At 44.3% G+C, this 57671-nt stretch carries 55 protein-coding genes (2 of these 55 cut by a window edge); 13 read left to right on the top strand and 42 right to left on the bottom strand.

The genetic code is table 11. The features are described 5' to 3' along the window. The 19 genes from AC0VYG_RS05205 to bioB form a co-directional block, all read right to left on the bottom strand. Window positions 1-843, bottom strand: partial view of a flagellar hook-length control protein FliK gene (locus AC0VYG_RS05205; protein ID WP_475431277.1) — the start only. The gene continues 1629 nt to the left of window position 1, outside the view; the window shows 843 of its 2472 coding nt (coding positions 1-843); it begins with the start codon at window positions 841-843; the stop codon falls past the left edge of the window. A 45-nt stretch (window positions 844-888) separates the two neighbouring features. Next, complete coding sequence (locus tag AC0VYG_RS05200) at window positions 889-2598, bottom strand: ATP-binding SpoIIE family protein phosphatase (protein ID WP_475431276.1); 1710 nt, start codon at window positions 2596-2598, stop codon at window positions 889-891. A 3-nt stretch (window positions 2599-2601) separates the two neighbouring features. Further along, the gene (locus AC0VYG_RS05195; RefSeq protein ID WP_199476916.1) at window positions 2602-2904 is read right to left on the bottom strand and encodes an STAS domain-containing protein; all 303 of its coding nucleotides are present in this window, start codon (window positions 2902-2904) and stop codon (window positions 2602-2604) included. Between the two features lie 33 nt (window positions 2905-2937). Further along, a complete protein-coding gene (locus AC0VYG_RS05190; RefSeq protein WP_475431275.1) occupies window positions 2938-4872 on the bottom strand; it encodes a hypothetical protein in 1935 nt (644 codons plus the stop codon). Window positions 4873-4878: 6 nt separating this feature from the next. After that, window positions 4879-6738 carry a hypothetical protein gene (locus AC0VYG_RS05185; protein ID WP_475431274.1) on the bottom strand — a complete coding sequence of 620 codons (1860 nt, stop codon included), beginning with the start codon at window positions 6736-6738 and terminating at the stop codon, window positions 4879-4881. Between the two features lie 35 nt (window positions 6739-6773). Then, window positions 6774-7211, bottom strand: coding sequence for a flagellar export protein FliJ (fliJ, locus tag AC0VYG_RS05180; RefSeq protein WP_475431273.1), 438 nt, complete (start codon window positions 7209-7211; stop codon window positions 6774-6776). Window positions 7212-7434: 223 nt separating this feature from the next. Further along, window positions 7435-8763 carry a flagellar protein export ATPase FliI gene (fliI, locus tag AC0VYG_RS05175; protein WP_475431272.1) on the bottom strand — a complete coding sequence of 443 codons (1329 nt, stop codon included), beginning with the start codon at window positions 8761-8763 and terminating at the stop codon, window positions 7435-7437. 10 nt (window positions 8764-8773) lie between these two features. Beyond that, window positions 8774-9580, bottom strand: coding sequence for a FliH/SctL family protein (locus tag AC0VYG_RS05170; RefSeq protein WP_475431271.1), 807 nt, complete (start codon window positions 9578-9580; stop codon window positions 8774-8776). Window positions 9581-9587: 7 nt separating this feature from the next. Beyond that, window positions 9588-10598, bottom strand: coding sequence for a flagellar motor switch protein FliG (gene fliG / locus AC0VYG_RS05165; protein WP_067016909.1), 1011 nt, complete (start codon window positions 10596-10598; stop codon window positions 9588-9590). Continuing rightward, entirely contained in the window at window positions 10599-12278 is a 1680-nt protein-coding gene (gene fliF, locus AC0VYG_RS05160; RefSeq protein ID WP_475431270.1) for a flagellar basal-body MS-ring/collar protein FliF, read from the bottom strand. 27 nt (window positions 12279-12305) lie between these two features. Then, window positions 12306-12668, bottom strand: a complete 363-nt coding sequence (fliE, locus tag AC0VYG_RS05155; RefSeq protein WP_475431269.1) for a flagellar hook-basal body complex protein FliE — start codon at window positions 12666-12668, stop codon at window positions 12306-12308. 88 nt (window positions 12669-12756) lie between these two features. Further along, the gene (locus AC0VYG_RS05150; RefSeq protein WP_475431268.1) at window positions 12757-14106 is read right to left on the bottom strand and encodes a sigma-54-dependent transcriptional regulator; all 1350 of its coding nucleotides are present in this window, start codon (window positions 14104-14106) and stop codon (window positions 12757-12759) included. Between the two features lies 1 nt (window position 14107). Beyond that, a complete protein-coding gene (locus AC0VYG_RS05145; RefSeq protein ID WP_475431267.1) occupies window positions 14108-15262 on the bottom strand; it encodes a sensor histidine kinase in 1155 nt (384 codons plus the stop codon). Next, a complete protein-coding gene (locus AC0VYG_RS05140) occupies window positions 15262-15732 on the bottom strand; it encodes a helix-turn-helix domain-containing protein (protein WP_475431266.1) in 471 nt (156 codons plus the stop codon). The genes AC0VYG_RS05145 and AC0VYG_RS05140 overlap by 1 nt, the downstream gene beginning before the upstream one ends. Before the next feature lie 130 nt (window positions 15733-15862). Next, window positions 15863-16543 (bottom strand): dethiobiotin synthase, encoded by a 681-nt coding sequence (gene bioD / locus AC0VYG_RS05135; RefSeq protein ID WP_475431265.1) that lies wholly within the window; start codon window positions 16541-16543, stop codon window positions 15863-15865. Between the two features lie 76 nt (window positions 16544-16619). Beyond that, entirely contained in the window at window positions 16620-17465 is an 846-nt protein-coding gene (bioC, locus tag AC0VYG_RS05130; RefSeq protein WP_475431264.1) for a malonyl-ACP O-methyltransferase BioC, read from the bottom strand. Further along, on the bottom strand, window positions 17410-18213 hold the full coding sequence (locus AC0VYG_RS05125) for an alpha/beta fold hydrolase (RefSeq protein ID WP_475431263.1): 804 nt from the start codon (window positions 18211-18213) through the stop codon (window positions 17410-17412). Before AC0VYG_RS05125 ends, bioC begins: the two co-directional genes overlap by 56 nt. Window positions 18214-18246: 33 nt before the next feature. After that, the gene (bioF, locus tag AC0VYG_RS05120) at window positions 18247-19437 is read right to left on the bottom strand and encodes an 8-amino-7-oxononanoate synthase (RefSeq protein ID WP_475431262.1); all 1191 of its coding nucleotides are present in this window, start codon (window positions 19435-19437) and stop codon (window positions 18247-18249) included. Continuing rightward, complete coding sequence (gene bioB, locus AC0VYG_RS05115; protein ID WP_475431261.1) at window positions 19430-20485, bottom strand: biotin synthase BioB; 1056 nt, start codon at window positions 20483-20485, stop codon at window positions 19430-19432. Before bioB ends, bioF begins: the two co-directional genes overlap by 8 nt. Before the next feature lie 28 nt (window positions 20486-20513). Between bioB and AC0VYG_RS05110 the strand changes: the two genes are divergently transcribed. Together AC0VYG_RS05110 and bioA are read left to right on the top strand one after the other, a co-directional pair. After that, on the top strand, window positions 20514-21314 hold the full coding sequence (locus AC0VYG_RS05110) for a ComF family protein (protein ID WP_475431260.1): 801 nt from the start codon (window positions 20514-20516) through the stop codon (window positions 21312-21314). Window positions 21315-21425: 111 nt separating this feature from the next. Further along, entirely contained in the window at window positions 21426-22727 is a 1302-nt protein-coding gene (gene bioA / locus AC0VYG_RS05105; RefSeq protein WP_475431259.1) for an adenosylmethionine--8-amino-7-oxononanoate transaminase, read from the top strand. 68 nt (window positions 22728-22795) lie between these two features. On the opposite strand, the gene AC0VYG_RS05100 is transcribed toward bioA, so the two are convergent. Both AC0VYG_RS05100 and pomA read right to left on the bottom strand, forming a co-directional pair. Next, window positions 22796-23791, bottom strand: coding sequence for a flagellar motor protein MotB (locus AC0VYG_RS05100; protein WP_475431258.1), 996 nt, complete (start codon window positions 23789-23791; stop codon window positions 22796-22798). Between the two features lie 43 nt (window positions 23792-23834). After that, the gene (pomA, locus tag AC0VYG_RS05095; protein WP_475431257.1) at window positions 23835-24590 is read right to left on the bottom strand and encodes a flagellar motor protein PomA; all 756 of its coding nucleotides are present in this window, start codon (window positions 24588-24590) and stop codon (window positions 23835-23837) included. A gap of 170 nt (window positions 24591-24760) precedes the next feature. Here pomA and AC0VYG_RS05090 point away from each other — a divergent pair, with 170 nt between their 5' ends. The 4 genes from AC0VYG_RS05090 (at window position 24761) to AC0VYG_RS05075 (ending at window position 28638) form a co-directional block, all read left to right on the top strand. Beyond that, entirely contained in the window at window positions 24761-25003 is a 243-nt protein-coding gene (locus AC0VYG_RS05090; RefSeq protein ID WP_475431256.1) for an exodeoxyribonuclease VII small subunit, read from the top strand. Further along, a complete protein-coding gene (locus AC0VYG_RS05085) occupies window positions 25000-25884 on the top strand; it encodes a polyprenyl synthetase family protein (RefSeq protein WP_475431255.1) in 885 nt (294 codons plus the stop codon). Before AC0VYG_RS05090 ends, AC0VYG_RS05085 begins: the two co-directional genes overlap by 4 nt. 50 nt (window positions 25885-25934) lie before the next feature. Then, the gene (gene dxs / locus AC0VYG_RS05080; protein WP_475431254.1) at window positions 25935-27815 is read left to right on the top strand and encodes a 1-deoxy-D-xylulose-5-phosphate synthase; all 1881 of its coding nucleotides are present in this window, start codon (window positions 25935-25937) and stop codon (window positions 27813-27815) included. Between the two features lie 178 nt (window positions 27816-27993). Then, on the top strand, window positions 27994-28638 hold the full coding sequence (locus AC0VYG_RS05075) for an SDR family oxidoreductase (protein ID WP_475431253.1): 645 nt from the start codon (window positions 27994-27996) through the stop codon (window positions 28636-28638). Window positions 28639-28705: 67 nt separating this feature from the next. Here AC0VYG_RS05075 and AC0VYG_RS05070 read toward each other — a convergent pair whose 3' ends face one another. From AC0VYG_RS05070 to AC0VYG_RS05020, 11 genes are all read right to left on the bottom strand, one after another. Then, entirely contained in the window at window positions 28706-29860 is a 1155-nt protein-coding gene (locus tag AC0VYG_RS05070; protein WP_475431252.1) for an N-acetylmuramoyl-L-alanine amidase, read from the bottom strand. A gap of 467 nt (window positions 29861-30327) precedes the next feature. Then, window positions 30328-31665, bottom strand: coding sequence for an MFS transporter (locus tag AC0VYG_RS05065; RefSeq protein WP_475431251.1), 1338 nt, complete (start codon window positions 31663-31665; stop codon window positions 30328-30330). 417 nt (window positions 31666-32082) lie between these two features. After that, window positions 32083-32871 (bottom strand): hypothetical protein, encoded by a 789-nt coding sequence (locus tag AC0VYG_RS05060; RefSeq protein WP_475431250.1) that lies wholly within the window; start codon window positions 32869-32871, stop codon window positions 32083-32085. Between the two features lie 78 nt (window positions 32872-32949). Beyond that, entirely contained in the window at window positions 32950-33075 is a 126-nt protein-coding gene (locus AC0VYG_RS05055) for an SDR family oxidoreductase (RefSeq protein WP_475431249.1), read from the bottom strand. A 50-nt stretch (window positions 33076-33125) separates the two neighbouring features. Beyond that, on the bottom strand, window positions 33126-33608 hold the full coding sequence (locus tag AC0VYG_RS05050) for a GNAT family N-acetyltransferase (RefSeq protein ID WP_475431248.1): 483 nt from the start codon (window positions 33606-33608) through the stop codon (window positions 33126-33128). Window positions 33609-33621: 13 nt separating this feature from the next. Next, complete coding sequence (locus AC0VYG_RS05045) at window positions 33622-34314, bottom strand: aspartate/glutamate racemase family protein (RefSeq protein ID WP_475431247.1); 693 nt, start codon at window positions 34312-34314, stop codon at window positions 33622-33624. 116 nt (window positions 34315-34430) lie between these two features. Beyond that, on the bottom strand, window positions 34431-34751 hold the full coding sequence (locus AC0VYG_RS05040) for an antibiotic biosynthesis monooxygenase family protein (RefSeq protein ID WP_475431246.1): 321 nt from the start codon (window positions 34749-34751) through the stop codon (window positions 34431-34433). Continuing rightward, window positions 34752-35168: a hypothetical protein gene (locus tag AC0VYG_RS05035; protein WP_475431245.1), complete on the bottom strand. Its 417-nt coding sequence runs from the start codon at window positions 35166-35168 to the stop codon at window positions 34752-34754. Between the two features lie 23 nt (window positions 35169-35191). Next, window positions 35192-35728, bottom strand: a complete 537-nt coding sequence (locus tag AC0VYG_RS05030; RefSeq protein ID WP_475431244.1) for an NADPH-dependent FMN reductase — start codon at window positions 35726-35728, stop codon at window positions 35192-35194. Between the two features lie 34 nt (window positions 35729-35762). Further along, window positions 35763-36383 (bottom strand): nucleotidyltransferase domain-containing protein, encoded by a 621-nt coding sequence (locus tag AC0VYG_RS05025; RefSeq protein ID WP_475431243.1) that lies wholly within the window; start codon window positions 36381-36383, stop codon window positions 35763-35765. 43 nt (window positions 36384-36426) lie between these two features. Continuing rightward, a complete protein-coding gene (locus AC0VYG_RS05020) occupies window positions 36427-36849 on the bottom strand; it encodes a helix-turn-helix domain-containing protein (protein ID WP_475431242.1) in 423 nt (140 codons plus the stop codon). A gap of 80 nt (window positions 36850-36929) precedes the next feature. Here AC0VYG_RS05020 and AC0VYG_RS05015 point away from each other — a divergent pair, with 80 nt between their 5' ends. Beyond that, window positions 36930-37415, top strand: a complete 486-nt coding sequence (locus tag AC0VYG_RS05015) for a DUF2938 domain-containing protein (RefSeq protein WP_475431241.1) — start codon at window positions 36930-36932, stop codon at window positions 37413-37415. A gap of 37 nt (window positions 37416-37452) precedes the next feature. On the opposite strand, the gene AC0VYG_RS05010 is transcribed toward AC0VYG_RS05015, so the two are convergent. From AC0VYG_RS05010 to AC0VYG_RS04965, 10 genes are all read right to left on the bottom strand, one after another. Then, window positions 37453-37881, bottom strand: a complete 429-nt coding sequence (locus tag AC0VYG_RS05010) for a GNAT family N-acetyltransferase (RefSeq protein WP_475431240.1) — start codon at window positions 37879-37881, stop codon at window positions 37453-37455. 18 nt (window positions 37882-37899) lie between these two features. Continuing rightward, window positions 37900-38259, bottom strand: coding sequence for a VOC family protein (locus tag AC0VYG_RS05005; RefSeq protein WP_475431239.1), 360 nt, complete (start codon window positions 38257-38259; stop codon window positions 37900-37902). A 70-nt stretch (window positions 38260-38329) separates the two neighbouring features. After that, the gene (locus AC0VYG_RS05000) at window positions 38330-38764 is read right to left on the bottom strand and encodes a GNAT family N-acetyltransferase (protein WP_475431238.1); all 435 of its coding nucleotides are present in this window, start codon (window positions 38762-38764) and stop codon (window positions 38330-38332) included. 37 nt (window positions 38765-38801) lie between these two features. Continuing rightward, entirely contained in the window at window positions 38802-39248 is a 447-nt protein-coding gene (locus AC0VYG_RS04995) for a GNAT family N-acetyltransferase (RefSeq protein WP_475431237.1), read from the bottom strand. A gap of 445 nt (window positions 39249-39693) precedes the next feature. Then, the gene (locus AC0VYG_RS04990; protein WP_475431236.1) at window positions 39694-43149 is read right to left on the bottom strand and encodes an acyl-[ACP]--phospholipid O-acyltransferase; all 3456 of its coding nucleotides are present in this window, start codon (window positions 43147-43149) and stop codon (window positions 39694-39696) included. Further along, window positions 43133-43762 (bottom strand): TetR/AcrR family transcriptional regulator, encoded by a 630-nt coding sequence (locus tag AC0VYG_RS04985; protein WP_475431235.1) that lies wholly within the window; start codon window positions 43760-43762, stop codon window positions 43133-43135. Before AC0VYG_RS04985 ends, AC0VYG_RS04990 begins: the two co-directional genes overlap by 17 nt. A gap of 262 nt (window positions 43763-44024) precedes the next feature. Beyond that, a complete protein-coding gene (locus AC0VYG_RS04980; RefSeq protein WP_475431234.1) occupies window positions 44025-44585 on the bottom strand; it encodes a nucleotidyltransferase family protein in 561 nt (186 codons plus the stop codon). Between the two features lie 225 nt (window positions 44586-44810). Beyond that, window positions 44811-45299 carry a DoxX family membrane protein gene (locus tag AC0VYG_RS04975; RefSeq protein ID WP_475431233.1) on the bottom strand — a complete coding sequence of 163 codons (489 nt, stop codon included), beginning with the start codon at window positions 45297-45299 and terminating at the stop codon, window positions 44811-44813. Window positions 45300-45608: 309 nt separating this feature from the next. After that, a complete protein-coding gene (locus AC0VYG_RS04970; RefSeq protein WP_475431232.1) occupies window positions 45609-46382 on the bottom strand; it encodes a GNAT family N-acetyltransferase in 774 nt (257 codons plus the stop codon). Window positions 46383-46476: 94 nt separating this feature from the next. Further along, the gene (locus AC0VYG_RS04965; protein ID WP_475431231.1) at window positions 46477-48324 is read right to left on the bottom strand and encodes a M3 family metallopeptidase; all 1848 of its coding nucleotides are present in this window, start codon (window positions 48322-48324) and stop codon (window positions 46477-46479) included. Window positions 48325-48599: 275 nt separating this feature from the next. Here AC0VYG_RS04965 and AC0VYG_RS04960 point away from each other — a divergent pair, with 275 nt between their 5' ends. The 6 genes from AC0VYG_RS04960 to AC0VYG_RS04935 form a co-directional block, all read left to right on the top strand. Beyond that, the gene (locus AC0VYG_RS04960; RefSeq protein WP_475431230.1) at window positions 48600-52184 is read left to right on the top strand and encodes an autotransporter domain-containing protein; all 3585 of its coding nucleotides are present in this window, start codon (window positions 48600-48602) and stop codon (window positions 52182-52184) included. A 270-nt stretch (window positions 52185-52454) separates the two neighbouring features. Beyond that, entirely contained in the window at window positions 52455-53831 is a 1377-nt protein-coding gene (locus AC0VYG_RS04955) for an aminotransferase class III-fold pyridoxal phosphate-dependent enzyme (RefSeq protein WP_475431229.1), read from the top strand. 90 nt (window positions 53832-53921) lie between these two features. Beyond that, entirely contained in the window at window positions 53922-54416 is a 495-nt protein-coding gene (locus AC0VYG_RS04950) for an Lrp/AsnC family transcriptional regulator (protein ID WP_175365306.1), read from the top strand. Window positions 54417-54558: 142 nt separating this feature from the next. Continuing rightward, window positions 54559-56040, top strand: a complete 1482-nt coding sequence (locus AC0VYG_RS04945) for an NAD-dependent succinate-semialdehyde dehydrogenase (protein WP_475431228.1) — start codon at window positions 54559-54561, stop codon at window positions 56038-56040. 17 nt (window positions 56041-56057) lie between these two features. Continuing rightward, a complete protein-coding gene (locus AC0VYG_RS04940; RefSeq protein ID WP_475431227.1) occupies window positions 56058-57047 on the top strand; it encodes a M14 family metallopeptidase in 990 nt (329 codons plus the stop codon). Between the two features lie 83 nt (window positions 57048-57130). After that, a protein-coding gene (locus tag AC0VYG_RS04935) for an NAD(P)/FAD-dependent oxidoreductase (RefSeq protein WP_475431226.1) crosses the window boundary here: on the top strand, window positions 57131-57671 show its beginning. Its footprint extends 785 nt past the window's final position; the window shows 541 of its 1326 coding nt (coding positions 1-541); its start codon is at window positions 57131-57133; its stop codon lies off the right edge, out of view.

The raw sequence follows: 57671 nt of genomic DNA, 5'->3' as shown, positions 1-57671 counted from the left end.
AGCGGTTTTGCTCATATCCAGATGAGGCTGATCGTCAACCATCTGCACCATACCATTTTGGTTGGAGAGACGGACGGTATTCCCATTCGAAGAGACTTGTTTACTGACGGCCTCTCCTACCTCACTCTCGTTAGATGGCTCTTGCGAGCCAGTGAGATTTGGAGCGTTTTTAACTAACTTACCATGCTCAACACTATCGCTATTAATCAGGTTATTAGCAACATGACCATCAACACTCACCGTACCATTGACAGGTTTGCCGGTTTGCGTGGTGTTTAGCTGCTCTTGTGATGAAATCATCCCTGTTGTTGAAGGGATTGTCTCCCCTGATTGGGAGAGATGCGAAGAAGGCTTTTCAAGCGAAATAGCGGAATCTACTCCCTCACCCGGAGATAAAGCAATATGAGGGCTGGCGCTTTTAGCCTTTACTAGGCTTTCACCGGAGTTAATCCCCTTCAACTCTCCATCCGTTCCAAGGTTTTCTTCTGGCGAAGATTCACCTTCAGACTGCAATCTATTGCCGCTTACGTCAGTGTTACCCGAAGCATTATTTACGACATTTTCAAGCGTCCCAGACCCTTTTTGTGCTTTGCTCTCTTGGACGCCATCAGCATCTTTAGACGTTGGATCAGGAGGTATGGATGAAGCGGTTTGCCGTGTGTCATTTGTCGGCTCTTTCATTAGACGGCTGTCACCGGATGCAGACGAGTCTAAAGCTTGCTTTGCTCGATTAAAGTCATCAGCAAACTGTCCCTGCGATGGCTCAGATGTCTCAGGCGATAAGGTAGATTTAGATGACACATTTGATGTCGGTGATAACACCGAATTGACCGTTGCTTGCATAATACCCTCCAGCGATATAGTGAACTATGCAAGACAGAGGCCAATCTACTTATTTTTTTCTGGACGCCAATGGAAGTGGGTGGTTACAGTTCGGCCACCATTTGAAAAACCGATTTCCTGACAGATCTGATGTAATAATGCCAAGCCGCGATTATAAGGCACATCAGTGGACCCTAAAGTAAAATCCAATGATTCATAATCAAAGCCTTTACCACTGTCTTCCACCTCTAAAATCAACTGCCCTAACTGCTTATCAGAGACAACTTTAGCAGAAATCTTCACAAAGCCATCTTGCAAAGAAGCTAATGCCTGTTCACGCTCTTTATAATAAACGGAAAAACCATCGAGAGTATTTTTCTTACTGGAATCCAAACCTAAAACACCATGCTCTAGCGCATTAGAATACAATTCCGATAATATCATAAACACTTGGCTAGAATAGCTACTCAGTCCCGGTACGGTGGTGATGATTTGCAAAACATAAGGCAGTGGATCCGTTGTTCTAAGAGACTCTGCACTGAGTTTATATTCAAACGAAAAATCAGCGGGTAAATCCACCAGACCAGCAAACTCTTGATCAGACAGAGAGTTTGCACCGATATAAGTATCAAGAGATATACCCAAGCAGGAAATATCGTCATGGGGGTTGTCTAACACTCCCTCAGCTTTTAAACGATCAATCAACCATTGAATACTGTCACTGGGCCTAACCTCTCCCTCGTAGAGCGGTTTTAGAACCGATTCACAAAACATTACCCCATGGCGATCAGCAGCCTCATAGACACCATCAGAGTAGGAAATAAGCGTGTCTCCAGGCACATAAGAGATCGGCTCAACGACACATTCAAATCGAGTAGGAGACACCGCGCCAAGAGGAAAGTTTTTAGAAATTAAGCGTCTTGGTTCCTTTTCCGATTGTGAAAAAAACAATAAATCCGGCAACCCGCCATTCCAAACTTCAACATTTTTTTCATTCGCTTTAATATCAATAAAGGCAGCGCTGCAAAACATATTCGCCGGCAAGATGCTTTTCAACCGGGCATTCATCTCCGGAATAATTTGTCGCATCAAAAAACCTTTTTTTGTCCAATCAAAGAAAATATCGGCGAGCGGCAATGCGCCAATCGCAGCGGATAAACCATGCCCTGTAAAATCCCCCAACAGTAAATGCATACCACCATTAGGTTTATAAGCCGCTAAAATCACATCACCGTTAAAGGTATGACTCGCATGATGATAAGTCGTTAGAGCAGGATCATTAAGACAGTTGGAGTGAGTGATATTTTCATAAATTTCTTTCGCCATTTCTTGTTCATGGACCAACTGTTCATTGTACCAAGCCATGGCATCACGCTGATCTTCTAGCGTTTTTTGCATTACTAACAAGCGCGCAATGGCATTAAGCTTTGCGGTTACCAGTGCTGGGTTATAAGGCTTGGCAATAAAGTCTGCCCCACCTACTTCGAGACAATTAGACAGCGCAACAGGGTCCGTCACACCCGAAAGAAATACAATAGGAATAAAACTATCTAGAGAGAGATTCTGAATTTCAACAGCGGCTTCCCAACCATTTTTATGCGGCATTCTGACATCTAAACAGACGAGTTGGATAACCGCTGGGTCAAAAAGGTCAACGGCCTCTTGCCCATCTTTGGCGACAATCACATGGTGACCAAACTGCTTAAGCATAGCGCCCAATAGCAGCCGATCGGATGGATTGTCGTCAGCAATTAAAATAGTTAAAGCGCTTTTCATACACTACTCAGACATATCGAACAAACGGTTGAAGTTTGCCATTTTCAATAAATCGTTAACCGCCTTTGAACTATTTGTTAAAGCAACATGAGCTTCTTCGCCACCAGCGTAGTCTCTTAACAAGAGCAACATCCCCAAAGCTGAACTGTCAAGATACTCCACATGCGAAAGATCCACTTCATAACTTTTGGCCCGGGGTGCCAAAACAAAAGCATCTCGAAAAACCTTATGGCAACTGTAATCAAAACGACCATTAACACGAATTACGAGATGTTCGACATTTGCATCAAATACATTTTCAACCACTATATACTCCTTGAGTTATAGCAATTGAAATCACTAGAACTCATCTATTTGGTCGCTATTATCATTCTTGGAAATCAAGCCAACCGGTGAGACCTCGCTTTGTTGATAAGAACGTTCTTTGTCTAATAAGACATGAATACGCTCTCCCAACTCAACTACCGATTGCTTTGCTCGTTCCAGCCTAGCCAATCCAACACTTCTATCTGCTGATAACAGAGACAGAGTTGAACCAACCATTTCCTTAATAGACTCAATATGTCTTTGAACCGTATCAATGTCGTGATTCAAGTCCATCGAAAAACGTCGACGCACCGCCTCACTTTCCCCTTCCGTTGCCGCTAAACTTGATAAGACACCGGCTCTAACTTCGTTAAGACAGCGATAGACCTCATCCAGCAACATAGCATCGCCCGCGATGTCTTTTTCTATCATCGTTAGCCTTTGCAACAGCAATTCATACCCGACTAATACGGAATCATGAATCTGCTCAGATAAATACGACATAGACCCCAGCTCATCAAGTAACTGCGAGTCTGGCAGTGCACGAACGGCCTCTTTTGACACCACCAAGACATCTTTGTCATAGGAATGATTGTCGTTTATTTCTGTATTTAAAAGGGTTTCGATTTGTTGTAGTTTAGTAATCTTGACCTTATCATCAGCTAGATTTTGTTTCTCTTGTGCACTCTCAAGTAAGGACAGCACCCTCAGTCTTACCCCTTCCAAATCATTAGAAAAAGCAGAAAAAGGTGAGTTTTCACGCAAAATGCGAATAGGCAAACTCCAAACATCTTGCCTCATTAGCTCGACACTTTTGCGAATAACCTCAATCTCAGCCGCCTCAGACAAAGAGGTTAGCGTCATCAAATAGTAATCAGAAACTTCCTGCTCTTCTTCAACATTCGCCTTGCCATCCCCAATGCGTTGAATATGAATAACATAATTCCCCTCAGCTAATAGCAAGCGCGTTTCACTTAGCCCTAATAACACACGGCTGGATAGTTGCTCGCCTAACGGACTGTCCAAGCCATCATCTATCTCAAAATACGCTTCAAACTTTTCAATATTGTTTTTCCATAGCGCCATCAGCCCCTGACTCACCCAAACAACATCCCCATTTTGCTTAGCAATTAGGAATGGAGCATTCAATTGACCGATTGCCAACTGAATCACATCCAAGCGGTCCTGCGCTGCTTGGTAATCAAACTCTCGCGACGACAGCTCATTATCCACAAGGCGTCCTATATCAGTAAATTCATCTATACGATGATAATTGACATCCTGCGTCAAACCGCCCTGCTTATGGTGCTCAATAACAAGCTGCAAGTGAGACAAACCTTTAGACAGTCGCCGAACAAAATAATACCCAAACAGAATAACAATAACGGCCAGCACACCAAACATGGCAAAAAGCAGCCAAGTCATTTTATGATTAAACACCGTATCGTTAAAATCCTCTGAAACCTCTACTTCCATCAATTTAATGTCAATACGGTTATTCTTTTTGATAATGTCATAAATATGAGAGCGCTCTTGAGCACTGATCGGAGCATTCTCTTTTACTTTCTTTTCAAGCTTTCTCAAAAAAGACAACACATCATCAACATTGAGATCAGACAGTTGATAGTCATCTTTTTTCAATACACTTAATTGCAAATTGATTTCAGAATATTCATTCAGTAGCGAATTATGTATCTCCTGGACAGAATGTACATTTTGCGGAGCGGTAATCTGACTATCACTAATAGAAAGCCACTCCAACCAATCAATTTCAGCATGATGAAGCCTATTTTCTAACGATAACAAATCATTATTATGTGAGGATCGCTGATCGGATCCAATATCCATAAACTTGTATAAACCAAAAGCGACAATAATCAACAACAAAACAATGCAAAAAAACCCTTTTTGCATCGCACTAACGAGCTGCGTTCTTGGCTGACTAAAAGGAGAATGTGGCTTTTTCATAATTCATTATTCCTTTGGTAAAGACAACGCAGGCCAAACAAAGGCAACAAAGTCATCAACGTTTCTTGTATTAAGAATATAGTCTTTATTATTTTTATTACTACAAAGAGTCACAACACAATCACTCTCTTTTCGTACTATAAAAGCAGTGACTTCTTCACATGTCTCTATTGATACCTTCTCATGCCATACACAGCTTTTCGTATCAATAACAAACCCACCTAAACCTTTTATCGCGATAGAGAAAGCCGCAGCTTGATCGCCTATCCCCCTAATAAAGCGCTGAAAATACTGTATACCATAAACCAATATCTCTCCTACTCTTTTACAAGCCTCATGGGGCAATATAGCTTGAACTAAGATCGCTTCAATCCAAATAGAAACGCCGGATACATTCAGTTGATAATAACCAGTTTTTTTCGTCTCTCTGACATCATTGTTTTTTGGGATAGCATGATTTACAAAAGACACATTTTCCATCAACCAGGGTTCTAAAAAAACGTCTCCATAGGTCGTAAACCAGATATTTTTCGCCGACTGCCCGATACAATCACAATGTCCACATACCGCTTCAGAAACCATCACTCTGGAACAAATGACCGCATGCATCTTTCCCCCTTGCAAAATCAAGATAACGTGTTCATGTTCCCCTAACACTTTATTTTGCTCGCTCATCCTATCCAATGCCGTATCAGCAAACACAACCTTTGCCACACAACCTTCTTGATAGGTATAACACCATTGATTTTCATGTTCATCTGCTTGGTATAGAGCCGAAGGCTCAAAAGAGTAAACGCCTTGACAGTCTTTTTGATCCAACACAAAAACATGATGTTTACTTTCTATCACATATACATTAGAAGAGAGCTGATCCTTCCCCAAATAAATAAGCTCATTGCGCTTATCCTGGCTCCACATGGATGACGGATCATTCCCTTCATCTTGAAAGCATGCCCAAAAAGCACCGGATATTCTTATTGGCGAGGCGGAAAGAGTAGGACTATCGAATGATATTGGATGCGCTAAATCAGCAAAGGGAACTCGACGAGAAGCTTGTTCAATATGCCCCACAAAGTTCACCGGAGAAAAACATTCAGCAAAAGCCTGATATACATTAGAATGAATCCACGTCGCTAAAGTATCCAAGACATAATAATGCTCTTGCCTTGGTAAGTAACTTGATAAAAAAAGGCTTGAATAAGTGGCACTAGGGAAAGTGATCGGCTGCACTGGATTCGTTTTTTTACTATCCGCTTCAACACTCAGGCGCCACGTAAAATCAGCATACTGCGACTGTAACCAAGCCATTGGCTGGGGCGTTCTCAGCTCAATAACGCCATTGAGCTCTTCTTGCAAAGGCACACTGTCGAGATGGAAAGTTACTTCACCAATTTGAGATAATAATTGCAATATTTTGTTTAATGGATAGCGAGAAGACTCCCTAAACTCAGTGTAATAGTGACATATTGGTGAATAAGCTCGGCGCTCAAGAGAAGCCTCTAATATCTGCCAACAAGTACGCTGCCGATCTAATAAAAACAGAGCTTGCTCGACATAATCCCCTTCAAGAGAAGACGCATAAATAACTTGCTCCAGTGCATCCGTTGCTTCAAAGAACGCCTGATACAGATCGGCATCGTAAACAACACCAAGACGAATCGAAGTTGACACAACCTCTTGCATTAACTCTAAACGCGCCATAAGAGAGGAGCGATTAGCATCCCGTTGTGCTTGCTGACAGAGCAGTGAAATGGCCTTTCCTATCGCCACCATTCCCTGCTTTGGTGAAGACGAATACAAATACAGTGCCGAAGAAAGGCTACTCAGAGAGGAAAGAACAGTAGACGTATGGTTTTCTAGCAGCATTCTTTAACCCCTCGCCCCTCTTTTCCTTTAAATATTCAATAGTTATTATCGAAAAAACGCCGTATAGAAAGCTCATCGTTTTGCTGCTGCTCTTTCCTATCTTCTTGCGCTTGTTCAATCTTCTTATATTTGTTCTTTAACCAATCCATACTTTGTGTTTTGACTTTTGCCGCCTGCCAACCCCGCATTGTCATATCGGCTTGCTGTTCAGATCGGCTTATGGCGGCTTCTTGTTGATGAATGGCCTGCTGAACACGATCCACAAAATGTTGATAGTTGGTCGTTAGATACGGACTTAACCCTAATAAGTTACGTTCTGACTCGTATTGGCCCGCATACTCTTTCAACTCGTTCAGCTTGTTTTTATCGTATTCTACCTTAGCCCTATCACTGGCAAGCTGCCTAGCAATGGCTTCCTCTTTTTGCTTAGCAAGATCAATTAAAAGCTGCATTCGTTGGGATTTACGCTTCATATACACTCTCTTCTAGGTTCAATCGCCCCATATTACATACTTCACAAATTCAGCGATGGCTCATCTTCGTCTTTTAGACGATAGCAATAAAGTAATAATGACAAACCATAGAAAAAAAGGGGATTTATTTGCACCTTTCATGACTATTCTCTATTAAATACTAGACGATATCAGGCTTCAATATATAAATTTCTCAGTAAAAGCCTGCTCTACAAGCACTCATTTACTCTTTTGTCATAGCGGCAACGAGAGCCTCTAGGCTTTCATCAATAGTGAATTTTTCGGTGAGAGATTGCTGAAGAAACGTTCTAATGTCTGGCATACGATAAATCGCTTGATCCAAATCTGGATCACTGCCCTGGTTATAAGCGCCAATGGCAATTAAATCCTGATTTTGCTGGTATTTTGAGTAAAGCTGCTTAATGCGCATTGCACCCTGTAAATGCGCCTCACTCACAATATTGGGCATGGCTCGAGAAATAGATGCCTCTATATCAATGGCAGGATAATGGCCTTCCTCTGCCAAACGACGTGACAAGACTAAGTGCCCATCCAGAATCGCACGAGCAGCGTCGGCAATGGGATCTTGCTGATCATCCCCTTCTGTTAAAACCGTATAAAAAGCCGTTATTGAGCCACTACCATCACGGCCATTTCCCGCCCGTTCGACCAGTTGAGGTAATTTCGAAAACACTGAGGGCGGATAGCCTTTGGTGGCGGGCGGCTCTCCGACCGATAATGCAATTTCTCGCTGAGCTTGAGCATATCGGGTCAATGAATCCATCAAAAGCAAAACACTTTTCCCTTGATCTCGGTAATATTCAGCAATACGCGTGGTAAGCATGGCTGCACGTAATCGCATCAACGCAGAATCATCTGCCGGAGAAGCAACGACAACAGAGCGAGCCAGTCCCTCTTCTCCCAAGATTTGTTCAATAAACTCCTTTACCTCTCGTCCCCGTTCACCAATCAGGCCAACAATGGTGATGTCTGCTTCAGTAAAGCGTGTCATCATACCTAATAACATACTTTTACCCACCCCACTGCCAGCAAACAATCCCAAGCGCTGCCCTTTACCCACCGTCAGCAAACTATTAATCGCTTTAATACCAACATCCAGTGGTTCACTAATCGGTTTACGCTGCAAAGGGTTGATAGCATCACACTGCAAACCAACCGTATCTTTGGCTTTCACTTCCCCTTTACCATCCAGCGGCTTCCCTAAACCATTAATCACACGCCCTAATAACTCTTCCCCAATTGGTAATTTCCCTTCTTCAAGCATCGGCCGGACACGCGCTCCAGGGGAAATACCATCAATGGCCTCAGTGGGCATTAAATAGGTTAGATTACCAGTAAAGCCAACCACTTCGGATTCAACCCATCGGTCTTTACGGACTTGAACTAAGCAACGATCGCCCAAAGCCACAATACAGCCTACTGCTTCCATTGTTAGCCCCACCATGCGCGTTACCTTCCCTTCCAACTGAGGGAGTAAAGAGGTAGATGAGATACTGAGTAGCTTTTGCAAGCGTTCTTCGAGAGTTGACACCAATAAGGCCTTATTGTTCGGAATCAGAAAGGTTGCGTAGCTCGTTACAGACGGCTTCTAAACGCTGTTCGACACGACCATCCACGTGAAATGACTTACAATCCAACACAAAGCTACCTTCGATCAGACTGGCATCAGGCTCAACTTGCAAGGCAAGACGACCCTCAACATCCAAAGATTCTAATACATCGATCGTATCAGGATGCAGTTTCAGACGTATACGCCCTTCAAATTCCCCCATTTCGTCAAAAATGCGGGCCAACTGATCTTTCAGAACATGACGTCCTTCTTCCTTCATTTGCGATAAGCAAATATTTTCAACCATTCGTACCATCGTTTTGTACAGCAGATCCTCAACACCAGCACGACTTTCTTCCAGAGGGTGGACAATTTCCTGAACCACATTGGCTAACACATTCTCTAACGCTTCTAGCTGTGTTTTAGCAAGATCTATAGCTTCAGAATGACCTTCTTCCTTACCTTTTTCAGTTCCTTTTTCAAATCCGGACTCAAAACCATTTATCTCGCCTTGTGCGCGACCATCTTCATAACCTTTCGCATGGCCTTCGGCCTCGCCTTGAATAAAACCTTCTTCGTAGGCTGCCGATCTTATCTCTTCCAACTGGGAGGCCGTCAGGGGCTCGTAGACCAAACTTTCTTGGTCCACTTCTTCCATCGTGACAGTTTCTTCTTTCTGAACAAGAATACCAGGTGAGAAAGCCTTTTTTTCTTGATTACTTTCTAAATGCGGCAACTCCCAACGCTCATAAGCGGTTAGCTTACTACGTTCGGAGTCATCCTTTTTTTTATCTGACATTACTTAATTAAACCATTTGCTCACCGCCGCCACCGAGCACGATTTCCCCGTTTTCAGCGAGACGTCTGGCAACGGCCAGAATTTCTTTTTGCGCAACTTCCACTTCGCTGACTCGAACAGGCCCTTTTGCCTCAAGGTCATCTTTAAGCATGTCCGCTGCACGAGATGACATATTTTTGAAGACCTTTTCTTGCATATCCGGATCAGCACCTTTGAGCGCTAAAATCAATGTTTCAGACTCTACTTCACGCAAAATCACCTGAATACCACGATCATCCACATCCAACAAATTGTCAAAGACAAACATAAGGTCCTGAATGGTATTCGCTAAGTCCTCATCCACATCCCGAATGGACTCCATCAACTCAGACTCAACGGAACTATCAATAAAGTTCATAATATTCGCAGCCGTACGAACCCCACCAATCGAAGTAGACTGAGTAGATTGGTTACCAGAAAATTGTCTTTCAAGAATATCATTCAGCTCTTGTAAAGCCGCTGGCTGTACGGTTTCCAGAGAGGCGACCCGTAATACAATATCCAGACGGACACGCTCATCAAAGTTCGCTAAAATATCCGCAGCTTGGTCAGGGTCCAAATAAGAGATAACAATGGCTTGAATCTGTGGATGCTCATAGCGAATCACATCGGCGACAGCACGGGGTTCCATCCACTTGAGTGTATCAAGACCTGTGGTGTTTCCGCCCAACAGTATACGATCAATCAAGCTACCCGCTTTCTCATCACCAAGGGCTTCTTTCAGCATATTTCGAATATAGCCATCGGCCCCCAAACCAAGGCCAGTTTGATCGCCAACCAAGACTAAAAAATCGTCTAATACTTTTTCTACTTGATGACGCTGCACATTGGAAAGCTGCGCCATCGTTTGACCAATACGTTGTACTTCCTTTGGTCCCATGTGCTTTAGAATTTGCGCAGCATCAGACTCACCCAACGACATCAAGAGGATGGCAGCTTTTTCTAAGGAGCTTAAATCAGTTTGCCCAGTATTGCTCATTTACCCTTCCATCACCCATTGTTTAACAACCTGCGCCACCCGCTCTGGCTCTTCAGCAATCAGGCCACGAATTGCGTTAATCTGACGATCAATCTTTTCTGGTGAACCTGGCACCATTACATCTTCAGCACTGACCAAAGACACTTGATCATCGGATATTTCATCGGTCTCATCGGAGAAAATATTTGCTTCGGTATCCTCCGCAACGGCGATCTTGTTTTGCTCGCTAAGCGATTTCAAAATTGGGCGAACCACCACCAATAATAACAATAGAACAAAAATCCCAACTAAGCTTGGCTTCAACAAATCCAAGAACCAAGTTTGCTTGTAAAAAGGCGGTTCTGGTGCGGGCTTTTCAGATTCAACGGGGGCAAACGGTGAATTAATCACACTGACACTGTCTCCTCTAGATGGATCATAACCTACCGCATCTCGAACCAAGAGCGTCAGACGCCCCAACTCTTCATCACTCCAAGGTGTTCTGACAACTTTATTCGTTTTGGGATCAATAGAGGTAATGTCATCAACTACAACGGCCACAGACAGACGTTTAATTTTCCCTTGCTGATGCTTGGTATAACTAATACTACGGTCGAGCTCAAAATTCCGCGTGGTCTCAACTTTAGACTGACCATCCGTCACCTTATTCGTTGTTGAAGCACCAACTGGCGCACCATTTTGATCAACCGTTTCCGGTGCTGACACCGCTCCTGGAGGCTGATTGCTCAACGCTCCCGGTATCCCACCGTTGGCCGCTCCCCCGGTTTTATTTTCTTTCAAGGTTTGTTCACTACGCAAAGCCAGCAAATCAGGATTGTATTGCTCCGCTGTTTGCTCAACGGCATTAAAATCCACATCCGCCGATACTTCGGCTTTAAAGTGGCCACTCCCGACTACCGGATCAAGAATACTATTGACTCGTTGCTGGAGTGCATCCTCCACTTTTCGAGTATATTCAAACTGCTTCCCTGCCACAGACAGATCCGATGAATTATCCTTTTCGGTTAACAGCGTACCTCGTTGATCCACCACGGTGACATTGTTATCAGTTAACTGGGAAATACTCGAAGACACCAAATTAACAATGGCCTCCACCTGACTGTGATCCAAACGACGACCAGGATAAAGCTCGACAAACACGGACGCTGTCGGCTTCCGTGTATCACGGACAAACACGGATTCTTTGGGAATAGCCAGGTGCACTCGCGCCGATTTGACACTTTGTAAGCTAGCAATGGTTTTACTTAACTCTCCCTCCAAGCCTCGCCGGTAACGAGCATTTTCAACAAACTGGGAGGTACCAAAACCTTGGTCTTTATCCATGATTTCCATACCGATATTTCTATCAGAGACAATACCAGAGCCCGCTAACTTAAGACGAGCTTGTTGATATTTATCAGATGCCACCAGCAAGGCACCCGTATTTTCGTCGATTTTGAAAGGGATATTATTAGAATTGAGGATATCTACGATTTGATTAGCATTATAATTTGTAATACTACTGAGAACTGGCTTGTAATCTGTTCCATTCGACCACAATACTGCCGCAAGCGCGATGGCAATAGACGCAGCAAGGCCGACCATTAATGCTAACTGTCTAATGACCGTTAGTTTATTAAAGCCTGTCAGAAGCTCAAGGTAGAGCTTTTGTTCTGATTGTTCTGCAGGGACATTATCCATTTAAAAGCGCCAAGCGATGCATCATACCTAAACAGGCATATTCATGATTTTTTCATACGCGTCGACCAATTTATTCCGTACTTGGGTCATAGCTTCAAATGAAACACTCGATTTTTGCAGACCTATCATCACTTGAGGCAAGTCTACCCCTTGGTCTCCTCGCTCATAAGCCTGAGTAAGATTCGACGCATTTTTCTGCAACTCATTCACATTATCGACTGCCGTTTTCAACATTTCTGCAAAATCTGGGCGCTCAACAACACTATCACCGTCCTGCTCCCCACCAATTTTGGAAATATTTGGCATGGATAAATCGGGTGATTGAACTTGCGCCTTCATCTCTCTCATTTGAGAAAGAACTTGATTAATGTCTGGTCTGTTCGTGACCATACTTCCCACCTACAAAAAACGTGTATATATAGCTTAGCATAACATTCATAAAACTTAGCATATACAGATTTAAAAGAAGACTCAAAAATCAATCTACATCAATACCACATTCTCGCATTTTTGCAATTTTATAGCGCAATGTTCTTGGACTGATACCCAATTTATCGGCGACAAGCTTGCGTTTTCCGTTCGCATCAATCAAAGCTTGCGCAATAATTCTAAATTCATGTTGCTGAACCCCTTTCCCTAAGATGGAAGCCGCACTATTTTCTTCTGGCTCTTCGTTGTCAGCACTGGTGGCAGGCGCCCCCATCATATCAAAAACAATATGATCCTCACGTATTTGGCCATTGGGACTCAAAATTAACGCCCTCTGAATCACATTATCCAGCTCGCGAACGTTACCCGGCCAAGGGTGTGCTTCAAGCTTACTTTGTGCCGAAGGTTTTAGTATCGCATTGGACACACGCATTTTTGCAGCATGCCTTTCTAATGAACTTTGCGCAATAGGCAAAATGTCTCCTTTACGCTCTCGAATAGGTAACCAACGCAAAGGAAAGACGTTCAGACGATAGTACAAATCTTCTCGAAACCCTCCTTCGCGAACATATTCCGCCAAATCCCGGTTAGTTGTAGCAATAATACGCACATCTAACGGTATGGCCTTTTTACCACCTAATCGCTCGACTTCTTGCTCCTGCAACACTCGCAAAATTTTCGCTTGTAAACCAATGTCCATTTCAGAGATTTCATCCAGCAGCAAGGTTCCTCCGTTAGCCTGCTCAAATTTACCCGCTTGAGACGATACCGCTCCCGTATAAGCCCCTTTTTCATAACCAAATAAAATCGCTTCCAGCATATTCTCAGGAATTGCCGCGCAGTTAATGGCCACAAAGGGGGCTTTATGACGACTGGACTCTTGGTGAATATAGTTCGCTAATACTTCTTTACCGGTTCCACTTTCACCACAAATAAGAACCGTTGAATCCGTCACCGCGACACGCTTTGCCAACTCCAACATGGCAATACTGGATGGATCTTTAGCAATAGGTTGATTTCCTTGCGCTACAACCTTTTTGACCGTGTATTTTTCAATCGCAGCCAGCAACTCGCTCTCTTGAAACGGCTTTAATAAATAGTCCACCGCCCCATCACGCATGGCCTCAACAGCATGGGCAATATCACCATAAGCTGTCATTAGCATAATAGGTAATTCTGGATAAGTATCAATCACATGGCGTAATAACTCATAACCATCCATGCCGGGTAAGTTAACATCAGATACCACCATATCAAAGGCGCTTTGCTTAAGGGCTACGACAGCGTCTTCCGCAGAGAAAACCAGCTTACATTGATAACCGGCTAACATAAGGGTATCTTCTAGTGCTTCCGCTAACCCTTTATCATCTTCAACAATCAGTAATTTCACATCAGACATATCACACCTTTATAAGAGGAAGTTGCAGTGTTGCCGTCGTCCCAACACCCTCTTTACTATCTATTTCAAAAATTCCATGATGTGCTCTGGCAATCGCCTTCACCACCATCAAACCTAACCCTGTGCCATGCTGCTTTGTGGTAACAAATCCTTCCTGAACATGCGCCAACTGTTCAGCAGACATACCTTTGCCACTATCAACAAACGAAAAACGCATCACATTATCATCACAATACCAATGAAGAAGGATATTAGTGCCCTCTGACTGAGCATCGATGGCGTTATTCAGCAAGTTTAGTAAAGCGCCTTTTAGGGTATCTTTATTACAGTGTATCCATACAGAGGCGTTATTGCCTTGCCCATCGACAATAAGTGTCATATTTTTTTGTTCACATAGCTCACGCCCTTCCGCAATCAACTCCTCAAGAAACACTTCCCCATTAACATGGTCGCTTAATTTAATGTCACTACGAGAGAAGATCAGCATATCGCGAATCTGGCGCTCAATATTGGCCAGACGATCTACCAATTTATCCGCAAAACGTTGGCGCATAATAGGGGATAAATCTGGTTTTTGCAGATGCCCTGCGTAAAGAGTAGCAGAAGAGAGAGGGGTACGAACTTGATGAGCCAACGCCGCCACCATTTTCCCCATTGTCGATAAGCGTTCATGATGTGTGAGCTTTTTTTGCAACAAATACGCTTCGGTCAAATCCACAAAAATCAATAACTGACCGGGAACATCGCCAAGCGATGCCGTTTCTACACGAACACGCCGACCTGATGTCATGCTCACCTCATGACCATCGTCTTTTTGAGGAGTGAAGCATATTGGTACAATATCAGACCAAGACTCCCCCACTAACGTCATATCAAAAAGCCCATCTGCTACAGGGTTCGCCATCACAATAATGCCTTCGGCATTAAGCAACAAAACACCCACAGGCATGGACTCAAAGAGTTGCTGGAACTGTTGAACCAACACACGATTTTTATCTTGTTCTTCTAGACGATCTTGCTCTGACTTTTCAAGTTGAGCAGACAATTGTTCAACTTGCTTTTGTAAATCCAAATAGGACTTAGCGAGGATCTCAGATGACTCAGAAAACGCATAAAAAGCAGCCTTTAACTCGGCGATTTCTTCATCCTTAGTCACTAAAACTCCGACTTATCAATATTGTAACGACGCATTTTTTCAATCAAGGTAGTACGTTGAATCTGCAAGTTTTGAGCGGCTTTTGACACCACACCTTGCGCAGACACCAACGCCTGACGAATCAACAAGGCTTCTAAATGACGGACGTGTAAATTCAAGTTCACCCCAGATGGCTGTGGCATACGGCGCCTTTGCTGAATTTCTTTAAGAACACTCCATAAAGTTTGGGAACGCCACGGTAAAGGACAAAACCATATATTGTCTTGGGGTATTATAGACAAAGCCTCACTTAGAGACACAATAGAAATGGACTCATCTAACTCAATTGACTCAATAGATTGACCTATCACAACAAAATCAGGCAACTGAAACGCCGTAAAAGAGGCACTGTGCTCAATGCCGATAAACGTCAGCACACTTGATACAGACATCAACTCTTCATCATCTAACCCACATAACCAGGCCTTCACGTTGCTACCCTCTGTTAATACAATAAGATGTGCGACACACCTCTTAATCTAAATAATGCGAATTTTATCTGAAGTTTCAACCCTTAAGGGTTAAATAAGTGTCAGACCTTAAAAGACTTTACCATCGCTTTCATGATAGCTGAGCCAAGATGTGATCAAACTCTCTATTTGACTTTGTCACCTCACCTTGCCAACTCAACGTACCTAATAAAGGGGCAGCTAGTAACGCTTGCAAACTGGCCAAATTTTCCTCATAACGAGGCATGGTTTCTTGACCGCTATTCGCTACCCACCCAACCAAAGACAGCCCATCTCGCACAATCGCTTCGGCACTTAACAACGCATGATTCAGACAGCCCAACGTCATATTGACAACAAGAATCACGGGGAAGCCAAGCGATTTTGCCAAATCAGATAACATTTCTCTATCATTTAACGGAACACGCCAACCACCCGCCCCTTCAATCAGTGCCAAATCATGAGGTGTTAATAAAGCCCCTTTTAAATAGCCTTCCAAACGAGAAACCGTTACTAACCGACCCTCATCCGCTGCGGCAATATGCGGTGCAATAGCAGACGCTAACACCACAGGGTTGACTTGCTCATAAGGTAATTGAACACTGCTTGAGGACTGAATCAGTAATGCATCGTTATTACGTAATACACCGTCAATCTTATCCGCCCCTGCAGCAATCGGCTTAAGGCCCAAGGAGCGCTGCCCCGCGCGTTCCGCTGCTCTTAATAAGCCTGTAGTCACATAGGTTTTACCGGCGTCCGTATCCGTCGCGGTGACAAAAAATTTCTTTCCCATAAAACACTCTACTCTCTTCTCTAACCCAAAAAACCTTTCATCCCAAACATCTTTAAGCAAAGTGTTCGGTCAATTTCTAACAGGCTTTTTGCGCCACAATAAACGCCACTTGATAACTTAACGGCACCCCAGCGGCTTGACGCAACTGGTCGTATTGATGCAAAAATACCCGCCACTTTGAGGGCGACATGCCTTTCGGCGCTTGGCCTGTAACCAGTCCAGCCCCCACTTTTTTAATGGAATCAATCGCTTCCTCCGGCGAATCAAACCACATGGTTATAGACTCTAAAGCAGCAGAGGTTACCGTCCATCCCCCCTGACTCACTTGCTCAAGCAAAGACGCATAAGTCGAGTATTGATTCACGTGGATATTATCATCCAAACTTTTCCACGCCTGATCAATTTGTGGCATAGAGCCGTGACACAGGGTGGAAAATACCATATAGCCGCCAGGTTTAACCGCTCGATACAAACCATCAAATAAAACATCAGGGCGAAGACACCATTGCAACGCGAGGCTTGACAACATCAAGTCAAATGTTTCATCCGCAAAGGGCAAAGCTTCGGCATCAGCACAGATAAAAGATGCCTCTTGGGAGTGGACGCCCATTCTGGCTTGCGACAACATCTGCTGGGACAAATCCATGGCAAGCAATCTATTAGGGGAGAATAAAGAGCGCAGCAAAGGAATAGCCCGTCCTGTCCCTGTCCCCAGATCTAACACAGAGTCCACCGTTATCTGCGGCAGCACTTGGAAAAGGCGCTCAAGAACCTGTTGCTGAAAACGCGCATAAACATCATACGTCACGGCGGCACGATCAAAGCGCTGGGCAACTTGTTGCTTATACGACGCTCGATTTTCACGACTAGAGAGAGTTGGCATCAATAAATTGTTCAATATGACGTAAACAGACAGACTCATTTTCCATAAAGCTTTGATGCGCCACATCAGGCATAACAATCACTTCTTGATGCGGATTCACATCGGCTTGAGTGGTTAACGTTTGATAAGACACAAGCGCATCACACTGCCCAAGGATATGAAGATTAGGACGATCTAAAAGCGACCATTCGCGTCGCACATCTAACGTTCTCAACAAACGCAAACCACCTACCAAAGCCGCTTTGTTCAGCGTGCTAGTCGGTAACAAAGGCTGCAGCTGTTTTACCAGTGTTCGCTCATTGGCCGCCCCTTTGGTTTGCAACATCACAAAACGCTTTAGGCCTTGCTCTGGCTGATTCGCCGTTAGCGTCGCGAAGTCATCGAATAACGCTACCTCCATCCCATGAGGCCACCCCTCTCGCTGCAAGAAACTAGGCGATGCGGATAACGTGATTAGCCCCTTCACACAACTTGAACGCCGTGCCGCCACATACGCCGACACCATGCCACCGAGAGACCAACCGATCCACCAACAATCTTTCGGCGCTACTGCAATCAACTGTTCGCTCAAGGCGTCAATATCGTAATTAGGACCAATTCGAGTACGACTAATCCAGCTTTCATCCAACGAAATTCCCGGCAAGTTTGCTAAGACAACATAAAATCGGTTACTCAAACGTTCTGCTAAAGGGCGCATGACTTCCTTTGGCATTCCCCAACCTGGTACCATAAAAATCGCAGGATTCGTCGAATCCCCTAACTGCTCTGTTTCTATTGGTCTGCGCATGTTTCCCCTTCGACTCAACTAACCTTTACTTAACTAGGACTTATTCGCACTTCCCTTAGCGACCAATACCGACTCTAGCGAATCACATAACAAAACCAAATCGTCTTTACTATGTGAGGCACTCAACGTAATACGCAGTCGAGCACTACCAACTGGAACCGTTGGTGGACGAATCGCCGTACACCATATCCCCAAGGCCTTTAATGCCTCGCTCGCTCCAAGCGTCTCATCACTATCACCAATGACAATTGGCTGTATCGCCGTATCTGATGGCATCAAACGAACAGGAAGTTCAGCCATTCGTTGACGGAAATAACGAATATGACTAGCTAAGATTGCTCGCCGCTCCTCCCCTTCACTTGACTGAATCAGACGTAAAGCCGCCAAGGTTGCACCCGCTATAGCAGGTGACATAGAGGTAGTGTATATGTAAGGGCGGGCAAATTGTGTCAAATAATCAGCAATTTCATTCGATGTGGCCACAAAAGCCCCCGATGTACCAAATGCTTTGCCAAATGTCCCCACTAATACAGGCACGGCATGAGCATCCAAACTTTCTAGAGAAAGACTGCCGTACCCATTATTGCCTAAACAACCTAACCCATGGGCATCATCGACCATAAAAAGCCAATTTTCCTCCTGAGCCAATGCCGCTAAGGAGGCTAAGGGGGCAAGATCGCCATCCATACTAAACACGCCATCCGTCACCAATAGACCGGGGGTTGCAGCTTTCTCAAGCAATCTTCGAGCACTGGACACATCACCATGAAGGTAACGACGCAATGACGATTGAGCCAATACACTACCATCAATTAAAGAGGCATGATTAAGTTTATCTTGAACCACTGGACGTGTTTTCGAAGCCAGTGCAGAAATCACCCCCAGATTAGCCATGTATCCAGTACTAAATAACATCACCCTCTCATAACCGAGCCAATCTGCCAGCGCTTCTTCTAACGCTTGATGGGGCGCCAAATGACCACAAACTAAATGCGATGCGCCCCCACCGACACCATATTGCTCTGCGCTAGCCTGCAGCGCGCGAACCAAATCAGGGTGATTAGCCAATCCCAAGTAATCATTTGAACAAAAAGCAGTATAAGTAGAACCGTTAAAGCGCGCAGTTGGTGTTTGTGGCCCCTCTAACGTCACCGTTTGACGCAGTAAGGCCTGTTGACGGCGCTCGTCAAGTGCCGTCTTTATCCAGGATGGTGTATTAGGCATTGGCATCGTAAAACAGTTTAGATTCTTCCTGCTTCACAACCTGATCTGCAATGGCTTCCATCACCGCTTGGTCAGAATGTTCTTCACGCTTTTCAGGTGTAATACCCAACTTGTTGAATAAGTTCATGTCCTTATCCGCTTCAGGATTGGCTGTAGTCAGCAATTTTTCACCATAAAAAATAGAATTAGCGCCCGCCATAAAACACAAGGCTTGCGTTTGCTCACTCATACCCTGACGACCCGCGGACAAACGCACATGAGACATCGGCATGACAATACGCGCCACCGCAATGGTGCGGATAAACTCGAACTCATCAAGGTCCTCCACATTAGCCATTGGCGTCCCTTCCACTTTTACCAACATATTAATTGGCACACTTTCAGGGTGAGGTGTCATTTGAGACAACTGGCGAATCAGACCCACACGATCTTTTTGCTCTTCTCCCATCCCCATAATACCGCCACAGCATAATTTAATGCCTGAATCACGCACTCGAGACAAGGTATCTAAACGGTCTTGATAAGTACGGGTCGTGATAATACTGTCGTAAAATTCTGCCGACGTATCCAAGTTGTGGTTGTAATAATCTAAGCCAACGTCTGATAAACGCTGTGCTTGCTCATCATTCAGGGTCCCTAGAGTGACACAAGACTCAAGACCTAAGGCTTTTACGCCCTTGATCATTTCAAGTACATAGGGAAAATCTTTTTCTGAGGGATGCTTCCAAGCTGCTCCCATACAGAAACGGCTCGCGCCCTTTTCTTTGGCCAATTGCGCTTCTTCCAACACCTTTTGAACTTCCATTAGTTTCTCTTTTTCCAGCTCTGTATTGTAATGCCCACTCTGTGGGCAATATTTACAATCCTCTGGACACGCCCCCGTCTTAATTGATAATAACGTACTCACCTGAACTTCATTGGGTGCAAAGTTTTGACGATGGACCGTTTGAGCGCGAAACATAAGATCCATAAAAGGTAGATTAAAAAGCTCTGTAATTTCAGCATGAGTCCAATCAAAACGTGGCTCAATCGAGTTAATGGCAGGCATAATATCCTCAAAAAATATGGCGTTAAGGATGGCAATACTAATGGACTGGTCACAACTGTCAACCTCATTTTTATCACAAGTTTACTACAGTATATTTAAAAACCAATGCAGCATCTGCCAAGCTCATAGCAAAGCAGCCATCTGTGAATATTGCAAAATGGGGTTTGAATACAACCACAATGCTTGTTCTGTGTGCCAACGCCCCCTATCGCAACAACAGATAGCGCAACAGCAAATGGCACAAAATGCCTCACACAGTCTGTGTGGCAAATGCCAAACAACCCCACCTCCCTATTATCGCTGTTTAGCCCCTTTACGCTACGAAGGAACAACGAGAGTCTTGATCCAAAACATTAAATTTCACCAACAAGCCCATTTTATCCAACCATTAATGGAAATAGTAAGAGACTACCTCGTCGCTTATTATTCGCAAACAACGCCTTGGCCAAGCCAACTATTGTTCGTCCCAAGCCATCCGCAGCGCATAAAAGAACGCGGCTTCTGTCAGACTCAAATAATGGCCAATACATTATGCTCACTCCTCAAACCCACCCTAACCAGCAGCACGCCTTATATAGCCAACCGTAACCCACTCCAAAAAAGCATTCACACACAAGCACAACACACCTTAAGTCGGAAGCTGCGAATGCAAAACCAACAAGGCGTTTATCAAATTCAGGAACCAGTAGAAGAACATGTTGCGTTATTCGATGACGTCATGACCACAGGCAGTACGCTAGAGAGTTGCGCTAAGGCGCTGCAAAGAAAAGGGGCAAAACGTATCGACATATGGGTCATTGCCAGAACACCCGATGAAAAACACGGCTAACCTGTGCTGTCTCACAGCCAGTTTACCCACTTTAAACGCTACAGATTGGTAGCAAAGATGTGCCGCTTTGTTTAGACTCCAAACGCCTCCACAAGAAGAAATGGTTTTACAATGCAAGATTATCCCTCCCATCAAAGTGACGTAGAGTTAGACAAACAGCTGCTTTGGCACCCTTACACCTCAATGAGCGCACCAACGCCCCAGTATTTGGTGGAACATGCCTCAGGCTGCGAAATTCATTTGGCTAGTGGTCAAATGCTGATCGACGGTATGTCTTCTTGGTGGAGCGTCATCCATGGCTATAACAACCCAACCATGAACCAAGCAATGAAACAGCAGATCGATCAATTTTCCCATGTCATGTTTGGCGGGCTGACACACAAACCCGCCATTGACCTCGCCCAGAAATTGGTTGCTATGACCCCAGAAAACCTGACACGCGTATTTTTCTCCGACTCGGGTTCCGTGTCAGTAGAAGTGGCATTAAAAATGGCCATCCAGTATTGGCACACTCAGGGAAAAGCAGACAAACAATTCTTTGCCACCCCCAAAAGTGGTTACCATGGCGATACTTTTGCCGCCATGTCTGTCTGCGACCCTGAAAATGGCATGCATAACTTATTCAATGGCGCTGTCACCCAGCAGTTCTTCGTCTCTCCCCCACCAACAGGCATAGACACCCCCATTAAAGACAGTTATATCGACGAAATTCGTGCTCTTTTCACTACCAACCATCACAAGATTGCCGGTTTTATTATTGAGCCCGTCGTACAAAATGCCGGAGGTATGCGCTTCTACAATCCCGACTATCTCAACCGCCTTCGAGCACTGTGTGATGAGTTTGATATTCTCTTAATTTTCGATGAAATCGCCACCGGATTTGGCCGAACAGGCAAACCATTTGCAACCGATCACACAGCCATTAGCCCAGACATCATGTGTGTTGGCAAAGCGCTAACCGGGGGTTATATTACCTTAGCCGCCACACTCGCCAGTGACAAAGTCGCCCTTGGCATCAGTGATAATGGCGGTGTCTTTATGCATGGCCCAACCTTTATGGGAAACCCTCTAGCTTGTTCTGCGGCCAATGCTAGCCTCGAATTATTAGCGGGCTACGACATAGAAAATACTGTCAAACAAATAGAAGATTGGATGAAAGAGGCACTAGAACCTTGCCGCACCCTAGATAAGGTACAAGATGTGCGCTGCTTTGGAGCAATTGGTGTCGTTGAGTTAAAACAAGCGGTTAATCAGCATGAAATACAACCAAAATTTGTTGAACAAGGTGTTTGGATAAGGCCATTTGGCAAGCTGATTTACTTGATGCCTCCCTATATCATCACTAAAGAACAAATCAACACGTTAGGAAAAGCGATTTACAAAGTCGCCAGTGAAGAAGCCAACCCAGCATAAAGGTTGGCCTCTTTATCAACTTACACACCTAACGACCATCAAAACCGACCTATCATCAAGACCAACGGCTAGAAAATCTCACCTGGCGATAAATCAAACTTCTTCAAGTCTGATTTGTCGTATTCAATGGCACCATCATCAATGGGTTTATCATCCGTTCGCATTTTCGGTCTCGATAGATCATTTTGTCTGATAACAATTTCAACACGTCGATTCATTGCACGATGCGCTGGCGTATCATTTGGCACCAAAGGTCGGGTATCAGCGTAACCGACTACCGCAAAGCGATTTTGATCCAACCTACCATCAGCAAATAACTCCTCCGCCACTGATAAGGCACGAGCGGACGATAATGCCCAGTTTGATTTAAACTTCTTACTGACAATAGGCACATTATCGGTATGCCCCTCAACAGAGATTGTCCCTTTTATACCGACTAAAACATCACGAATCATATCGATCACGGGGATAAAATCGTAGTTTAGTTCCGCTGATCCAGATTTAAATGAGCCATTATCTTTCAAACGAATCGTGATAGTTTGTTCCTGCGTTTCAACCTCAACGGTCCCTTTAGAAATTTCCTCTCGTAGCACTGAAGCCACTTGCTGAGCATCTTCTTCCGTTTGTTTAATTTTCTTTTCTTGTTCCAAATTCGCTTTCGATTGATCCACAAAAACCTGTTTAGACGGCAACCCCGCACTGTCTTTATTATTTAAATCCGCTTTACCAGGCTTACACAGAACTTCTAACGTATTTTTAGGAATATTATCCGTTTTTTGTCTAACCTCATTAATAGGCGTTGGATCCGGCCTTCCGGGACTAAACTCTTGGGCAATAATGGATGTTCCCATGGGAATAGACTCAGCTTTAAGCTCTTTTTGAACACCAAATGCCTCACGCATGGACCCAGCTAGCTGTTTAAATTTTAAAACATCCATTTCAGAAAAAGACAGTAACAACACAAAGAAACACATCAATAGAGACATTAAGTCTGCGAATGTCCCCATATAAGCTGGTAAGCCTTCTACGCATTCAGGGCATTCTTGTTCTTCTTCATCGCTCATTTAGTAAATCCGGTCACAACTTGACAATTCATTAACAGCTGGGTTATTCGCGCTCAACACGCTTACCTTCTGCAATATAGGTTTTCAACACGCCGTCGATAACACGAGGGTTTTGTCCTGACTGAATGGCTAACAAGGCGTCAAGAATCAGCTTCTGGCAGGTTAACTCTTCGTTTGCACGGTTCATTAACTTAGCTTGGATAGGTAAACACACCATATTGGCTAGCATTGCACCGTATAAAGTAGTCAACAAAGCAACCGCCATGGCTGGACCAATGGCCTTAGGATCACTCATATTGGCCAACATCTGTACCAGACCAACTAGCGTCCCGATCATCCCCATCGCAGGGCCAGTGTCACCAAACGCTTTAAAGATCTTCGCGCCATTGTCATGACGGGTATACGACATATTCATGTCTTTAGACAGTTGGGCGCGAACCACACTGCCATCATGACCGTCGACAAGCATTTGAATACCTTTCGATAAAAAAGGATGGCTCACCTCCTTGCCTTCCAAAGACAGCAAGCCGCCTTTTCTAGCTTCATCGGCTAAAGCGTAAATTTCATCGATCAAAGCATCTATAGGCACACTCTTAAACATAAACGCTTTTACAACCACTTTGCCAGTTGATAAAAACTGACTCAGTGGATACTGAATGAGCACAACAAAAAGCGAACCAACCAATACAATCAAGATGGAGGCTGGGTCGATAAACTCACCTAGCGATCCCCCTAACATAATGGCCATTAAAACAATTGCTAACGAACCAATAAGCCCGATTAACGTTGCGATATCCACACACGTCTCCTACAAAAAAGCTATAATGCTCAACAGTTTTCCTAATTCTAAACGAAAGAGAAGAGAAGGTTCACTCCTTGATCCTTTATTTTTGTAATTTCCCTACAATTGAACTCGAAGATTTCGTCTTTTTCTGTTAAAAATTGTAGATAACAACGAGAGATATTATCATGCCCCCTAAAACAACAGTCCGTCACTTCGAAGACAACCTAACCGATTTGGACACCATAGTGACGCAACTAGAGTCAAATCAACTGTCTCTAGAAGACGCACTTAAAGCCTTTGAAAAAGGGGTAAAATTAAGCCAAGAGTGCCAGCGAGTCTTAACCCAAGCTGAGCAAAAAGTGCAAATTCTACTCGATAAGCAAGATGGCGAACACTTAGAACCTTTTGATCCGGAAACAAATTCGTGAACCTAGACCAATTCTCCAACTACGCGCGTCAACGAGTCGATTGTTACTTAAAGCAAACATTAGACACGTATCCACCAGCCGCTTCCTTACAGGCTGCAATGAATTATAGTCTATTTAATGGGGGGAAGCGTATTCGCCCTATGCTGACATTCGCCAGTGCCGCCCTATTTGCTGCAGAACCCACCCCGCTGACAGATGCTTGCGCCGCTGCCATTGAGGCAATTCACGCCTACTCATTGATTCACGACGACCTGCCAGCGATGGACGATGATGATTTACGTCGAGGCCAACCAACCTGCCATATTCAATTTGATGAAGCCACGGCGATTCTGGCTGGAGACGCCTTGCAAACCTTCGCCTTTGAGTTACTCAGCTGCCCATCCCTTAGCCAAGCTCAGTGTCAATTACGACTCATTCAAGAGTTAGCCTGTGCGGCTGGACGGCATGGGATGGTGACCGGACAAATGATAGATTTATCAAACGTCGGGCAGGACATCGATCTTCAGGCATTAGAAGAAATGCATGCCCATAAAACAGGCGCTCTGATACGTGCCAGCGTACGCATGGGTGCCATCAGTGTTGGTCTAAAGGATATCAAGCAGCTGGCGGCGCTGGATGACTATGCCAACGCCATCGGTTTGGCGTTCCAAGTCCAAGACGACATTATCGACATCACAAGTGATACACAAACCCTAGGAAAAACGCAATTTGCCGATGCCGATGCCAATAAGCCAACTTATCCTAAATTACTTGGATTAGAAGGGGCAAAACATTTAGCAACAAGCCTTAATCAACAAGCAATTGAAAAAATTTCGCCTTTTGGTGACGCTGCGCAACCTTTAATAGAGCTTGCGAACTATATTATTGGTCGCAACCACTGATATACTAGCCCGCTTATTATGACTTTATTAATGTGACCATACTGGTGCCCATGTTCGACGAAATCCCAACCTCACGACCCAACACGCCACTACTTGATCAGGTGAACTACCCAGCTGACCTGCGCAAGTTAAAAAAAGAGCAGCTCCCTAAACTTGTGCGCGAGCTTCGTGAATACATGCTCTTTAGTGTGGGCCAAACAGGTGGACACTTTGGAGCCGGCTTGGGGGTCATAGAGCTGACGGTCGCCTTACATTATTTGTACAACACACCAGAAGATCGTATCGTATGGGACGTTGGTCATCAGGCTTATCCACATAAAATATTAACAGGGCGCCGCGATGCGCTACTGAACATTCGCCAGGAAAATGGTATTTCAGGCTTTCCAAAGCGTGAAGAAAGCGAATACGATACCTTTGGCGTCGGCCATTCCAGCACCTCCATTGGCGCCGCTTTAGGAATGTCACTCGCTTCTCGTCTTCTACACAAGCCACGTAAAGCCGTGGCTGTCATTGGTGATGGTGCAATGTCGGCCGGAATGGCCTTTGAAGCATTGAATCATGCTGGTGATGTGAAAGCCGATATGCTGGTTATCTTAAACGATAACGAAATGTCTATCTCCAAACCCGTTGGAGCATTATCCAGCTACTTTGCTCGTATGTGGGCCAGTAAAACCTACGATCATATTCGTAAAGGTGGTCAAAAAGTTTTTTCCGGTCTCCCTTCAGCACTTGAAGAACTCGCTCGAAAAGCCGAAGAACATATGAAAGGTTTAGTATCTCCTGCCACCATGTTCGAAGAGTTAGGGTTTAACTACATCGGTCCAATCGACGGTCACGATATGGATCACCTACTTACCACCATCAACAACATGAAAGATCGCTCTGGCCCGCAGTTCTTGCATATCATCACCAAAAAAGGCAAGGGCTTCGAACCCGCCGAAGGCGACCCTATTGGCTTTCATGCCATCAGCAAAATAGAGCAAGACAACCCGAACGCCCCCCCTAAAAAGAGCTTACCAAAATACTGCAATATCTTTGGCGAATGGATTTGTGATGCCGCTGAGCACGACAGCCAGCTTGTTGCTATCACCCCTGCCATGAAAGAAGGTTCCGACCTGATAGCCTTCGCAGATCGCTTTCCGACACGCTATTTTGATGTCGCCATTGCCGAACAGCATGCCGTCACCTTAGCCGCTGGTATGGCCTGTGATGGGTTAAAACCTGTTGTCGCGATTTACTCCACCTTTTTACAACGCGCCTATGACCAGCTGATCCACGATGTCGCTCTACAAAATCTCGATGTTCTTTTCGCCATCGACCGTGCTGGACTCGTAGGGGAAGATGGTCCCACCCATGCAGGAGCCTACGATTTAAGTTATTTACGCTGCATTCCTAACATGGTGATCATGGCCCCCTCTGATGAAGATGAATGCCGCAAAATGCTACAAACGGGGTACGAATACCAAGGCCCAGCGGCCGTTCGCTACCCACGTGGTACAGGAAGAGGCATCGAGATAGAAAACACCCTTGAAACCATTAAAATAGGCGAAGCTCGCACACTCCATAATGGCCACTCCGACATTGTGATTTGTAGCTTTGGACGACCCACCTACGATGCGCTTCAAGCGGCTAACCATTTAGATGCAACACTACTGGACATGCGTTTTGTTAAGCCATTAGACGAAGCTGCGTTATTGAAGCATCAACATGCTAAGCTTATTGTGACAGTGGAAGAAAATGCTATCATGGGCGGCGCTGGCTCAGCAGTCAGTGAGTTCTTACTAACCAACAACATCCATCTCCCAACTCTACATATCGGACTACCTGACCAATATGAAGACCATGCCAGCCACGGAGCAATGCTAAAACGAATCGGGTTAGATGCTGATGGTATAGAACAGCAGATCAAACAGAAATTAGCACAAATCTAATTCACTACCCTTTTCTACAACGCAATCCAATATGAAAAGCCGACATAAAAGTCGGCTTTTCATATTCAGCAACCGACCTAAAATGTCCACCAAGTATGCAAAACTCAACGAAAGGGTTTAACTTTGAGACTCTCGCCTAATATAGTAAATAAAGGCAACTAACTTAGGGAGTCAGATAATGAGTAAAACCTTAATCATTGGTGCAAGCGGCCAAATTGGCAAAACCATTACCCAAACAATGGCACAAACGAATCAACCTACACGTGCTCTGGTCCGTGACAAAAGCAAACTCAGCGATCTTGAGGGAAAACAACTTGATATCATGGAAGTGGATCTAGAGGGAGACTTTAGTGCCGCCTTTGAAGGAGTTGACCGCGTCATTTTTACAGCAGGCTCTGGCGCTAAAACCGGACCAGACAAAACCCTACTGATTGATTTATGGGCAGCGAAAAAAGCCGTAGACTACGCAAAAGACGCCCAAGTCAAACAATTCATCTTAGTGAGCAGCATAGGCGCCGATGATCCAGATGCACTAGAATCTAACATCAAACCTTACCTTGTTGCGAAACACATGGCAGATGATTACCTAATAAAATCAGGTGTTCCGTATACTATTGTTCGCCCAGGTCCTCTCACGAATGACAAAAGCCAAGGTAAAATCACTATCAAACGTCCTGATTCACGTGCAGAAATGGCCATACCCCGTGCCGATGTAGCCAAAGCCGTTATGCATATTCTAAGTAAAGACGATTTGAACGGAAAGGTATTTGAACTGTTCAACGGCACCTACGACTTTGATAACGTATTGGTCCCGTCTGCTTAATTTAATCTCTAATAAACCTTCCCCCAAACTGAAACATTCACTTTGGGGGAAGGTTTATCCTATTCAATTAGCTAATAATAAGGTTGCGTTCTGGAATGTTCGCCAAACAGTAGCTTTTTATTCCATCATGAAGCGCATTAGCAATCTTGTTTTGGAACGCCTTTGTTCTCAATTTCTTCTCTTGAGTCGGATTGGAAATAAAGGCGGTTTCTACTAAAGCAGATGGAATATCAGGCGATTTCAAAACAACAAATGCCGCTCGCTCTACTTTACGGTGAAGCACACGCTCACTCTCTGCCAGATTATGGATCATAGTATGAGCAAGATCGGAACTGGCTGATATGGTTCCCGTCTGAGACAAATCTAATAAGACTTTCGCCAGCATACTGCCCTTACCTTTTAGCGATACGCCACCAATTAAATCTGAGTCGTTTTCTCTATCAGCCAAACGACGAGCCATCACACTACTAGCGCCTTTATTTGACAAAATATAAACAGAAGAACCTTTTACAGAGCGATCATCACAGGCATCCGCGTGAACAGAGACAAAGACATCTGCTTTGTGCTTATGGGCAATATTGACCCGTTGACGTAATGGAATAAAAATATCCTTGTCCCGCGTCATCACGACTCTAAAGCCTGGCGTATTATCCAACTTACGTTTCAGCATGCGACCAATTTCTAACACCACATTTTTTTCATGGGTGCCGTATTTTCCAGTCGCACCAGGGTCTTTGCCACCATGACCGGGATCCACAACCACAATAATATCGCGCTTAACCGGATGCCTCTTCATAACGGCGTGATGTACCAAGTTGTTGGTAAAATCTAAAGCCAGACGCCCTGTGTGCTTATCAATAGAAGCGCCATTGAAAGAGGTTTGATGCGGTAAATCAAAAACCACCCGCAGCGTTTTATCATGGTGAACAGCCCAACGAACATTATCGAATAGACCGCTCCTTTTCAGCGACTCCAGATTACTGTGATTGCTTGTATCATGTAAATCCACCACCAATCTTGCAGGGTTTGATAGTGTAAATACGTTGTAATGGGGAACGTGGGCTAAATCAAATGTTAGGCGAGTTAGCTTACCATCATGAGAAGAATGAACCGCTTTTAAAATGTTAGAGCGGGTCGCTGCCAAAACCGGGGCAGAGAGTAAAACAGCACCAGATGCCATTAGGAGCCGTTGAATAAATTCACGTCGAGTAGTACTTGACATAGGAAATACGCCATCTTCGTTTAAGCAAATTGTTTACAACAACAAAGCCTATGGGAGAAGAGGAAGATGGGGCTTCCCTTATCTATCTCAAGTTTTTCGAAAACGTCAAAGAGCGCGTTTTAAAAGCCAGCATTTACTGCAAATCGCCTCGATCAATAGATACCTATTTATACGAGACGCGTGCTCCAAAGAGCAAACTTTTTGTTCAAACTCAGAGAAAAGAGAACCAATTCATGCCTTCCCAAGACTAAGTTAACACAGTTATGTAACCACGAATAAACCAAAATCTCAAAAAAACACTCAGCACTTTCAAAAACTTTACGCTAGAATTACGACCAGAAAAAACAGCCTCACTCACCATATTCCCACAAAACATCTCACAATAATCAAAAAAGGGCCAAGATAGCATCGCTATCTTGGCCCTTATTTTACGGTACTTCTTCTCAAAGAAAAGCGTCACCAAAATCTTAGATAGGGTTAGCAACCAAGTCTAAATGTCTTCTAAATCCCATAACGGCAAGGCTTGCTAACACCCCAACACCGCACACAAAGGCCACATAATAAGCAGGTGCAAGCGGGTCTTCTCTTAACAAAGTACTCACGACTAACGGCGTCGTCCCACCAAAAATGGCATAAGCCAAATTATAAGAGAAAGACAACCCTGAAAAACGAATCGCAGCCGGAAAACTCTTTACCGCGATGGCTGGTACCACACCCGTCAACCCGACAAAGAAGCCGACCAATGCATACATTGGAAACAACAAAGACGTATCATGCAACATGGTGCTGTAAAACATCCAATAGCTCACGCCCAGACCAATACTGAAAATCGCCAAAATAGGGCCATTACCAAAACGATCCGCCAATGCACCACAAACCCAGCAACCGATGATAACGCAAATAATCGCTAAGCTGTTTGCTTCTAACGAGGTTTGAGGGTCCAGATGAATCAGCTTCTGTAACAAGGCTGGCGTCATTAAAATCGTCACCACCACAGCAGCCGTTAATACCCAAGTCACCGCCATAGAAATCAACACAGAAGGAATGTGTTTTTTAACCACAGATTTAATGGGCAACTCTTGCGCTAACTCTTTACGTGATTCCATTTCCTTAAATACAGGCGTTTCCTGTAGCCAGCGACGTAAGTACATGGTAATAAAACCAAACAAACCACCTAGAATAAAAGGATAACGCCAAGCATAACTGTGAATCTCGGCGGCACTGTAAATAGAATGCATAAAGGTGGCGACCAAAGACCCAATCAAAATCCCTGCCACAAGACCCGATGACAAGACCCCACATGCAAATCCCACATGACGCTTAGACACGTGCTCTGTCACAAAGACCCACGCCCCAGGCGCTTCACCACCAATCGCGGCACCTTGCAAGACACGGAAGAACAACAAGAGTAAAGGTGCGGCAATACCAATCGTCTCATAGGTTGGCATAAGACCAATGGCTAAGGTAGGTACAGCCATCAGCAAAATACTCATCATAAACATACGTTTACGACCCAGTATGTCACCAAAGTGCGCCATAATAACGCCGCCCAATGGACGAGCTAAGTAACCCGCAGCGAAAATCCCGTAGGTTTGTACTTGGCGAAGCCATTCGGGCATATCAGCGGGAAAGAAAAGACTGCCAACGACATTGGCAAAATAAACGAAAATAACAAAATCGTAAAACTCCAATGCGCCACCAAGGGCGGATAGACTTAACGTTTTTGCATCACTTCGATTTAAACGACGATGAGCATCTGACCCACCCTCGGCTTGATTAGGTTGAGAGTTTGTTTTTGTATTCATGATTGATAGACAACTACTTTTAAAGGATACTTTTGTTTAAGAGTCCTGCCTGCTTCTACCACGGTTATATATTATGTCATGAACGCAAATTCACGAGTGCGATATGAAGTATTTTCAAACAGGGGGGAATGAAGTTTACTGGTGGGGCAAAACAAAATAAAGATATTTTTATTGATAAAATTGACAAAATACTCAGTTAGAGACTAGGGAAGGTGTGAACAAGTCCTCTTGTCTCAGCATGTGCATAAAAGCGTGCTATTTGCGGCAAGCACCGAATGTGAATAGTAGACCTATTGACGAGGTGCTTAACAAAGAATGCAGGCTTTTGAAAGGTCTAAACCTATAAAGACGCAATTTTATATAGATAGAGCCTCGCAATGTAATCACCATTACAAGGCACTGAATGATTCGGATTTCTTAAAAATTATTTAAATACGCTTCAATAAATTGCCCTTGGTTCGGTGCCTTAGGAGCCGTTTTAAAATCAAGAACATGATTGTTTTCATGCAATTTTAGCTTATCCGTAAATTCACAGCGGATTGCTTTGAACTGCGTCGCTGTTTTCTTAAACTCAGGCTTGCTCTCGCACTGATCAGCTAATTTAGTAGCGACTTGAGCACAGTAAGCGCCGATTGCATAGCTGCCTAAATCACCATCCTTCACGTTAGACCAATCGACAGTCGTCGGAATCTCAGCGCCACATTGTTTAGCCACATTTTTATCCGCTTCAGCAATGACCGCCTTTTGATCTTTTAGATGCTTTTCACGATTAAATGTTGCCAGTTTCGTTTGAATGCCTTGTTTAACTTGCTGATCGTATAGTGCGGATAGATTTTTCACTGCATCTGGCTCAGTTTTCTCTTTTTTACCTAGATAAATACCATCTCGGGTATCTGGTAAATATAATTTATAAGAACAACAACCGTAGTCATCAGATACATAAATCAATGATCTTAATGAACCATCGAACGTATATTTGTAGGCTTTTGAGCCACCTTGTGGCTTAAGCTCTGTCAACAACACCACACCATCAATATCACTATTCACTCCTGTGACTTTAATCAAAGCTTGAGTCTTATCCAAAGTCGGTGCAATCACGACATTAACGCCTTCGTTAGAAGTAAGTTCTGTCGGATACTTAGCAAGATCAAGAGCAAAAACGGAATGACTTAAAAACAATATAAATAACATCGCTATTTTTTTCATAAAAATTCCTTTTAAACAGTATTACTCTAAAAAATAAAATCGTGGAGAGTGTAAACAACTTCGTTAGTCAAACCAAGGTCACAACAAGGATATTCCCCCATCAACCACCAGAGTATGACCAACAATATAATTTGCTTTGCTAGAGGATAGAAACTCAATCACGTTGACAACCTCATCGGCACGGGCAAAACGCTTGATCAGCACTACGTCTATTAGCGCTCAAAACAAGCTAGGAGGATCTAGTCAGCGATCATTTAACTCAGTAATAACCTCATATATTGAACACTTGATTCATTGGCTAAGGCTTGATCTAAGCGATAGCCCAAATCTTGATACCAGCCAAAAGCGGTTTTATTAGACGGTTCAACACCTAGCACTAAGGTTTTAATAGAACAGTCTAGAGACACAGTTTCCATAAACCTCATCAATGCCCTGCCGATCCCCAAATGTTGACTGGTCGGCTTCACGTACATTTGAATAATTTCACCAGCGTCTGGCAATAGTGTTGTTTCAAAGGTTACACCACAAATTCCGACAAGCTCAGCATTGATAAACGCACCCACCATCTTTCCTTTCGTAGAGCCTTCCTTTATCAAGCGCTCAAAGTACAAGGTTGGCAAGGCTTTTTGCTGCTCATAATCCGCCGCAAAACAATCTGGATAATTGTTTAGAGCTTCTAGCCTAATCTCTCGATAAACACTGGCTTCATGGGGCTCAAGCAATCTTATTTGATACACCTATTTATCCTTTTTAAGAAAGCGCAAAGGCAACGGCTGCATCCGCATGCAGTTTTGTGGTGTCGTACAAGGGCACATGGGTATGACGCTGCTGCACCAACAGCCCAATCTCAGTACAACCTAAAATCACCGCTTGGGCGCCACGTTTATGAAGCAAATCAATGATGGCTAAATAGCGCTCTCGCGACTCCGTATAAATTTGCCCTTGGCACAATTCATCATAAATAATATTGTGCACGCACTCTCGATCCGCTTCACCAGGAACCACCACATCAATGCCAAAATGCTCGATTAAGCGATTTTTATAAAAGTCCTGTTCCATGGTAAAACGTGTTCCCAACAACCCCACCTTAGTAATGCCATCAGCTTTTAACGCGTCCGCTGTTGCGTCGGCTATGTGCAAAATGGGGATGGAAATCTGCTCGGCAATTTGAGGCGCCACCTGATGCATAGTATTCGTACAGATCAGTAGAAAATCCGCCCCACCCGCTTCGACAGACTTTGCCCCATTGGCTAAAATGGCAGCCGTTTCCTCCCACTTTCCCTCATGTTGTAAGGTTTTAATCTCCTCAAAATCCACGCTATGAAGACAAATTTTCGCAGAATGTAAACCACCTAATGCGGCTTTGATGCCTTTATTGAGCGCCTCGTAGTAAGTCACAGTTGATTCCCAACTCATGCCTCCTAACATGCCAATCGTTTTCATGATCTCTCCATATCGTTTTAGATATAAATAAACAAACACAGGTTGAAAATATTGGGTGGCATCGGGCGACATTTGCTTCTCGAAGCATTTAAAACACGCCTTAGATAGACAGCAACTTAATCTGCATTAACCCAAGTATTTTCTTTTACGTTATAATGGGTTACATAATGATCCGGTTGTAACTCATACTTATCATCTTCTGGGTAGAGCTTTGCTACCCCAATGTCTTCACCAGCAAAAGCTTTTATACTCTCAACATCCGTCCAATAAGTAATCAAGGTGATTTCGGCCCCTTCACTACTATCTCGATTAAATATTTGAGCGCCAAGAAAGCCATCCGTTTTAGCGGTATCTTTTACACCTGTTTCATATAAATACGCAATGAAGCCTTCTTCATGTATTGTTGGGCATTTGGCTTTCCATTCACGAGCAATCACTTACACCTCCTTAACCACTTCAATAAACCACTTTGGCTGCATCTCAGCAAAATCTGTTCGACTGTTAGAGGGGAGATAACTGGCAGAATCCAGAACGACAGGCTGACCGTTGAATCGCTTAAATACAACCCAATGCCAAAAATCCTTGCCATCTTCTTGATGATGCTTAATCGCTAACAACGCCAAATCCGGCAAGGCGTCCCAAGAGACAAATGGTGTTTCATTGTCAGAGGCTTTCACCCCGCATGCTAGCAACATGCGTCTAACATAACCCGTATCAGACCAGAGCGAGGTATCTGAGGCAAAAATACCTAAATCATTGGCGATTGTTTTCATTTGTGAATAGGTTTTGCCAACAATATTCGCCACTGACGCAATGCCACAGCCCGTCGCTTCTTCTTGGACCACAATAGTCAAACTCACTCTCCATTATTGATTTTTTATAAAGCACTCTCTCCAGAGCGCTTTATTTGGCAGCAAAATGCCTCCAGCCCGGCCTTTAGCATTCCTGACAATGCATGATTTTCAAGAATCCCCTCTTTATCCAGTTCGCTACTTAATAAAGGAATCGAGACAAACGCACTGTCGATAATGACACCCGACATAGTCGTTAATACTTCCCGCAAAGCCGCCAAACCGTGACTAGCTCGTGGCGAGGTATTAATCAACATAATGGGCTTATAGGGAAACTCTACCCCGCTGACCAACCAGTCCAATGCGTTTTTCATGGGGCCACTGATGCCGTGTGCGTATTCTGGACTAGCAATAATTAAACCGGAGGCTTGCATAAGCTGTGCTTTTAACCTCTGTAGTGCTGGAATCTGAGTCTCATCCAAATCAGGGTTAAACAAAGGAAGGGCTTTAATCTCACCTATTTCCACGATCACATCATCAGGTGAAAGCTCACCTAAGGCTTTAAGTGCCGCCGTATTATAAGAACATTCACGCAAACTGCCTGATAAGGCGAGTATTTTCATTCCTTCGATCCTTTCCTACCATTCAATTAATAACCTATGACTTGCCAACCACACACTGAACCAATAATTTCAATCGATCTACATCCGTAGGGTCATCATAAACATCGTAAAATAACTGATAAGCAACGGCATCATTTTCTTGCAAATAACGCAGGCTTTTCTTAGGGCCAAAAAACCATAACCCGCGAAGCTGAAAATAGATTTCTAATAACTCAAACTGCAACCAATGGCGTCGATATTTCCCTTCCAAGTCATCTAATTCAATTCGAGACAACATTTTAGAGATCCATTCAAAAGTATGTGAACGGTCTGTCTCATCTAATATTTCCGGCCCAGCCTCGATTCGCTCTTGTATCGCCGCAAGGTACTGACCACCAAGGCCTCGTTGATCCAATAAACAGATGCCATCACCAAAACGCAATGCATCGTCCGAGACTAAGGTCATCTTCTCAGAGGGATATACCCAAGCGTCCAAATACACGCCATGAAACAAACGCGCCTCTTTGGTTTCTGTAGCGCTATCTACAAAACATGCGATATCAATATCACTCGCCTGCGTCGCCTCGCCCCTTGCTCTAGAGCCGTAGAGAATAATGGTATGTGGCTGATAACGCTTTATCAGATCCTCAACAGCTAAACGAATCAGTTTATCCATAAAATAGCAGCCTCTTTACCTTGTTGAATAGATACAGATTTCATCATTTTTTACCCGCAGGTGTCTTGCTAGAGGGCTCAATCAACCCAGAGGCTGCGAGTCCCATTAAACGTCGAAATTTTGGACATTCCAAATGACTGGGGGCAGAACACACCGCAGCGTGTTTTAGTCCATCTCGCATTAAGGTTAACCTGCGAATGGATCTATCGAGTTCCTCGGCCTTGTCTAATAACATTTGCCTGTCTATTTGAGGCGGTGAATTAGCCTTCAACATTTGCGCAATGTCATCCAATGAGAAGCCGGCGGCACGTCCAAGAGAAATCAGCGCTAAACGATCTAGGACATTTTTATGAAATACTTGGCGCAATCCTCTGCGTCCAACCGACTCAATTAACCCTTTTTCTTCGTAATAGCGCAATGCCGACGCTGATATATTTGAGCATTTAGCCACTTCAGAAATATCCAAAACGTCCTCTTTACTTCAAGTTCACTTAAGGTTGTAAGCTATCACCACATCGGATCAAAAACAATTTATGGAGATATGTTATGAACGAGATAGTATGGATTATCATCATCGGAATAGGTGCGACCATTATCATGGATTTATGGGCACTGATTCGACAACTTTTCTTCGGTATACCAATAAATTACGATTTTTTGGGACGATGGCTTGGCACCATGAGAAATGGACACCTTCTGCATCAGAACATAGTGGCGTCACCGCCAATAAAAGGTGAACGTACTCTAGGATGGACGGCCCATTACCTAACGGGAATCATTTTTTCTGCATTACTAATAGCAATATGGGGAAGCGAATGGCTAAACAGACCAACCCTAATACCCGCTTTGTTGGTTGGTGTCGCGACCGTTACACTCCCCTTTTTAGTGATGCAGCCCTGTATGGGCGCAGGTATTGCCGCATCAAAAACACCAAGACCAACGATGACTCGTATACATAGCCTTGCCATTCATACGGTGTTTGGTCTTGGTCTTTATGGTTCAGGCTGGCTCTCTCATTTATTGCAGAGCTAATGAAAAACAACACAGGTAAAGAGCCCAGTTTCTCTTGCTAAGCTGGGCTCTCATAATAAATATCAAACTCCTCTTCATGTGTTTTTATAAAGCCATTATTGATATAAAAATCATTGGAGCGGCTGCCTTTAAGCGCACCTAACCGAACAGGCAACCCTTTTTTATGAGCCATTGAAACAATCTTTTGAAGCGCCAATTTACCAAGTGCTCTACCTTGATGTTCTGGCTTGATATACAGATGATCCAAGTAATGATGGTCTGCTTTGACGCGTACTACAAAGAAGCCCAATAACGTCTCATCATCCACTATTTTGAAGGTATCACTCGGCGTGAAGGTCTCTAGAAAACGGCTTCTCACTCGCTTTTCATCAAAACGACCTAATGCTTCGAGGCTTGGCCGCATCGCTAAAGCCCGAACTTCAGCTAATTCATAGCCATCTTCTTTAACCGCTTGTGTGTATTCCATACAACGTCCTTCAATGTATTAACAGACTTGCCACTTACCTCGTAAGCCAATGAGGTTACCAAAAGGATCCGCTACCTGGCACATGCCAAAGCCACTCTCTATTGCCATTGGACCACGGTATAAACTCGCCCCTATGGATTCAAAATGCCTCAAGGATGCTTCAAGGGAGTCAACAGACCAATACAGAACGGTTCCCGACTTTCCCGCTCCCACCTTTTCATCGGCCTGAACAATTTCTAGCAAAAACCCATTAATGTCCAAAACGGTAAAATCGAAATCAGCCAAGTATCTGGGTAACGCTGATGGAAACGCCTTTTGATACCAAGCTAACCCTAATGATACATCGGGTACATGCACTAATATTGCCGTAGGTGTCATACTCTCTCCGAGACTTTTACACACCTGCTGTGTAAAAGTTTCTTTCCCTAATAAACGAATAAAAAATCAGCTATACATTACGACTCATAGAACTATTAAAGGAATACATGCGAACTTCATCCCGAGGAAACCACCCAAGCATTTCATAAAAGCCTTGAGCATTTAAATTGTCGTTGTGAACAAATAAATGGGTTTTATGAATGCCAATCAATGCCAACGCTTTAATCGATTTATCCACAAGCGCTTGGCCAATCTTTTGACCACGCAATGGTAATGTAACAGCGAGATGCTGCAAGTAGCCACGTCGCCCATCGGTTCCCACCAATACAGCGCCGACAACCTCATCCTTATTCAGCGCTACAAAACTCAGCCCTTCATTGCGGTTAAGATAACGCTCAATACTCTCGCGTGAATCCGCCTCTCGTAACGACATGCTTTCCGTCTGACGCCACAGTTCAATAACAGCGTCGTAATCTGCTATGGTCATTTCTCTAATAACGATCATGTCTCACTCCAACAGCGACACGTGAAATACCCTTTATTTAATGGTCTATAGATAACCTCAACATATCTTTATGCCGTATTCCGCACTCGTAAATAGGCTCAGAATAGTGCTCAAGAAAGTAATCTTTGATAACAGAATCAACACGAAACCCTAATCGTTGATAATAAATTAATGGGTAACCAAAAGACCCTGTTCCTAGCTCCACACGAAACACACCCTTGGATTTCAACTGTGATAAGGTAAATTGTAACAGTTGGGAACCGATCCCCTGCCTCTGGTGGCTTGCTAAAACCGATATATTGAGTATTTCCGCTAACACATCCGACTTTCTCTGCACAATAGAGGCAGCAACCACCTGATGAGTATCTTTCGCAACAAAACACATAGAGTGATGCAGATAAGAGCGTATGTTTTCTTCCGAAGGATCCGCCTCAAGCAGTAATGAGATAGGGATCGTATCTGCTTGCACCTGAACATAATTCATAATAACTCCAATCAAACCACAGGACACTTTTAATCTATTGTGCTCTCTTGAAGCGGGTTACAATGAAAGATCTTTCCATTTTGGTAACATTGCTGATTATTTTTTACCTCTTGGTAATCACAATCACTCTATATAAATCAACCCAAATATGTCTAAAAAATAAATTGTGGTTAACATCAGAATAAAGACGATTAGGAAAGACACTATAGAAATACCAACGACTCTCCAGGTCGATTGCATTAAATCCCGTTACTAAAAAGTAGATGGCAGCAACAGGCCCTCCAAAAAAGCTTCCCCACATCATTTGCTTAGCTGTATAGATTTTTTCATTTCAACTTCCTATTAGAGAATTACCCTATAAAATGATGTCCAACATCATGCAAATACATTCCATAAACATCATCGCTCGGCCGCTCAGTCAAAGCAAGCCGAGTGAAACGCAATGCTACCCTTGAGTATTATCCAATGCTAATTGCTTAGCGGCTTTAAAGTCGAGTTTGCCGCTTCCTAAAATAGGCAACTCATCGACTTTAATAATCTCACTGGGCATCATCAAAGCAGGCATTTTCGCCTCGACCAAAGACTGGCGAATATCCTCTGGGTTCGCGTCATCCCCCACCAGTAAGATAACCCTTTCACCTTTTTTCTCATCAGGCACATTCACTGCCACCATAGATAAGTCAGTCGACTGTAGAATTGTCCGAATATGCTGTTCCACCGCACCTAAGCTAACCATCTCTCCACCTAGCTTGGCAAAACGTGAATAGCGATCCACCACAGTTAAATAGCCGTCTTCATCTAAGTGGCCTTTATCCCCTGTTTTGTACCAGCGTAATCCATCCATTTCGACAATCACATCAGCGATTTTTTCTGGATCCTCTAAATAGCCTTTCATAATTTGCGCTCCACCAATCAGAATCAGTCCATCTTCTCCAACGGGCAACGCTTCTAATGAATTCGGATCAACAATACGGAAGGTTGTGCCTGGTAATGCCATACCGACCGTCCCAGTACGAGCCGCTTCCTGCACTTGAGCCGTATCACGATTAATGTAGCCTGGCAGATTCACACTGGCCACCGGTGTGGTTTCCGTCGTGCCATAGCCTTCTAAGATCGTTTTACCAAACCGCTGGGTGAAAGCATCTCTTACTTGTGGGTCTAATTTCTCTGCACCGCTTACGACAGCTCGCAAACTACTGAACATAAGAGGATGAATACGACGATTTCGGGTGTACAGCCGTAAAAAGGTTGACGTAGCACACATCAAAGTCGCTTCATGTTTCGTTACTGCTTTGGCAATGTTTAAACCGTCGGTAGGATCGGGATGGCAAATCGCGGGAACGCCTTCAAGCAATGGTAATAACCCCGTGACAGTTAGACCAAAAGCATGAAACAGTGGTAATGTGGCCATAATTCGGTCATTGTCGCGCACATTTAACACATCAGACACTTGGCGAATATTCGCCATAATATTCCTATGGCTTAACACCACTCCTTTAGGCGTACCTTCACTGCCCGATGAAAACAAAATCGCGGCGGCATCATCTAACTCACAATGGGAACACCATAACCAATGCAACCAACTGGTGGGCAATAGTGCCGCCATAACAGCGGTACTCACCGCCTCGACTTTACTCAGCTCTTTATGGAAATCTTCTAGGTAAATAACATTTTTACCCGCCAATAATGCCTGACAATCAATGCCACGCTTTTTTAACTGCTGAATAAAACGATGGGCGGTGACAAAACTCTGAATATCCGCCTGTTTTACGGTATGAAGCTGCGCTTCAGGTGTGGACGTATAGTTAATGTTTACTATCGTCTTACCTGCCATTAATGCTGCCATATTAGCCGCTACGCCAGGAGAAGACGTTGGCACAAGTAGGCCAAGATTTTTCCCTGGAAGTTTTTTAATACGACGTTGCAATAATGCGGTCATGGTCAGTAGTTTTTGGTGGCCCAATGGTTCACCTTTACTGTCAACAATGGCCCAATCTGTTGGTTTTGCTTTCGCAGTACGAATCCACGAATGGGCTAAGGGCTCAAGCGTATCGGTATAATCGTTCCAGCTCGTCACTGACATCTCAAATACCTTTTGCTTCACTGTCTCCGCTGTGGAATGAATATCCATAGGCGTGCCAAACGCGATGGTCACATCCCGTTTCAGACCACTTTTTCTCAACTGAGACAGTTTTTGCGATGAACGGGAAAAGACGCTGCCCCACATACCCCGTAGATAAAAAGGCACAATGACGCCTTTTGCGTCTGCGCAAGCGCGCTCAAAACCGTGCTTAAATTCGCCAAGTTGCCCCAAATGACTGATCGCCCCCTCTGGAAACAAACACACCACTTCACCTTGGTTAAGTAACTCAGTCACTTGTTCTAAAGCCTGACGACTTTGCCCACCGGAAATAGGAATCACCTTATAGCGATCAAAAAACCACTTCAAATACCAACGCTGGTAAATACCTCTATCCATCACAAAATGCACATGACGTGGGCAGGCCATTTGCACCATAGCCCAATCCAACCAACTGATGTGGTTACCCAGTAACAAAACACCCTGACCTGACTGCTTTAAATGCTCTAAACCAAGCACATTAAGCCGATATTTACGGGCAAGAATAATGGCCATAACACCACGGAGTAAGGCTTCTGGAAGTATGTGAATGACGATTAACGTCCCAGCTAAAACAATGAATCCCAATCCCCACAGCAGGTAACTTACATCCAGATCGGTAAGTGAAAAGACAATAGTGAGACCTAAAAAGGCCAACATACCGATGTTTTGAATATAATTGCTGCCCGCCAAGGTGCGGCCTAGCTGATCATTCTTAGCGTGGAACTGAATCAACGCATTTAATGGCACACTAAACATAGCCCCAAACAGACCGATGATAAAAAAAGCACAGGCCAAGATAAGAAAAGAGTGTGCCATTGGGATGATAAAGGCACCAAGGGTCACCCCCGCGATCCCAACCGGAATAAGAGATAAATTGATTTGATTGCGTGACATGCTGTTGGCCCACATAGAGCCCAATAAAACCCCTATGCCGGACACAGCAATAGTTGCTTGAATAACAAAGGCGTTAGTCATTCCCAAATGCTCTTTGCTATAAGCGGGAAAAACGGCTAGTAGCACCTGACTTATAGACCAAAACAACGTCAAACCAAGAATTGATTGCCAAATAGCCTTATGCTTACCCAGCAAGGATATATTCTGTTTTAACGTGCGACCATGGGCATAGTTAGACCAGTTGAACGCCTCAGACGAGGTCACTGCATTCCCTTCCGGTAAGCGCAATGTCAAATAAAACTCAAAACAGGATCCGATAACAAGCAACCAGCCTAATGGCGCAATAGCACTGAATACACTATCAGGAGAATACATGCTCTGCATTGGTAGCAAGAGTTCAAATAAAGCAGAAAAGACCACAATACCACTTAAGATAGCAATCATGGTGACCCCTTGGATCCAGCCATTGCCTTCACTTAAGCGGTTCACTCCCGCCATTTCACGTATATAGCCATATTTAGCAGGGGAATAAATGGCACTTTGTAGCCCCAAAATAAAGGTAAAGGCAAAAGCCTCTATAAAGCGCCCATGGTAATAACACCACGTTATCATGAGAGTGATAAGAATCGCGATGGCAGCAGACATTTGCATCACGCGTTTTTTCTTATATCGATCAGATAAAAAGCCAGCAGGAGTCACTAATAAGATATAGGGTAATAACACTAAGGCATTGACTAATGCCGTCAATAAAACTTGATGACTGCCATCGTAACTTTTAAACAAAGTATTCTGAATAATAATTTTGTGGCCTAAATCTACAAAGCTATTGAGAAAAGCCACACTAATAAAAGCAGCAAAACCGCGAACCTTATACAAACTGTTCATTGGTGCTCTCCTGAATCCAATTAGTTAGATAATGAGTCAATAAGTTATCAATCAATGCATCCGTTTGATCCCCTTCAAGAAATAGCTTCCCTCGGGAACTCAGCGCGGCAATACCATGAACCCCACACCACAAGGTTCGTACCGCAAGCTGTAGTGACTCTTCACTGACATTGGCTGCTAATTGACGCAACGGCGCTTGAACAAAACCGAACAATTCGTTAACTGAATGAATTAACCAATCAGGGCAAATAATATTTTCTGGGGTGTGATGCTCAAACATTAACGCCCAACGATTAGACCACTCAGCGGAAAAGTTAAGGTAGGTTTTTGCAATAATACGCAAGGTTTCTTGAGGTAGGCGATTTACTTTTTCTTGTTCAATTTGAGTCGACAGCAGGGCATTCAACATGGCCATGGTTCGGCCATTGATGTGCCAGCATAAATCGTCCAAATTGGTAAAAACCAAATACAATGCACCAGCGGAATAGCCAATTTTCTGGGCAACTTTTCGTGCTGACAGTGCATGAATACCGCCTTCATCTATCAACTGTTCGCCAGCAATTAATGCCAACTCCTTTAACTCTTCTCGACTATGATCGTTACGGCGAGCCATTTTTCTCCCTGTTAAGACTTATTAAACACTGTTCAATAAATATAATGAACAGTGTTTAATAAGTCAAGAGAGTTCACTCAAAAACCAAACCCTAGCCATAGACACTCGCCATTAACCTATAACAAACCTTTAATATTAATTGCTATTGATTATCATGCATAACAATGCTGGCAGCGTTACGGAACTTGATTCAGTTACTGGGCGATTTGTCCTCTATTTGGGGTTAGAAGTGAGTGATTGCGTTATTGTTGCGAGCGATAGATCACACCTTGATCTCTGGCCGCACGACGGTGAGATCAGGCCACAACTGCAACCAACGCTTACTGTTAATACGCCGATCAAAATCAATCGGCTTAAGACGATCAGGGTTCATGGTGATGTTCTTTCTGAACAACACATCGACCCCAAAAGGAGCCACCAGCTCTACCTGACCAGAAGACGATAACCGAGCCCCTATGGCTGTTTCTAGCTCGACCCAATAGCTCATGGCGTGACTGGTTGACCGATAGGGTGCATCACTATTACGGTGATGCATACGAGCTTGATTCTTAACAGACCATGGTAAAGTAGAATGAGAAGTCAGCTCATCTTCAATACGCTCGTCTGCTTCAACACTGGTGTTTACTGGGTCAAAATAGATTAAGTCCAGATCGTTCAATGGGGTCGTGTCTTCATAACCATGGAGCTTATCCCAGACTAAATTTCTCACAAAACCAGCCCCGATACACCAATCATTCAGTCCAACTTGCTGGGCGATTTGTAAAGCTTCCATACGCATTTTATCTTGCTCAAGCCAAGCAATTACCTGCTGTTCATGATTCACGACGACTTCCCCTCTAGAGGATATGATAAGCACAACCGAGGGAGTAAGATAGAGAAGCAAGCCATAAGAAAATCCACGTCTTATTTTGAATAAATTATTTGGAGAGATTATCTTTTTATTGAGCAAACATCAACAATCATAGATCTCTAACTTTTTCTTATATTATACGACGCATTAAAAATCATTTTCTAACGCATCGCATAATAAAGAAATGTAATTTAAAGCTTATCCTACAATCGGTTTAAGCTTAGAAAGCGAACCTTGTTTCAACCAATTTGACTGAGCTAATACATTATCCAACCCATAATAATGACCTGCATTTTTTACAGCCAACATAATTAACACAATGGCATAGATTATATGTGAATCAATAATGAAATTATGGTGATCAACAACATATGGAAAATCCATGTTTGCCATCCAATACATGCATAGAACCAAAGCCCCAAAAGGCGCACTAATACGGACAAACAAACCAAAAAGCAAAGACAAACCAATCGCTAAGTGACCATAAGCCACCATAAACGACACAATAGGGGCAATGACGGGCCCGGTGAAGTAAGAGAAGAAACCATGAAAAGTCTTCGTACTGTTTAAAAAACCAACGATACTAAAATTGGGGTCAAATACTTGATGAGAACAAGCATATAAAAACGTCCAAGCCATCCCTAAGCGTAAAGCAAGCAAAAAACGTTTATCGATTACATTAGACATATCAACACTCCTTTTTAAATTTCGTGATGACAGTATATTTATATTGAAGTTATAGAATATTGACACAAATCAGTTTTTGACATGGAATAAAAAGTATCTTTTATGACAATTTAAATTGATTAAATCAACCAAAAATACCTAATTTAATTTTAATAAAAAGAATATCATCTTATTAGATGACAAATTCTTAATTGCAATAGCTATATAAAAACTCACATATAAAACTGACCGATGATTTTTATTAAGTAAATATTGCTTTATCACTAACATACTCATAAAAAATACTTGTCTAGATAAATATAGAAAGCGCTATTCCTCAATGCACCATACTTCTTTGATGCAATCCGTTACAAAGCCGACCGTCTGACAATTTCTACTGCTTACACTGTCTGGCATAACATCGGTTAATAGCAGGCTAGCGCCCTGCTCAATTGCATCTTCAATGCGGGCATGGAGCAAAGCTGTCTGGCAACCTTTCCCTCTAAACGCTTCTTGTGTATAAGCATTCGCCAGTGTGGCCACTTCTCCATCCATGAAGGTAGTTGCCCAAGCACAAGGCACGCCATCCATACGGGCAACAAAACAACGGAACGTATCAGTGCAATATAAATGGCGCTTTGCTTGCCAAACCTCTGTCGTACATTGTAAACCGGAGGTTTTTAGCAGCGCCAAAAAATCATCAGCTTTATCGCTTTCCCATCGCTCAATATTGATGGTGTTTGAATGAGAGGGTAATGATTGACCGCTCTTGGGGAGTAAATACAAAAACTCATGTAAAAACTCTTGATGAAACCCCTTACTCTGCAAAAACGAATGAATCTCCGCATTCTGCGCTTTTGGTTCTAGACTGATTTCAGGAGAGAATTCAGAGCCATATAGGTTTAAAATTTGTTCTAGCTCGTCTATTTTACAAACATCATGGATCACAATTTGGTTATCATAACGACGCGTTTTATCCACATAAGCGGTAACATCGTCCGACACAATAATACTAAGATCACTCGGCAACGTCGTAGATAAAGTACGTTCATTGTTAAAACGAAAATACGACGTAAAAGCGGCGCTTGCTGTTTGAGAGTTCATTCATTTCCTTATTGTTAAACAGTATAATCAAAAGCACCATCAGCCTTTCAGAATTCAATTTTATTTGACTCTGAAAGACTGACGAGTTCTATTATTAGCAGCCGTAATGTTCGCCGATATAAGCTTCGAATTGCTCACACAATTTCTGGTCTGACTCTTGGTTCGAAGCCAATTCACGCTCCCCATCGACCACACGAATACTGGCATTCAAGGAAGCAGGAGTCACTAATTCACGCTGTGCAAGACGAGCCATTTTCTCTTGCTGAGCTTGCCAAGCTTGCTCAACCGTTAAATTACATTCGTCCGCCAAATATTTCGCGTTAAACCCTTCGCCAGTGAGCGCTTTAATCGTCTCATTATGAGTTTGGCTATTACCGCATTGCCAGTAATGCATGGCTAACAGCGGGCCAATTTGTGGGTTATCACTTAGATAACCAAACTTCTCTAAAAAATAAGCACGAGTTTGGTAGACCGCCATATGCGCTAATAAATAACCATGATATGCACAGGCGGACTCATCCGAGAGCAAATGGGGAATAGACAATAGTGGTCGAGGACTGCAAGCAAGCCCTAAAACTCTCTGTTCACAATCGCGAGCCAATTGGATAATACGCTCTGGTATTAACTCCTCGTCATCAAGCTGATAAAGCGCCCTTTCAAAATAGGGTACCACTAAAATACTACGTTCTTCATAGGCTTTAAAAGGTTGGCTACTGGTCACCATGGCTTTGATTACATCATCAGGAATAACATGGCCTTGTGCGTCTTTCGCATACGTTTTTAACCAGTCGGCATCGTTCAGTAGGCTATCGCAAAACATTGATTGGGTTTCCGCATAAGCCATTGAGGTTGGTGCAAACTCTTGCGAGAAACAAGGCGCATTCATTTTGACGTTAGCAAAATGTGCTGCGTGACCTCCTTCGTGAAATAAGGTATTGATGCCATCAAAGCCGCTGCCCATTTGGTCTGGTTTGGCATTACTGGTGAAGTTGACTTTACTTGCTACCCATTTGCCTTGATCGTAGAAAGCCGGAATCGGCGCGTGGCAGAATCCATTAGGGTATTTGCCTTTACGATCTAATAAATCCAAGGTTAACTCAGCACCAGAGTAATCAATATTAAGACGCCCGAAAGACTCTACCCAACGGCGCAGTGATTGAGAGAACGGCACATACGGATCCAACTCACGCATAGCGTCGCCTGCATAAGCGTAAGAAAAGTTATGACCTAATAGTGCAGACTCTCCCTTCTCTTCAGCCAACGTTCGTAAACTCTGTAAGTGGCGATCACGCGTGCGCCGCTCAAAATCGTCTAGAATGACAAACAATTCATCACTGGACATATGCTCGCCCTTGCGGACAGAGTAATCAAAAAAGTTGTCAAACCCTAAAGAGCGAGCAAACTCATTGCGCCGTTTCACCAATTCAATAAAGCCATTTTCCAAGACCCATTGCTCTACATCCAACAAGGCTTGATGAGCACTTTGACGTACCGCTTCATTGCTATTGGTATGAATCACCGAGCGAACCGACACTAACGAGGCTTCTACCGCCTGCCCCTTTTCGTCTTGATAGGTCATCACGTGCTGCTGCTTTTTCTCAAACAGTTGCGCTTCAAGTTTAATCAGTCGATCTTTTAGCGCTTGCGCGTCTGGAGAGGAAATCCCATGCGCATCAAACATCGCCAGCCACCCCTGTAATCCAGCCATGGTCTGTGCTTTTTCGTCACTGTCAGCGATGGCTTCTGCCGCAAGAAGCTGATCCTTTACCTCATCAATACGCTTGGCATCGCTTAAAAAATTTGTCCACTTTGTTTGGGCCTGTGAGGCCCCCTCGTTATCATCGCTAATGCCCATATAAGTGTCCCAGAAGAAATCTTCTTTCACACGATGGATACTAAGATAATCTTGATTAAGCTGATTTAGATAGTCAGTTGATGTCATGGTAGTCCTTAATAAAATGGATGCATCGGTAGCTGCCGCCATGTCTCTTTTCGATTCTAGATTAAATAAACAAACGGTACATGTACGTGACAGCCAACAGTTACCGGATATTCATTTTGACATAAAAACCAGCCTGTCGACCTTTCTAAATTATGTCTGTACCGCATTATCTTTCGGTTGATGATAAAAGCTTCAAGATTTTGTCATTAAATCGTCATCACATAGCAAGTAACATACACTTTTATTCCTTAATGTTCTGATGAAGTAGTATGCCAATGAAAGGTCAACTCCCGCGCTCCAACAGTCTTTTTGTGATAATGCCAAAGATGCTTGGTATTCGAAGCGTAAACGCCAATAGAAAAGTGAATTTGATCAGGAAACAGATCTACACACTAAGCTCTCTACTCCTAATCGCTTCACCAGTTTCAGCCGAAAGCTTTGTCGTTCCAGGCGCCTCAGGCCAACAAACCGTCTCAGGTCAGGATACAGGGACTATTAATGCAGGAGCAACATTAACGGGTGGTAAGCCAGTGATTGACTGGAATGGCAATGCAACTGGCAAAGGCATTGTTATCACCAATAAGGGCACCATCGATGGCGACAAAGGACGAGCCATTGATACCTCTAGCAATGCATCTGGCGCTTTTCAACTCGATAATGATAATACGGGTACCATAACGTCCAGCAAGTCAGACGCTATTCGGATCAACAATCCATTTGAAAATGGCTCTTTTACCATTAATAATTCTGGGATCATTACCTCTGGTGGTAGTCAAGCCCTCGACTTTGACTCGGCCACCTCGAATACCGCAAAGATTACCATCAACAATAATGGTGGGACCATTCAATCGTCTTCTTCTGATGCAATTCGCTTAGGGTCTGGTACCATTGACATCACCAATTCGGGGACAATAAAAAGCACATCGTCAGGTGATAGAGCCATCAGTTTTGATACAGACAGTAATTTCGATACCTTAAAATCACTTACTCTCACCAACCAAGCGGGTGGAGTCATTGAAGGCTCTGACGATGCATTAAAAATCAAATCGACCGCCAATAGCACTGGCTCAGCAATAGTGAACATTGACAACGCTGGCACCATCACCTCAAGTAAAACGGGCCAAGCTCTTGATCTGGCAGATATCACGTCAACAAATGCCCAAGTTACCATTACCAACCGAGCAGGTGCGACCATTTCAGCGGCTAATAATAATGCCATCAAGGGAGGTAAAAACACCACCATCAATAATAGCGGCACCATTTCTTCCTCTTATGCGGATGGCGACGCCAGCAGCCAGAATAATTCCGCTATCAGAATCGATGGCGGTGATACAGGCGCCTTCAGTGCCACCATTACCAACCAATCCAATGGCGTTATTTCAGGCGCCTATCACGGTATCAAGGCATCAGGATTAGAAGACAACTTAACCGTGGTCAATCAGGCTGGTGGAACCATAATCGGTAAAAACGGCTCTGGGGTGAACTCCAATGGTACAGGTACTGTGACCAATTACGGTGAAATCACAGGATCGTTTGATAACGCGGCCACATTTGGCGACGGCGATGGTATCGACTTCGACAAGGCTGGCACCATCAATAACTATGGCACTATAAAAGGCTTAGGCTCCAAAGGTGTCAAGGATGGCGAAACCAAAACAAGTACCAGCGAAGCCATTGCCATCGGTGGCGGCACTATTATCAACGGTACAGCGGACAACACCAGCGCCCTAATTTCCGGCGCTAATAATGGTATTCTCGATGACAATAGCGATAACGGCGATGCCTTCGAAGCTCTGTCTGTTACCAACTATGGCACGATTACAGGCCTCGATGGCTTTGGTATTAAGATGGTCAACTCAGCCGGAACATTCGCGAATACCATCATCAACTATGGTACTATCACTGGCACAAACTTTGCCGTTGCAATGGGAAATGGTGATGATACATTCGTCTACCAAGATGGCAGTTCCGTCACTGGCAATGTAGACGCTGAGGGCGGCACCGATACATTCAAGCTAGGGGAGAAGGCCGGCACTTTTGACCTGTCCTTACTCGGTAATACTGCGACCTATCAAAACTTCGAATTATTAACCTTCGCTAGCGACTCCACTTGGACACTGTCAGGACAAAGTGATTTTTCCGGCAACACTAACATCACAGATTCAGCCTCCGTTACTTTAAACAATGCTTCTTTAGCATCCTCTTCTGTTTCTATCGCCAACGGCACGTTAACAGGAACGGGGACCGTGGGTTCGACTGTGATCAATAATGGCGGCATTCTAGCTCCGGGCAGTGCAACCACGCCAGGTACTCTAAACATAAAAGGCACAGCCGATTTCAAATCGGGTTCGACTTACCTAATTTATGTCACACCACCTAACAATGTCAGCCAAATCACCGCAACGGATGAAATAAGCATTGATAGCGGCGCAAAAGTAACTATCAAGGCTCAAAATGCCACTTATGAGAAGAATAAAAGCTACGAAATTATGCGTTCCGATGTGGGCATTACAGGTAAATTTTCAAACAAAATAGACACCGATGCCGCCTTCCTCAAACCCGTACTCGACTATCAAAATAAGCAAATAAACCTAACCTTAGTCTACGACGATGGCTCCAGTTTTGTATCCTATGCCGATACGCCCAACCAAAAAAGCACAGCCAGCGCAATACAATCGCTGGGGCAAAACAACCCTGTGTTTGACGCCTTTATCGCGTTGAAAAAAGCCGATGTTGCGACAGCCTATAATGCGGTATCAGGCGAAGCTCAAGCCTCAACCAGCTCTGCCATCACTCAACAAAGCAGTAGTTTGCGTACCGTCGTTAATACGCGCATTGCAGCACGAGCATCGTCAGGTCGCTCTTCATCCTCTATCGCTGAACGTCGACTCAGAGCACTTAGCCATATACAACTAGCCTACGCAGAACAGGTAGACTACGCAGCACAAGTCACTTCTGGACAAGAAAAATTTCACCCAAAACCAATCAACGTTTTTGCGTTAGCCAATAACCTTGAGAAAGCGCCACCATCTTCATCCTTTTGGGTGCAAACCTATGGTGGTTGGAATCACACCAATGGTCAAAACAACGCCGCTGACATCAAAAGCCGAATGGGAGGATTGGTGATAGGCACAGACAGCATGATCGGCAAACAAACTCGTCTTGGGGTGTTCACGGGCTACAGTCAAAGTACCTATGATGTTGATGCACGATCTTCTTCCGGCAAAATACACACTTATGATGTGGGTACCTATGCCAGCACAGGGTGGGGGGCCTGGTCAGTAAACGGCACGCTCGCCTATTCTTTACACCATGTGAACAGCACACGCCACGTTATTTTTTCGGGCTTTGACGAGAATATTAAAGGGGATTACCACTCTGGTTCCTTTCAAACTTTTGGCGAAACCCGTTACCGTTTTACCTTCAGTGATGTGAAGATTGAGCCCTTTTTAAGTGCTGCCTATGTACACACGGGATCGGCCAACTTTACTGAAACAGGAGGCTCATCAGCCTTGAAGGTATATGACCCACAGGACGATAATTATTACACGACATTGGGTTCTCGCCTATTTAATACCACAAGCTTTAATGAACACAATTTAACATCCTACTTAGCACTTGGCTGGCAACACGCTTATGGTAATTTATCCTCTTCTTCTACCATGCGATTTGCCAATTCAACGGCAGGTTCTAGCTTCCAAGTCTATGGTCCTGCTGCCGACCGTAATACAGCGCTTCTCAACGTAGGCTTCGATTACGGCCTATCAAAAAGATCCTCTATCACTCTAGACTACGGCGGTAAATTCTCTTCTCACTCTACGAATACCGTTATTTCAGGGAAATTTTCCATGGCGTTTTAAAACCAAGTCCTTTCAAACAGTGAGTCTATTAGAGGCCTTTGCACGAAATCACGAGCAAAGGCCTCTATTTCTCTTTGTATATAGCCAATCTAATGCATGAGTCTACAAAGATATTACACAACTTATCGACATAGGAAACAGACAAAACAATATTCCGAATCCCCTTTGAATTCGTCACATCTGCCTTGTCGAACATAGTCGACTCAACACAATAAACTGGACTATTAGCGCTACCATAAGGATTACTTTTCGATAAATGGCGGATTAACCATGAATGATGAATCTTTAGTTGCTTTAGACAAACAACACCTTATCCATCCTGTGATCAATTATCATGCCCATGAAAAACGTGGCGTCACCATACTTGAGTCGGGACAAGGCGCGTATTTAACAGATAGCCAAGGCAATGTACTGCTTGATGCGTTTTCGGGACTTTGGTGCGTTAATACGGGCTATGGACAAGATAGTGTTGTACAGGCTGGCGAAGCACAAATGCGCAAATTACCCTATGCAACAGGGTACTTTCATTTTGGTTCAGAACCCGCAATCAAGCTTGCCGCTAAATTGGTAGAAATCACTCCTGTCTCCTTGCAGCATGTTTACTTCACCATGGGAGGTTCCGATGCCGTTGATTCTGCGATTCGTTTTATCGTTAACTACTACAACTCCACTGGCCAACCCAAGAAAAAACACTTTATCAGTATTGAACGCGGATACCATGGTTCATCGTCACAGGGGTCAGGCTTAACGGCTCTGCCTGCATTTCATCGTCACTTCGATGTGCCCCTGCCTAATCAACACCGTATTCCTTGTCCTTATGCTTACCGCAGTTCACAAGACACAAGCCCTGAAGGGATTATTGCTGAATCTGTTGCGGCACTAAAAAGCAAGGTGGAAGAACTAGGTGTCGACAATGTGGCGGCCTTTTTCTGTGAGCCAGTGATCGGCTCTGGCGGCGTCATTGTACCACCGAAAGGCTGGCTAAAAGCCCTACAAAACTGCTGCAACGAACTCGGTATTTTGTTCGTGGTAGACGAAGTCATTACAGGTTTTGGCCGTACTGGCACCATGTTTGCCTGTGATGCAGAAGATGTCACCCCCGATTTAATGACCATGGCAAAAGGCCTCACTGCAGGTTATGCGCCCATGGGAGCGGTAATGATGAGCGATGCGGTTTATCAAGGCATTGCTGATGGCTGTGGTCCAGATGCCCCCGTTGGTCACGGTTATACCTATTCAGCTCACCCTGTCAGCGCCGCCATTGCGCTGGAAGTGATTCGACTTTATGAAGAGGGTTTATTAGCGAATGGACAAGTCGTCGCTCGACATTTTGAGGCAGGATTAGTGGCCATGCTTGATCATCCACTGGTAGGCGATGCCCGTAGCCGAGGTTTGCTCGGAGCGCTCGAATTGGTTGCGAATAAAAACAGCAAAGCACGTTTTGATCCAGCACTGAAATTATCTGAACGCATTGCCACAGCAGCCTACAAAAACGGCTTAATTTTTCGCGCCTTCACTGATAACGTTCTTGGCTTTGCGCCAGCGCTATGTTATACAAAAGAGGATTTTGATATTTTATTTGAGCGCCTAAAACGCACACTTGATGAAGTGTTAGAGCAATCTGACGTACGTCTTGCTTTGGGCTGAAAAAAATCGCGGTGCATCAATAGATGACGCACCGCGCACAACTTGCTAGCATATCAAATATGTAACCATCTAAAATAACTGGAGATTTTGATGAATTGTGCGCCGAAATTGGATCGTATTGATATTCGAATATTGAGCCATTTACAGCGCAACGGTCGAATTTCCAACGTCAATCTAGCCGACGCCGTCGGTTTATCCCCAAGCCCTTGCCTAACCCGAGTCAAACGCTTAGAAAAAGCAGGCTACATCATGGATTATGGCGCTCATATTCAGCTGGAAAAACTGGGGACAGTACAACGTGTTTTCACTCAAGTGACGCTAACGGACCACAGACCGGATCATTTTGCGCAATTTGAAGCCTATATTCGCAAAGTCGACGAAGTGCAAGAATGTCACTTAGTTAGCGGTGGATTTGATTATCAGCTCACCTTCCTTACTCGCAATGTTGTGCACTATCAAACCGTCATGGAAGATCTGCTCGATAAGAATATTTTTATCGACAAATACTTCAGCTATATTGTCATCAAATCCCCCATTGTTAAAAAATATTACCCTATTGATAAGTTGTTTAGCCCAACGGAATAAGCACCACGGCATAAGCTTCTGAATCTTCAATTAAAAACACGCATTCCTGCGATTTGCAGGGTGTATTAGGCACATTTTCCTGCATTCGCTCATCTACAATAGAAACTCGTATTTACCATAATATCTATGAGGTAGCAGGCACATGATTTTGACTCTAAAACGTCCCGATCTCATTCGTAGAAAGAATTTCATTAACGGGCAATGGCAACCAAGCATCCTAAACGAATCTTATCTTGTTAATAACCCTGCTACAGGCCAAAACTTTGCACAAGTCGCCAATAGCACAGCGCAAGACGCCACTCTAGCAACCAAAGCCGCCTACGAGGCATTTGAAGATTGGCGCAACCAAACCACCAAAGTACGCTCACAATTTTTACTCCGCTGGCATCAATTGATTCTCGATAACGCGGAAGATTTGGCTCGTTTGATGTCTCTGGAACAAGGTAAACCACTCGCCGAGGCCCGTGGCGAAGTCGCCTATGGGGCTTCCTATGTTGACTGGTTCGCGAGTGAAGCGTTACGCACTTATGGCGATATTATTCCCGAAACGGTTTCGGGCAAACAACGCTTGGTCGTCAAAGAAGCCGTTGGCGTTGTGGCAGCGATTACTCCGTGGAATTTTCCGCTGGCGATGATTGCTCGTAAAATCGCCCCAGCCCTTGCCGCTGGCTGTACCGTCGTGGCCAAACCTGCCGAAGACACACCCTTAACCGCCCTTGCCTTAGTGGCACTGGCTGACGAGGCGGGCTTACCTGCTGGTGTATTGAATATCGTTACCTCATCTCGTGATCGAGTATCGGATGTAGTCGGCGCTTGGCTGGAAGACGCTCGCGTGCGAAAAATCACCTTCACTGGCTCTACCGCAGTGGGCAAATTGCTCGCTCGAGAAGCGGCCGCCACCCTCAAACACCTTTCTTTAGAGTTAGGCGGTAATGCACCCTTTATTGTTTTCGAAGACGCTGATATTGACGCCGCTGTAGAGGGTCTTATGGTGTCGAAATTCCGTAATGGCGGGCAAACCTGTGTCTGCCCAAACAGAGTGTATGTTCATAATCGCGTATACGATGCTTTCGCCGACAAATTGGTGACCCGTGTTGCCGCCCTGCACGTTGGCCCAAGTGATAGAGAAGAGAGCCAAATCGGCCCGATGATTAATGAGAGAGCCGTAGAGAAAATTGAACGTCATGTACAAAATGCCTTACAACATGGTGCAACCATACTAACGGGTGGCACACGCGTTCAAAATGACATCGCTTGCGGGCCTCATTATTACGCACCAACTGTATTAGCCGATGCGAATCATGATATGGAGCTAGCCCACGAGGAAACCTTTGGCCCTGTCGCGCCACTGTTTCGCTTTGAAAACGAGGAAGAGGTTATTCAAGCGGCCAACAATACTCCATTTGGTTTGGCGGGTTATTTTTATTCGAACGATATCAAACGTGTATGGCGCGTGGCCAACAAGATGCAAACAGGCATCGTCGGCATCAACGAGGGCGCCATCACCTCAGAAACCGCACCATTTGGCGGGGTAAAAGAATCGGGTTATGGCCGTGAAGGGTCACGCTATGGCCTCGACGACTACATGGAAATGAAATATCTCTGCCAAGGCAACTTAAGTTAACTATAGAGGCGTTTTAAATGAGTAATCATGATACCCACTCGGTCTCTGACACTTTGTCAGAGTACCCCATTGAAATCGATTTTCCTGACATCACTCCCTATGCGGATGGAAGCAGTGGCGTTCCCTATCTTTATACCTTCGATAGTGGAAAAGCTGGACCACATGTCATGATCAATGCCATTGTTCATGGCAATGAAGTGTGTGGCGCCATAGTGGTAAAAGAACTCATCGATCTGGGTATAGCGCCTCGCCAAGGCCGGCTCACTTTATCATTTGCCAACGCGGCAGCGTACCTTAACTTCGACCCAAATCAGCCCGATGCATCACGGTTTGTTGATCAAGACCTCAATCGTGTCTGGACCAAAGAGATACTGGACGATCTCAGCCGTGACTCTTCTGAGTTACGCCGTGCGCGCGAATTACGTCCCATCATAGACGAAGTCGATTTTTTGTTGGATTTGCATTCAATGCATGAAAAATGCCCGCCACTTTGTGTGTGCGGGCCATTAGATAAAGGGTTGGCCCTAGCCTGTGAACAGCGCTCACCTGCTTGGGTGATTCGCGATGAAGGCCACCCTGAAGGCTGCCGCCTGCGAGACTATGCCGATTTCGGAGATCCGGACAGCGAAAAGAATGCCCTCTTGGTTGAATGTGGCCAACATTGGGAAGCCTCAGCGGTGACGGTCGCTCGCGATGTGACGGCACGTTTTCTACTCTTACATAATGTTATTCAAGAAAACGATTTGCCCGCCAGCTGGTACCAACCCGTTGAACCCACCATGAATATTGTTAAGGTCACGGAACCTGTCGTCGCTTCCAGTATGGATTTTCGCTTTGCCGCCCCCTACACAGGGCTGGAAACCTTTGCCGAAAAAGGCAGCCTGATCGCTTGGCGCGATGGCAAAGAAATTCGCACACCTTACGACAATTGTGTGTTGGTCATGCCGTCACTAAGACAATTACGTCCTGGCGTTACTGTCGTTCGTTTTGGCGAACTGTGCGTTTAGATAAGTGGTAAAAATACATATTGAGATCTTTGCACGAGGTCACAAACAGAGGTCTCATACTAATACACGGCAAGGAGAACCAAATGCCCGCTCCCTTAATATGCATTCCATCAACACCAGAACTGCCAGAAAGCACCGATGCGGTTGTCATCGGTGGCGGTATTGTGGGTGTCTGCGCGGCCTATTTTATGGCTCGCCAAGGTATGAAAGTCGCCTTAATTGAAAAAGGTCGAATTGGTGCAGAACAATCCAGTCGTAACTGGGGCTGGTGTCGCCAACAGAACCGTGATGCACGGGAACTCCCATTGGCCACTAAGAGCCTCGACCTTTGGGAGGAAATAACGGCGGACATCGGGGAAGATTTAGGCTTTAAACGTTGTGGCCTTCTCTATTTATCCGACAATCAAGCCGAGATAGACGGCTGGAGCAAATGGCGCGACTTTGCCAAAGGCGAAGGTGTCATCACCCACATGCTCAGTGCGAGTGAAGCCACAGAACGTGGCGAATCCACCTACAAGCAATGGCTGGGCGGTGTTTTCTCGCCTTCTGACGGTATTGCCGACCCATCGAAAGCCGCACCATTGATTGCCAAAGGAATATTGAAGCACGGTGGCAGCATCCATC

Source organism: Marinomonas sp. 63XJN7_7_ISO-PGPR-S23-202, assembly GCF_056173505.1.
The sequence above is the reverse complement of the archived record's forward strand: the minus strand, read 5'-3'. Positions and strand labels throughout refer to the sequence as shown.

What these genes read in the sequence shown, in the direction of transcription:
- AC0VYG_RS05200 (WP_475431276.1), bottom strand. Translation starts at nt 2,598, where the DNA reads ATGAAAAGCGCTTTAACTATTTTAATTGCTGACGACAATCCATCCGAT.
- AC0VYG_RS05190 (WP_475431275.1), bottom strand. Translation starts at nt 4,872, where the DNA reads ATGAAAAAGCCACATTCTCCTTTTAGTCAGCCAAGAACGCAGCTCGTT.
- AC0VYG_RS05185 (WP_475431274.1), bottom strand. Translation starts at nt 6,738, where the DNA reads ATGCTGCTAGAAAACCATACGTCTACTGTTCTTTCCTCTCTGAGTAGC.
- fliJ (WP_475431273.1), bottom strand. Translation starts at nt 7,211, where the DNA reads ATGAAGCGTAAATCCCAACGAATGCAGCTTTTAATTGATCTTGCTAAG.
- AC0VYG_RS05170 (WP_475431271.1), bottom strand. Translation starts at nt 9,580, where the DNA reads ATGTCAGATAAAAAAAAGGATGACTCCGAACGTAGTAAGCTAACCGCT.
- fliG (WP_067016909.1), bottom strand. Translation starts at nt 10,598, where the DNA reads ATGAGCAATACTGGGCAAACTGATTTAAGCTCCTTAGAAAAAGCTGCC.
- fliF (WP_475431270.1), bottom strand. Translation starts at nt 12,278, where the DNA reads ATGGATAATGTCCCTGCAGAACAATCAGAACAAAAGCTCTACCTTGAG.
- fliE (WP_475431269.1), bottom strand. Translation starts at nt 12,668, where the DNA reads ATGGTCACGAACAGACCAGACATTAATCAAGTTCTTTCTCAAATGAGA.
- AC0VYG_RS05150 (WP_475431268.1), bottom strand. Translation starts at nt 14,106, where the DNA reads ATGTCTGATGTGAAATTACTGATTGTTGAAGATGATAAAGGGTTAGCG.
- bioD (WP_475431265.1), bottom strand. Translation starts at nt 16,543, where the DNA reads ATGGGAAAGAAATTTTTTGTCACCGCGACGGATACGGACGCCGGTAAA.
- bioC (WP_475431264.1), bottom strand. Translation starts at nt 17,465, where the DNA reads ATGAGTCTGTCTGTTTACGTCATATTGAACAATTTATTGATGCCAACT.
- AC0VYG_RS05125 (WP_475431263.1), bottom strand. Translation starts at nt 18,213, where the DNA reads ATGCGCAGACCAATAGAAACAGAGCAGTTAGGGGATTCGACGAATCCT.
- bioF (WP_475431262.1), bottom strand. Translation starts at nt 19,437, where the DNA reads ATGCCTAATACACCATCCTGGATAAAGACGGCACTTGACGAGCGCCGT.
- bioB (WP_475431261.1), bottom strand. Translation starts at nt 20,485, where the DNA reads ATGCCTGCCATTAACTCGATTGAGCCACGTTTTGATTGGACTCATGCT.
- AC0VYG_RS05110 (WP_475431260.1), top strand. Translation starts at nt 20,514, where the DNA reads ATGGCAATACTAATGGACTGGTCACAACTGTCAACCTCATTTTTATCA.
- bioA (WP_475431259.1), top strand. Translation starts at nt 21,426, where the DNA reads ATGCAAGATTATCCCTCCCATCAAAGTGACGTAGAGTTAGACAAACAG.
- AC0VYG_RS05100 (WP_475431258.1), bottom strand. Translation starts at nt 23,791, where the DNA reads ATGAGCGATGAAGAAGAACAAGAATGCCCTGAATGCGTAGAAGGCTTA.
- AC0VYG_RS05090 (WP_475431256.1), top strand. Translation starts at nt 24,761, where the DNA reads ATGCCCCCTAAAACAACAGTCCGTCACTTCGAAGACAACCTAACCGAT.
- dxs (WP_475431254.1), top strand. Translation starts at nt 25,935, where the DNA reads ATGTTCGACGAAATCCCAACCTCACGACCCAACACGCCACTACTTGAT.
- AC0VYG_RS05075 (WP_475431253.1), top strand. Translation starts at nt 27,994, where the DNA reads ATGAGTAAAACCTTAATCATTGGTGCAAGCGGCCAAATTGGCAAAACC.
- AC0VYG_RS05070 (WP_475431252.1), bottom strand. Translation starts at nt 29,860, where the DNA reads ATGTCAAGTACTACTCGACGTGAATTTATTCAACGGCTCCTAATGGCA.
- AC0VYG_RS05065 (WP_475431251.1), bottom strand. Translation starts at nt 31,665, where the DNA reads ATGAATACAAAAACAAACTCTCAACCTAATCAAGCCGAGGGTGGGTCA.
- AC0VYG_RS05060 (WP_475431250.1), bottom strand. Translation starts at nt 32,871, where the DNA reads ATGAAAAAAATAGCGATGTTATTTATATTGTTTTTAAGTCATTCCGTT.
- AC0VYG_RS05045 (WP_475431247.1), bottom strand. Translation starts at nt 34,314, where the DNA reads ATGAAAACGATTGGCATGTTAGGAGGCATGAGTTGGGAATCAACTGTG.
- AC0VYG_RS05030 (WP_475431244.1), bottom strand. Translation starts at nt 35,728, where the DNA reads ATGAAAATACTCGCCTTATCAGGCAGTTTGCGTGAATGTTCTTATAAT.
- AC0VYG_RS05025 (WP_475431243.1), bottom strand. Translation starts at nt 36,383, where the DNA reads ATGGATAAACTGATTCGTTTAGCTGTTGAGGATCTGATAAAGCGTTAT.
- AC0VYG_RS05015 (WP_475431241.1), top strand. Translation starts at nt 36,930, where the DNA reads ATGAACGAGATAGTATGGATTATCATCATCGGAATAGGTGCGACCATT.
- AC0VYG_RS05010 (WP_475431240.1), bottom strand. Translation starts at nt 37,881, where the DNA reads ATGGAATACACACAAGCGGTTAAAGAAGATGGCTATGAATTAGCTGAA.
- AC0VYG_RS05005 (WP_475431239.1), bottom strand. Translation starts at nt 38,259, where the DNA reads ATGACACCTACGGCAATATTAGTGCATGTACCCGATGTATCATTAGGG.
- AC0VYG_RS05000 (WP_475431238.1), bottom strand. Translation starts at nt 38,764, where the DNA reads ATGATCGTTATTAGAGAAATGACCATAGCAGATTACGACGCTGTTATT.
- AC0VYG_RS04995 (WP_475431237.1), bottom strand. Translation starts at nt 39,248, where the DNA reads ATGAATTATGTTCAGGTGCAAGCAGATACGATCCCTATCTCATTACTG.
- AC0VYG_RS04990 (WP_475431236.1), bottom strand. Translation starts at nt 43,149, where the DNA reads ATGAACAGTTTGTATAAGGTTCGCGGTTTTGCTGCTTTTATTAGTGTG.
- AC0VYG_RS04985 (WP_475431235.1), bottom strand. Translation starts at nt 43,762, where the DNA reads ATGGCTCGCCGTAACGATCATAGTCGAGAAGAGTTAAAGGAGTTGGCA.
- AC0VYG_RS04975 (WP_475431233.1), bottom strand. Translation starts at nt 45,299, where the DNA reads ATGTCTAATGTAATCGATAAACGTTTTTTGCTTGCTTTACGCTTAGGG.
- AC0VYG_RS04970 (WP_475431232.1), bottom strand. Translation starts at nt 46,382, where the DNA reads ATGAACTCTCAAACAGCAAGCGCCGCTTTTACGTCGTATTTTCGTTTT.
- AC0VYG_RS04965 (WP_475431231.1), bottom strand. Translation starts at nt 48,324, where the DNA reads ATGACATCAACTGACTATCTAAATCAGCTTAATCAAGATTATCTTAGT.
- AC0VYG_RS04960 (WP_475431230.1), top strand. Translation starts at nt 48,600, where the DNA reads ATGAAAGGTCAACTCCCGCGCTCCAACAGTCTTTTTGTGATAATGCCA.
- AC0VYG_RS04955 (WP_475431229.1), top strand. Translation starts at nt 52,455, where the DNA reads ATGAATGATGAATCTTTAGTTGCTTTAGACAAACAACACCTTATCCAT.
- AC0VYG_RS04950 (WP_175365306.1), top strand. Translation starts at nt 53,922, where the DNA reads ATGAATTGTGCGCCGAAATTGGATCGTATTGATATTCGAATATTGAGC.
- AC0VYG_RS04945 (WP_475431228.1), top strand. Translation starts at nt 54,559, where the DNA reads ATGATTTTGACTCTAAAACGTCCCGATCTCATTCGTAGAAAGAATTTC.
- AC0VYG_RS04940 (WP_475431227.1), top strand. Translation starts at nt 56,058, where the DNA reads ATGAGTAATCATGATACCCACTCGGTCTCTGACACTTTGTCAGAGTAC.